This is a genomic window from Micromonospora sp. NPDC048040, assembly GCF_055587185.1.
In genome coordinates this window covers 306659-363453 of record NZ_JBVJGT010000001.1, presented here as the reverse complement: position 1 = coordinate 363453, position 56795 = coordinate 306659, and the positions used below count along the sequence as shown (strand labels likewise).

Sequence of the window (56795 nt, the reverse complement as noted above, 5' to 3'; positions counted from 1 at the left end):
TAGGCCGCGGCGGTGTCGAAGCGGGGGAGGTTGACCGACGCCACCCACAGGGCGCTCACAGCCAGCGCCACGCGCACCACCCGGCCGGGCGCCCGGACAGCCACGGACCAGATGGCGACCAGCTCGGCGAGGCTGAGCACCAACAGGTCGTCGGGAGAGGCGCCCAGCCGGCCGAGGGTCTGCGCGGCCAGGACCACGGCCAGCGCCGGGAGCGGCCGATGCTGCCGCCAGCCCAGCGCCAGGAGGGTGACCACGGCGGCGACCAGACCCGCCGAGGTCGCCGTGACGTCCGGTGCGTCGCCCCGCAGCAGCGGCAGGCCGGGCCAGAGCAGGAGCTGGGCGCCGACCAGCGCCGACGGCAGCAACCAGGTCCGCAGGAGAGTCATGATGAGGCAACCCTACGGAGGCCCGCCGACCGGTCACGTCGCCCGCGGGCACGAGGTGGCCTATACCCCAGGGCGGTGCCGAGTTCGGTCCGCACGTCGACCCGCCGGCCCGTCGGCGGCGGCAGGCTTGCTCCCATGATCAGTAGTACTCCCCCGGGCACCCCGTACCACCGGCTGGCCCGGACCGGCCGGCAGCGATGGTGGCGATCGCTCGTCGGCGTCCTCGCCCTGCTCGGCGGCGCGCTGCTCGTCGGCTGCGCACTCTTCGGCGTCGCCACCGTCGTGGCCGAGATCACCGGTACGCCGACGGACGCCGACGGGCTGCCCGTCTTCGGTCCCGTCGTGGACACCGCCCTGCTGGTGCTGTCGGTGGCGGTGGCCCTGCCGCTGACGATGGCCGTCACCCGCTGGGTGGAACGCCGGCCGGCCGGCAGCCTCTCCTCCGTGCTCGGCCGGGTCCGGTGGCGCTGGCTGGCCACCTGCCTGCTGACGGCCGCCCCGGCGATCACGGTCATGCTGGTCGGCAGCCACCTGCTCCTGCGGGCCACCGGGGACGAGATGGTCCTCCTCGGCCCGCTCGACGCCTGGGTCGGCTGGCCCACCTTCGTCGCCGCCCTGCTGATGGTCGTCGCGCTGGTCCCGTTCCAGGCCGCCGCCGAGGAGTACCTGTTCCGTGGCTGGCTGCTCCAGGCCTTCGGGACGTGGCTGCGCTCGCCCTGGCCGGGGTTGGTGGTGCAGGCGGTGCTCTTCGCCGCGGCGCACGGCTGGGGCACCGTCTGGGGCTTCGCCGACCTGGTCGTGATGGGCCTGCTCTGCGGTTGGCTCACGGTGCGCACCGGCGGCCTGGAGGCGGCCGTCGCGTTGCACGTGGTCAACAACGTGAGCGCGTTCGGGCTGGCCGCGGCGTTCGGCGGGCTGGCCGTGGACGAGACGATGGCCGACGCGCCGTGGCAGCTGGTGCTGGTCGACGTGCTCGTGCTGCTGGCGTACACCTGGCTGGTGGCACGGGCGGCCGACCGGCGCGCGCTGGCGACGGTGGCGCCGATCTCCCGGGTGGTCGAACGCCGGCGCGCGGCGCCAGGCAGGATGACGGCGTGGACGGACACGACATGTTGCTCTCCCCCGCCGGCGTCGAGGCGCTGCGGACCGCGCTGACCGGGGCCGGGTTCACCTCGAACGGCATCGCCACCCGGCTCGGCCCGCAGGCCACCGGCGGGGTGGCCCGCAACGACTTCCGGGCCGCGCTGCGCGCCACCGAGGACCGCGACCCGCTCGGCACGCTGATCCGGGTGTTCGTCTGCGAGCAGACCGAGCCGGAGGCCGCCGTGGCCGCCGCGCTCGCGCCGTTGTCGCTGGACGAGGCGCTCGCCGGGGGCCTGGTCGAGCGGCACGGCGACGGGCTGCGGATGGGCCTGGACCTGGAGCCGTACGGGGACGACTGGTGGGTGCTGGCCGACGTGCCCGCCAGCGCCCGCCCGGGCCGCCCGTTGCACGCCCACCACGTCCTCGGCATCGGCGGGGCGACCCAGACGCTGATCGGCGCGACCGTCCGCCGGCCGGTGGAGACCGCGCTGGACCTGGGCACCGGCTCCGGCGTGCAGGCGCTGCACCTGGCCACCCACGCCCGGCGGGTGACCGCCACCGACGTCTCCGAGCGGGCGCTGCGCTTCGCCGCCACCACCGCCGCGCTCAACGGCCAGGACTGGGAGCTGCTCCGCGGCGACATGGTCGCCCCCGTCGCCGGGCGCCGCTTCGACCTGGTGGTGAGCAACCCGCCGTTCGTGGTCGGGCCGGGCACCACCACGCACGTCTACCGCGACTCCGGCCGGGTCGGCGACGCGATCGGCGCGGAGCTGGCCGCCGCCGCGCCCGGTCTGCTCACCGAGGGCGGCACCATGCAGTACCTGGCCAACTGGGTGCACGTCGCGGGCGAGGACTGGGCCGAGCGGGTGACCGGCTGGTTCGCCGGCACCGGGCTGGACGCCTGGGTCGTCCAGCGCGAGGTGGCGGACCCGATGGCGTACGTCAACCTGTGGCTCACCGACGTCGGCGAGGCCGCCGACCCGCAGCGGATGGCGGACTGGCTGGACTGGTTCGACGCGCACAAGGTGGAGGCGGTCGGCTTCGGCATCGTCTCGCTGCGCCGCTCCGGCCACGACGACCCGGTGATCCGGGTGGAGGACCTGCGGCAGCGGGTGGAGGCGCCGCTGGGCGACCGGATCGGCGCCTGGTTCGACCGCCAGGACTGGCTGCGCGCCCACGACGCCGACGGGCTGCTCGCCGCGCGCTACCGGGCGGCTGACGGCCTCCAGCTCCGGCAGGAGGCCACGATGGGCGACGAGGGCTGGGCGGTGGACCGGCAGGTGCTGGCCATGCCGCACGGGCTGCGCTGGACGGAGGAGATCGACCCCCTGGTGCTCGCCCTGGTGGGCGGGGCCGACGGGCGGCTGCCGCTGCGCGACCAGCTCGCCCTGCTCGCGGCCGCGCACGACGTCGCCCCCGAGGAGCTGGCCGACGCTGCCGGCCCGATCGTGGCGCACCTCGTCGAGCGCGGCTTCATCGAGCCGGTGACCGGCTGATGCGGGCCGTGGTGCAGACCGTCGGCCGGGCGGGCGTGACGGTCGACGGCGAGGTGGTCGGCGCGATCGACGACGGGCTGCTGGTGCTGCTCGGGGTGACCCACACCGACACCGTCGAGACCGCCCGCACGATGGCCCGCAAGGTGCACGAGCTGCGCATCCTCGACGACGAGCGGTCCGCCGCCGACACCGGCGCGCCGATCCTGGTGGTCAGCCAGTTCACGCTCTACGGCGACGCCCGCAAGGGGCGCCGTCCGAGCTGGACGGCGGCGGCCCCGGCCGAGGTGGCGGAGCCGCTGGTGACGGCGGTCGTGGAGGCGCTGCGCGCCCGGGGCGCGAAGGTCGAGACCGGCCGCTTCCGCGCCCACATGCTGGTCGAGAGCGTCAACATCGGTCCACGCACGATCCTCCTCGACCTCTAACCACCACCCTCCCCTCCCCCTCCTCCCCACCCACCCCAACCCCGGATCCCACCCGTTGATCATGAAGTTATTGCCATGACACGCGGCGAAAGACAACAACTTCATGATCAACTCGCCGGTGGGGGCGGGGTGGGGTGGGCGGGTCAGGAGAAGAGGCCGCGGCGCTGGAGAGACTGGCGGATCCAGGCGTCGAGCTGGGCCGTCCAGTCGGTGCGCTCGGCGGTGGCGTGGTCGATGGTGAAGCGGCCGAAGGCGTCCCGCCCCTCGGTGAACAGGCCGCCGCGCTTGTCGAGCTCCAGCACCACCTGGATCTGCTGCGGGTCGGTGACGAAGGTGACCTCGAGCTGGTTGATCGCGCCGGCGTACTGAGGTGCCGGGTAGAACTCGATCTCCTGGTAGAAGGGCAGGCTCTGCCGCACGCCGTAGATGTGGCCGCGCTCCACGTCGGCCCGGGCGAACCGGAAGCCCAGCCGCAGGAACGCCTCCAGGATCCGCTGCTGGGACGGCAGCGGGTGCACCGCCACCGCGTCCAGGTCGCCCTTGTCGACCGCGCGGGCCACCTCCAGCTCCGTACGCAGCCCCATCGTCATCCCGTGCAGGTGCTGCCCGTACAGCTCGGTGAGCGGCGTCTCCCACGGCACGGCGAAGCGGAACGGGATGTCGTGTCGCTGGCCGGGCTCCAGCCGGAACGCGCCGGTCGCCGCCTGCCGGTGGAACTCCTGCGTGGTCTCGTAGTCGTTGTCGCCGCTCTCCACCTCGACCCGGGTGACCAGGCCCAGGGACACGTAGGAGATGTCGACGGGGTGCTCGCCGCCGGCCACGTGGACGACGCCCTCCAACTGGCCGCCGGGGCGGCAGTTCGGGTTCGCCAGGACCGTTTCCACCGACGGGCCACCCACGCCCATCGCCTGCATGAGCCGCTTGAAGACCACGACACCCTCCAAAACCTGTTCCGGTGCGCCGACGTCGCCGGCGGCGCCGGCCCCACTGGCCGACCGCTGGCACGGTAACCGCAGGCGACAAGGAACCCTCGGCGACGACACGCGCACGGTGCGCAGGACCCGGACCGGATTCGTGTCGGGTCCCCGATCGCCTCACTCCCGTTTCACGCCCCGCCCGCCAAGCTGTGTGTCACACCGGCACCACTGAGCCGGAACGAGCGGCACAGACGTGGACACGGGGAGAAGACGAGATGGCCCTGCAGATGATGGAGCACCGGATGCGCCCGGCCGGCACCACCGAGGCCGACCACGCCACCGACACCCTGACCGACCTCGACGCCACGGACGAGCGCGGCGTCTCCACGGATCTGGTCCGGGCATACCTGAACGGGATCGGGCGGACGAAGCTGCTGACCGCCGCGCAGGAGGTCGACCTGGCCAAGCGGATCGAGGCCGGGCTGTTCGCCGAGGAGAAGCTGGCGACCTGCACCCCGGTCTCCGCCGAGCTGCGGGCCGACCTGGAGCTGATCGTCACGCAGGGCCGGGCGGCGAAGGACCACCTGCTGGAGGCGAATCTCCGCCTGGTGGTCAGCATCGCCAAGCGCTACACCGGTCGCGGCATGGCGTTCCTCGACCTCATCCAGGAGGGCAACCTCGGCCTGATCCGCGCGGTCGAGAAGTTCGACTACGCCAAGGGCTACAAGTTCTCCACCTACGCCACCTGGTGGATCCGGCAGGCGATCACCCGCGCGATGGCCGACCAGGCCCGCACCATCCGCATCCCGGTGCACATGGTCGAGCAGGTCAACCGCATGGTCCGGGCCCGCCGCGAGCTGTCCGTCTCGCTGGGCCGCGAGCCCACGGTCGCCGAGGTCGCCCGGGCCATGGACATCCCGGAGTTCCAGGTGATCGAGCTGATCTCGTACGACCGGGAGCCGGTGAGCCTGGACCAGGCGGTCGGCGAGGACGGCGAGAGCGCGCTCGGTGACTTCGTGGCCGCGGTGGACCCGAGCGCCGAGCCGGGCGACGCCGCCGCGCAGGGCGAGCTGCGCAACGAGGTGAGCATCGTGCTGGCCACCCTCTCCCAGCGGGAGCAGGCGGTGATCCGGCTGCGGTTCGGTCTCGACGACGGCCGGCAGCGCACGCTCGACGAGGTCGGCCGGGAGTTCGGCCTGTCCCGGGAGCGGATCCGGCAGATCGAGAAGGTGACCCTGCTGAAGCTGCGCGACCCGGAGCGGGCGCAGCGCCTGGAGGCGTACGCCTGCTGACGTTCCCTGAGCCACGTGCGGCCCCGGCGGTGCGCCGGGGCCGCACGTACGTCCGGGCCGTGGTCCTTGACGCGGCCCGCCGGACGGGCTACCAACGGGGTGTGAACTGGACTTTGGAAGTGGTGGTCGTACCGGTCTCCGACGTGGACCGGGCCAAGGCGTTCTACGCCGACCAGCTCGGCTTCGTCGTGGACCACGACACGGTGGTCAGCGCCGACGCCCGGATCGTGCAGCTCACCCCGCCCGGCTCGGGCTGCTCGATCGTCATCGGCAAGGGGGCGTTGCCGGACATGCCGCCGGGCTCGCTGAAGGGCCTCCAACTGGTCGTGCCGGACCTGCGCCGGGCCCGGGCCGAGCTGGTCGAGCGCGGCGTGGCGGTGAGCGAGATCCAGGTGGTGGGCGAGAACCCACGCCCCGTGCCGGACCCGCTGGACAACGTCGGCTTCGTCTTCTTCACCGACCCGGACGGCAACGCCTGGGCGGTGCAGCAGATCTCCAGCCGAGGCTGACGCCCTACAGCCGGCGGGGGCCGGTGTCGGGGCGGGCGACGGCGGAGCCGATGCGTACGGTGGCGTGCAGCACCGAGATGCCGTCGGGGCGGGCGAGCACCGGGTTGAGGGTGAGCGCGCGCACCCGGGGCTGCTCGTCGGCGAGCCGGCCGACGCGCAGCAGCAGGTCGGCCAGGGCCGCCCGGTCCACCGGCGCCGCGCCCCGGTGCCCGCGCAGCAGCGGCGCCGCCCGTGGCTCGTCGACCAACTCGGCCGCGTCCAGGTCGGTCAGCGGCACCGCGCGCCAGGCCCGGTCGCCGAGCAGCTCGGTGGCGACGCCGCCCAGCCCGAAGCCGACCACCGGGCCGAACGCCGGGTCCTCGACCAGCTCGACCACGCAGGCCACGCCGGGCGGCACCATCGGCTGCACCAGGACCTCCGCGCCGAAGACCGCCGACATCTCCGCGTACGCGCGGTGGACCGTGGCGGCGTCGGGCAGGTCGAGCCGGACCGCGCCGAGGTCGAGCCGGTGCCGCAGGCCCGGGGCGGCGGCCTTGAGGGCCACCGGGAACCCGAGCCGGATCGCCGCGTCGACGGCCTCCCCGGCGGAACGCACCGGCGCCGACTCGACCACGTCGATCCCGTACGCGGCGAGCAGCCCCACCGGGTCGAGGGCCTCGGGTCGCAGGGCCGCGTGCGCCGCCGCCCGGTCGACCCGGGGCAGCTCCGGCAGCAGGCCGGCCGGTCGGCGCAGCCAGTCGGCGTACGTGGCGACCCGGGCGAGGGCGCGGACGGCCTCCTCCACGCTCGGGTACGCGGGCACCCCGGCCGGCGCCCGGCCGACCAGGAACGTCGCCACGGTCGGCTTGCCGGCGGCGAGCGCGGCCGGCAGGGCGGCGGTGAAGTCCGCCTCGGTGTCGGTGAGCTGGCCGGGCAGCGGCGGGGCGAAGACCACCACCAGCGCGTCCACGCCCTCGTCGGCGGCGGTGTCGGCGAGCGCGGCGGCGAACTCGGCCGCGCCGGCCCGGGGCCCGACGTCGCGGGGGTAGCCGCGGGCGACGGTGAGCCCCTGCGCGGCGCAGGCGGTGGCCGCGAGCCCGGTCAGCGCCGAGGAGTTGCCGACCACCCCGACCCGCGGCCCGGCGGGCAGCGGCTGGTTGGCCAGCAGCACCCCGACGTCGAGCAGCTCGGCGACGGTGTCCACCCGGATCACCCCGGAGTGCGCGAACAGTGCGCCGACGGCGACCTCGTCCGGCCCCACGGAGTCGCCCAAGCCTGGTGGACGGGCCGGGGAGGCGAGCGCCACGACCGGCTTGTCCCGGCCGATCCGGCGGGCCAGCCGGGCGAACTTGCGCGGATTGCCGAAGGTCTCCAGGTACAACATGATCACGTCGGTGCCGGGGTCGTCCTGCCAGTACTGGAGCAGGTCGTTGCCGGAGACGTCGGCCCGGTTGCCGGCCGAGACGAAGCTGGACAGGCCCAGCCCGCGCCGGTCCGCCTCGGCCAGCAGCGCCACCCCGAACGCGCCGGACTGGCTGAAGATGCCCACCCGGCCGGGCATCGGCAGCCGCGGGGCGAGGGTGGCGTTGAGGCGTACGGTCGGGTCGGTGTTGGCCACCCCCAGGCAGTTCGGGCCGACGACGCGCATGCCCGCCGCGTGGGCCGCGCGGACCAGCGCGCGCTGCGCGGCCGCGCCGTCCGGGCCGGCCTCGGCGAAGCCCGCGGAGATCACCACCAGGGCGTGCGCGCCCGCGGCGGCGGCGTCGTCGACCGCCTCCCGCGCCGTCTCCGGCGGCACCGCCACCACGGCCAGGTCGACCGGCACGCCCGCGTCGGCCGCCGACGGGTACGCGGGCAGCCCGGCGACCGTCGCCGCGCTCGGGTGCACCGGCACCACCGGGCCGGTGTAGCCGCCGTCCCGCAGGTGCCCGAGCACCGCCGCGCCGACGCCCTGCCCGGTGGCGCTGGCGCCGTAGACGGCGACGCCGCGCGGGGCGAGCAGCCGGGCGATCGAGCGGGCCTCGGTGCGGTGCTCCCGGCCGCGCTGCACCTCCAGCGTGGCGTCGGTGGGCGCGATCGGGAAGGTCAGGTGCACCACGCCGTCGGCGAACTGGCGCTGGAGCTGGTAGCCGAAGTCGGCGAAGACCCGCAGCATCGCGCCGTTGGCCGGGAGCACCTCGGCCACGAAGTTCGCGATGCCGGTCCGGCCGGCCGCGTCGGCCAGGTGCTCCAGCAGCACCGAGCCGATGCCCCGGCCTTGGTAGGCGTCCTCGACCACGAACGCCACCTCGGCCTCGGGCGCGTCGGGGCCGAGCCGCTCGTAGCGGCCGACGGCGACGATCCGGTCGCCGGCCAGCACCACGAACGCCTCCCGGTCGCGGTGGTCGACGTTGACGAAGCGGTGCAGGTCCCGCTCGGGGATGCGCGGGTACGGCGAGAAGTACCGCAGGTAGCGGGTGCGCTCGGAGAAGCGCGAGTGCATCGCCACGATCCCCGGCCCGTCCGACGGGCGGATCGGTCGCAACTGGACGGTGGTGCCGTCGCTGAGCAGCACGTCCACCGGTTGTTCCACCGTGGTCACCTGTGCGGTTCCTTCCGGCCCGGCTCAGTCGCGCGGGTCGTGCGGGTCGAGCCCGAACAGCGGGAAGGCCGTCTTGCGGGCCGCCGCGATCGCCCGGTCCACCGCGTTCGGCTCGCCGGTCGGCTGCCACGGCTCGTACGACGGGTCGACGTCGTCGGTCATCCGCAGCGGGATCTCCCGGCCCGGCCGGCGCGCGGCGGCCAGCTCCCGCCAGGCCGGCGGGGTCAGCGTGGCCGGCGCGATCGGCTCGCCCGTGGCCACGGCGAGCAGGTGCGTCCAGGCCCGTGGCACCACCTCGACCAGCGCGTACCCGCCGCCGCCGGTGGCCACCCAGCGGCCCTCGCACAGCTCGTCGGCGAGCGCCCGCAGGGCCAGGTAGGTGGCGCGCTGACCGTCGACGGAGAGGCGCAGGTCGGCGAGCGGATCGAGCCGGTGCCCGTCGGCCCCGCACTGGGTCACCAGCACCTGCGGCCGGAATGCGCGCAGCACCGACGGCACGACCGCGTGGAAGGCGCGCTGCCAGTCGGCGTCGTCCACACCGGGCGGCAGCGGGACGTTGACGGCGCTGCCCACGGCGCCCGGCCCGCCGGTCTCGTCGGGGAAGCCGGTGCCCGGGAAGAGCGCCAGCGGCGTCTCGTGCAGGCTGACCGTCAGCACCCGCGGATCGTTCCAGAAGATCTGCTGCACCCCGTCGCCGTGGTGCACGTCCACGTCCACGTACGCGACCCGCTCGGCGCCGAGGTCGAGCAGGCGGGCGATGGCCACCGCCGGGTCGTTGTAGACGCAGAAGCCGGCGGCCCGGGCGGGCATCGCGTGGTGCAGCCCGCCCGCCACGTTGACCGCCCGCCGGGCCTCGCCCCGCCAGACCGCCTCGGCCGCGGCCACACTCGCCCCGGCGACCAGCGCGCTCGACTCGTGCATCCCCGCGAAGACCGGGTTGTCCGAGGTGCCCAGCCCGAAGCCGGCGAAGAGCGGGTCGTTCGAGGCGTTCCGCACCGCGTCGAGGTAGCGCGGGTCGTGCACCCGGGTCAGCAGCGCGTCGTCGGCCGGCTCGGGCTTGACCAGCCGCACCCCGGGGCGCTCCAGCACGCCGAGTTCGCGGGCCAGCGCGACGGTCAGCTCCACCCGGACCGGGTCGAGGGGGTGATCCCCCATGTCGTAGGCGAGCAGGGACTCGTCCCACACCACCACCGTGTCCTCGGACATGGCCTCATCGTCGCACGCGCGCCCGCACGCCCGAGCGCAGGCGCTGGGGGCGTGCCCCGGTCTCGGCCTGCTCACGCGCCCTCGTGTCGCCCGGCGCGCGTGCCGCTCAGCCGGCCGGCACCGGCTGGGTGTCGTCGACCGGCCGTCGGCGGGCGTCGCCGGGGCGGGCGTCCCCCTCAGCCCTCCCCGGTGGCGACGGGTCGGGACGGGTCGGCGACCCAGTTGCTCCACGACCCGACGTAGAGCGCCGCGTCGGGCCGACCCGCCAGGTGCAGGGCGAGCACGGCCTGCGCGGCGGTCACCCCCGACCCGCAGTACGCCCCGACGGGGGCGCCCCCGGCCACCCCGGCGGCGGCGAACCGCGCGCGCAGCGCGTCGGCGGCCGGGAACCGGCCCTCGGCGACGTACTCACCGGCGGGCAGGTTCACCGCGCCCGGGACGTGCCCGGCGACCGGGTCGATCGGCTCGGTCTCGCCCCGGTAGCGGGGCGCGGCGCGCACGTCCAGCAGGACGCCCTCGTCGGCGGCGGCCAGCCGGGCGGCCTCCCCCGCGTCGAGCACCGGCAGCGCGCCGGGGCGCACCTCGACGTCGCCCGGCGCCGGGGTCGGCTCCGCCGTGCTGGTGGGCAGTCCGGCGGCCCGCCACGCCGGGAAGCCGCCGTGCAGCAGGCGTACCGGCCGGTGGCCCGCCCAGCGCAGCGTCCACCAGGCGCGGGCGGCGGCCATGCCGTCGCCGCCGTCGTACACCACCACGGGGTGACCGGCGCGGACGCCGGCGGCCCGCAGCGCGGCCTGGAGCGCGGCCGGGTCGGGCAGCGGGTGGCGGCCGGCCGGGCCGGGCGGGCCGCAAAGCGCGGTGTCGAGGTCGACGAAGACCGCGCCGGGCAGGTGACCGGCGGCATAGTCGTCCCGGCCGGGCGGGCCCGTCAGGCGCCAGCGGACGTCGAGCAGGGTGGGCGGGTCGGCGTGGTCGAGCTCGGTCGCGAGCCGGTCGGCCTCGACCAGCAGCTCCTCGGTTCCGGACATGAGGTCAAGTCAACACCATCCGGGCCCGTGCCTCGCGGTTCGTCAAGGGTCGTTCGGCCTGCGTCGAGGTACCATCGTGGGCCGGAGGGCCGCTGACGTGAGGCATGATCTGGTCGGCACGACCGAGCCTGAGTTACCTCCGCGGCAGGGAGGGATGAAGGTGTCCAAAACGGATCTGGTCGACACGACCGAGATGTACCTCAAGACCATCCTCGAACTGGAGGAGGAGGGCGTGCCGCCCCTGCGTGCCCGGATCGCCGAGCGGCTGGGGCAGAGCGGGCCCACCGTCAGTCAGACCGTCGCCCGGATGGAGCGCGACGGCCTGCTCACCGTGGAGGGCGACCGGCACCTGGCGCTCACCACGCACGGCCGCAGCACCGCCGTGTCGGTGATGCGCAAGCACCGGCTCGCCGAACTGCTGCTGGTCAACGTGATCGGGATGCCCTACGAGGAGGCCCACGAGGAGGCCTGCCGATGGGAGCACGTGATGAGCGACGCCGTCGAGAAGCGGGTCTACGACCTGCTCAACCGGCCGACCCGCTCGCCCTACGGCAACCCGATCCCTGGGCTGGAGGCGCTGGGCACCCCGGGGCCGGAGACCACCGACGCCGTCGAGAGTGAGCGCAACCTGGCGTTCCCCGGCCTCTCCGGGCCGGTCGTGGTCCGGCGGATCTGCGAGAGCGTGCAGACCGACGCGGACGTGCTGCGGCAGTTGCACGCGGCCGGCGTCGACCCGGGCGCGACGGTGATGGTGGCGCAGGAGCGCGACGGGGTGTCGATCGACCGCTCGGGCGACCGCGTCCGCCTCCCCCGCGAGGTCGCCTCCCGCGTCTTCGTCGCCGCCCACTGACCCGTCCCACCCCGCCCACCCCCGCGCTCCCTGCCCCGGCTCGGCTCGGCTCGGCTCGGCGATCTTGCGCTTTGTGCCCGGGCATGTCCGACACAAGGGGACAGATCGGGGGCCGAAAGTGCAAGATCGCGGAGTGGGCGGAGTGGCGGCGCGGATCAGATGGCGCGGATGTCCACCTGCTTGGCCAGGGCGATGAGCGCGTCCGCGAGCTTGTCGGCGTCTGCCTTGGCCGTGTCGGCCGGGGTGGTGTAGCGGAGGGTGGCGAGGCGGCCCTCGGTGGCCAGCCAGCCCACCTCCGCGACCGGGCCGAAGGCGCCCTTGGCCGAAAGGGTCCGCCGGTACGCCTTCTGGCCCAGCCCGGTGACCTTGGTCGCCTTCTCCGGCACCACGTCCGCGGTGAAGGTGGCCGCGTCGATCGACGCCTCGGTGACGATCAGCGTCAACTCCGGCAGGGTGGCCTGCTCGGCGCGGACCACGCAGGTGTGGCTGTCGCCGGTCTCGCTGGCGGCGGCGATGTCGAAGCGGACCCCCGCGTGCTGCTCGATCACGCCGAAGTCCAGCAGCCGGCACGCCCCGCCGGACGAGGCGGCCGCCACGTCGACCGCGATCGGCGCGGGAGGCGGCACCGCCACCGGTTCGGCCGCCTCCGCGCCGCAGCCCGTCGCCAGCAGTACGGCCACCCCGGCGCCCACGATCCGCCCGCGCACGATCACTCCTCCACTTGTCCACCCCGACGTGTCCGCCGGACACCGTACGGCCTGCCCCGCCCTCGCGGTAGCCCTCGATCAGCCGTTCGCCGTCAGTCGTCGACGTACGGGCAGTGCCGGCAGCCGCGACCGCAGCAGGTGCCGCGCCGGGCCAGGAACCCCGCGCTCAGCACGAACAGGCCGGTGGCCGGGTCGAGGTAGCCGGCCTCACCGGCGGCCAGGGCGGCGGCGTGCGCGGCCAGGATCCGCTCCCGGTCCGGGTGCTCCGGCGACAGCCGGGAGGGATGCGGCTCGGTCAGCGGCCGGTCCGCCAGCGGTCGTCGCTCTCCGGTCACCGGCGCAGTCTAGAGAGCCCCGCGGTCAGCCGTGCCGGGCCAGGGCGGCGGCGATCTCCTCGCGGTCCGCGCCGGCCGCGAGCAGCAGCCGCAGCAGCACCTTCGCCTTGTACGGGTCGAGCAGCCCACCGTCCAGCAGGCCCCGGCGGCGCAGGTCCGTCTCGGAACCGACCGCCCCGTAGGTGTGCCGCAGCACCGAGCCGGCACCGGTGCGGGAGGTGAGCACCACCGGGATCCGTTCGGCCAGCGCGCCGAGCACCGGGGCCAGGACGGCCGGGACGTGCCCGACACCGAAGGCGGCGACGACGAGCCCGTGGTGGGTGTCGGCGACCCGGTCGAGCAGCCCGCCGTCGTCGTCGAGCGTCACGGTGTGCAGCGCGACCCGGGTGGCGTCGAGCCGCGCCGGGTCGACCGGCGGCAGCGGCTCCCGCCGGGGCGGGCGGGCCAGCACGCGCACGCGCCCCTCGATCACGTGCCCGACCGGGCCCGCGTTCGGCGAGGCGAACGTGCCGGTGCTGGTGCTGTGCGTCTTGCGTACCCAGCGGGCGGCGTGGATCTCGTCGGCGAACGCGACCAGCGCGCCCAGGTCGCGGGCGGCGGGGGCCGCCGCCACACGGGCCGCCGCGAGCAGGTTCGCCGGGCCGTCCGGGCCGGCCAGGGTCGGGTTGCGCATCGCGCCGGTGAAGACCAGTGGCGCGGCGTGCGGCCAGACCAGGTCGGCCAGGAACGCCGACTCCTCCAGCGTGTCCGTGCCCTGGGTGACCACCACGCCGGTCGCCCCGTCGGTCACCGCCCGCGAGGCGGCGTCGACCACGTCGAGCAGTTGGCGGTACGTCAGGTGCGCGCTCGGCACCGCGTGGGTGTCGCGGACCTCCAGCGGCAGGCCCAGCTCGTCGAGGCCCGGCACGGCGGCGGTGAGGTCCGCGCCGGTCAGCCGGGTGACCACCCCGGCCCGGCCGGGGTCCACCCCGCCCATCGCGATCGTGCCGCCGAGGGTGAACAGGGCGATGGACACGCCGGGGCCTCCCGTCCGCCGCCGTGGAAGGCGGCCCGCAAGAACGTACCCTCCGGGTCGGATAACCGGTGGCGCCGGTCTGCGGGCGGCCCGCCGTCGCTGGTGGTTCCGACGGCGACGGGGTCGCCCTACTCCGCCACCAGCGCGTCCACGACCGACGAGCGGCCCGGTCGGGTGAGGCTGGTTTCCGGGCGGACGGAAGCACGTTGGTTTTCCGTTCCGCCCGGCCTATGGTGGCTCCATGTGTTCGTTCGGTCAGCAGAGGAGCACCGCCGTCGTGGTGACGGCGGCGTCCGCTGCTGCCCGTCGGCGTGCCCTGTCGGTGACCGTCGAGACCCGGGTGGTGCGATCCGCGGTCGCGCCGTCGCCTGCCGGCGCGGTGGCCTCCGGACTGCCGAGCCCCGTCCCCGCCGGACGTAGCCCTCCGTGAACCGCTTGCAACTCTGCGAACGGCCACCAGGGCGAAGCTTCCCAAGCTTCGGCCCTTTTCTTTTTTCAGAGGGAGCTACGCCATGACCACGCACACCCAGCCGGACCAGCAGTGGCTCGATGAGCTGCGGGCGACACTGACGACCGACTTCGAGGCGCAGACCGTCCGGCTCACGCAGCTGACGGCCGACACCGGCGACCCGGGCGAGGCGCACACCCAGAGCGCGATGATCGCCGCGACCCGGCAGAGCCTGGACCAGATCACCGGAGCGCTGCGGCGCATCGCCGACGGCCGCTACGGCATCTGCGAGAAGTGCGAGGCGCCGATCCCGCGGGAGCGCCTGGAGGTGCTGCCGCACGCCCGCTTCTGCGTGCCCTGCCAGCAGAAGCAGTACTGACTGAACCGGGTCGAGGGCTGCCTCGTACGGCGGAGGCAGCCCGCGACCCGTACGGGCGCGATCTGGCCGTCGCGCCGCGACCGCGCCCGGTGTCGGACACCGGGTCAGCCCCACCAGGTCATCGCCTGGCCGTGCGTGCGGGTCCAGGCGAGGGGCACTCCGTCGAGCGACAGCACGTTGTGCAGCGCCTCGCCCGGTGGCTCCGGCAGCGCGTCGTGGGGCAGCACGCCCGGTGTCTCGTTCGCGATCCAGTGGCCGGGCAGTCCGCGTACCACCTCCGCGAACGCCGCCCGGCGCGGCGGCGGCACCTGGTAGAGCACGGAGGTGTGGAACACCACCAGCGTCGCGCCGCGCGGCGCCTGCGCGGCGAGTGCGGGCAGGTCGTCCACCAGGTCGCCGCGCGCGAGCAGCGGCGGGTCGGTCGCGGCGACGGCCGCGGCGGCCCGCAGCCGGGCGCGGCGGTGCGAGTGCTCCGGCCAGATGAGAGCGTCGAGCCAGGCGACGTCCGCCGGGTCGGTGACCCGCAGCGGGTTCAGGTCCAGGCCGGCCCGCCACACCACCTCGGGTAGCCGGTCGGGCGGCGCGGTGCCGGTGAGCGCGCAGTCGAGGACCGGCTCGCCCGTGCCGATCAGGTGGTCGCCGTAGCGGTAGGCGTACCGGTCGGGGTAGAGGCAGAGACCGGCGGACGCGCCGACCTCCAGCAGCGCCAGCGGCTGCGGCAGCGCGGCGAGCACCGGCAGCAGTACGGCGCACCGCCCAGGCTCGTTCGTCTGGACGGCCCGGGTGCGCAGTTCCGCCTCGATCGCCGGCCAGTTCGCCAGCGTGAAGTCGTGGAACGCGGCCGGGTCGTCGACGGGCCCGCCGAGCAGCCGTACGACACCGAACAGCAGGTTCGGCTGCCGCTTGGCCGGCGGGAGCGTTCCGACCAGCGCGAGAAGTTCCTCGTCACGGGAGGCCGCGAGGGCGAGGCGCTCGTAGGTCGGCGACACGCCCCGCGCCTCACGGGTGCCGAACTCGACGTAGCTCTCAACGATCGTCATGTCCCGATGATCGCGAACTAGGTCACCGGCTCCCGCTTGACCCACTGATCCAGGGCCCGCGTGAATTCGATCACCGCAGCCTTGGCGGAGGGCGGCATCGACCTCCGGGACGCTTGGCGGTACTTCAGGCACACCGCGAGGTTGTTGACGCGAAAGTAGACACGCACGTCGCGGTCGTGCCAGCCGTGCTCGTCGAGGTCCCCCTTTTCAGAGATGTACGCCTCCTCGCCAATGCCGGGAAGCCGCTCGCCCTCGGTAGGACAGCCACCCAGGTTGGCGGGGAGCAGGGGGGCCTCCACGTCGAGCTGGGTGAGTTCCCCGTCGTCGGGATCTTGGCCGGGCTCCCATTTGCAGCTGTTCGTCGCCTGGTGTGCGGACCAGAGCTTGGCCTTGGGTATCAACGGCGCAATGACCTCGGGATGGTCGGCCAGGTACAGGCACACGCTCGGTGGAGTCGTGAACCGCCTGCCCGACGGCGATGCGGAGGAGGCTGCGGGCGTGGTGGCCGACGGGCTGCCGGACCGTTGGTCCCCGCCCCGGCCGGTCTCCCGATTCGGCGCCCCGTCCGGCGCGAGCGCGTAGCCGGTCGCCAGGGCGCCAGCCGTCAGGGCCATAGCGAAGATGATCGCGGCGACGCGCGTGGGCGCGACACGTCGGGCCCGCGGGCCGCTCCCCTCGGACAGCAGCGGCTCGGTCAGCCTTCTGGTCGCCCCTGCGGCCTGCTCCTTTGCTGGCATGGTGACGCGAACCGTCGGGTGGTCGCCGGCCGTGACGCCGGCGGCGACCTCCCGCAGACGCTCCGCGGCCACATCGGCGGACAGCCGTTCGTCCGGGCGACGCGCCATCAGGCCGAGCAGCGTCGGACTCAGCAGACCAGCACGTTCAGCCGGCCCGGGGTCGCGGCTCAACACGGCAGCGACCAGTTCTGCCGGATCGTCCGAATCGAACGCGGGCCGACCTTCGACGGCGAAGTACAGCGTCGCACCGAGCGACCACAGATCGGATGCCGGATCGGCACCCTGCCCGGTCAGCCGCTCGGGCGCCACGTAGCCCAGCGTGCCCATGACCGAGCCAGTCCCGGTGAGACCCCGGGTGGCGCCGATGACCGCGGCGATCCCGAAGTCCGTGAGTACGGCGCGCCCGTCCCGGCCCAACAGGACGTTCTGCGGCTTGACGTCGCGATGCAGGATGCCGGCAGCGTGAGCGACCCGCAGTGCCGCAAGCAGTCCCTCGCCGATCTCCGCGGTCCGCCGCGGACTCAGCGGCCCGTCCTCGCGCACCACCGAGTAGAGAGACGACCCCTCGACCACGCCCATCACGATCCACGGGTGGCCATCCTCGATCAGAACATCGTGAATGGTCACGATGCCGGGGTGATTCAACCGCCCGGCCGCCCGCGCCTCGGTTATCGCGCGCTCTCGGAGCGCCTCATGTTCGGATTCGCTCAGGCCCTCGGGTAGTCGTAGCTCCTTCACTGCCACGTCGCGGTCCAGCAGGGTGTCCACAGCTCGCCAAACCACCCCCATGCCCCCGCTGCCGATCGGCTTGGCCTGCAAGACATACCGGCCCCCGGCCAGGGTCCGCCGCTCATCCGCCATGGTCGGAAGGATAGCCAGCGCCAGCCGCCGAGAAAGCCATCGAAGGATGTTGCTCCCGCAGCCCCGACGACGGTGTCGGTGGTCGAGGCCAGTTCGTCGAGGAGCCACCACCGGTGTCCGGCGTGGTATGTGCGTTCGAGTGTCTCCATGCGCGTGGTGTCGACGTCGTGCGTGTCGATGCGGTGGTAGAAGAAATCGTCGCGGAAAACGCCACTGGCCCAGCCGAGGTCCGCATAGCCGGCGCAGTAGGCGACCGGTTGACCGAGGTGATGAGGAGCGACCGCCAGGCCGATCTCCTCGTGGAGTTCGCGGGCCGCGGCGTGCGGTAACGGCTCGCCGTCGTTGACTCCGCCACCAGGGGTAGCCCAACCGTGGCCGCGGTCGGGGTCCGTGGAGTCGACCAGGAACCGTAGGAGCAAGATCCGGCTGGCGCTGTCGAGCAGCAGGACCCGCGCGGAGCGGCGCCGGTACGGCAATGGCTCTGACACGTAGCTGAGCGTACGAGATCCACCACGCGAGCCGAGGCAACGAGTGGCCCGGCCGGTGGCGGAAAAGGAATGAGCCCCGGGCGCGGGAACGCCCGGGGCTCATCGCGGTCGTACGTCAGCTGCAGCCGCTGGTGGAGCCGCAGCCCTCGCAGACGTAGCAGCTACCGGCGGGCCGCATCTTCGTACCGCAGGTGAAGCAGAGCGGCGCGTCGGCGGCCTTGCCGATCACGGCCTCCAGCAGCTCCGTGCTGGAACCCACGGACGGCGCCGGCTTGGCGGCGGCGACGTCGGCGACCTCCTGCGCCGGCTGCGCGACCGGCCCGGTCTTGGGCTCGGTCGGCGCTACGACCGGGGCGGAGGCGGCCATCGCGGTGAGGTCCGCACCGTTCGCCTCCGCCTCCGCCTCGGCCGCGAGCTGGGCGGCCCGCTCCTTGGCGGTGAAGATGCCCAGCTCCGCGCGGCGCTCGTACGGCAGGAAGTCCAGCGCCAGGCGACGGAAGATGTAGTCCATCACCGAGGCGGCCATCCGCACGTCCGGGTCGTCGGTCATGCCGGCCGGCTCGAAGCGCATGTTGGTGAACTTGCTGACGTACGTCTCCAGCGGGACGCCGTACTGGAGACCGATGGAGATGGCCACCGAGAAGGCGTCCATCACGCCGGCCAGGGTCGAGCCCTGCTTCGACATCTTGAGGAAGACCTCGCCGAGGCCGTCGTCCGGGTAGGACGACGCGGTGAGGTAGCCCTCGGCGCCGCCGACCGAGAAGGAGATCGTCTCCGACGGGCGCTTCTTCGGCAGCCGCTTGCGCACCGGGCGGTACTCGACGACCTTCTCGACGACCTTCTCCACCTCGGCGGGGGCGGCCTCGGTGGCCTTGTTGGACTTCGCCACCGAGAGCGGCTGGCCGACCTTGCAGTTGTCCCGGTAGATCGCCAGCGCCTTGAGGCCGAGCTTCCAGCCCTCGAAGTAGATCTTCTCGACGTCCTCGACGGTGGCTGCCTCCGGCATGTTGACCGTCTTGGAGATCGCGCCGGAGACGAACGGCTGGATGGCCGCCATCATCCGCACGTGACCCATCGGGGCGATGGAGCGCTCGCCCATCGCGCAGTCGAAGACCGGGTAGTGCTCCGGCTTGAGGCCGGGGGCGTCCACCACGTGGCCGTGGTCGGCGATGTGCTCGACGATCGCCTCGACCTGCTCCTCCGGGTAGCCGAGGCTGCGCAGGGCGCGCGGCACGGTCTGGTTGACGATCTGCATCGAGCCGCCGCCGACCAGCTTCTTGAACTTGACCAGCGCCAGGTCCGGCTCCACGCCGGTCGTGTCGCAGTCCATCATGAAGCCGATGGTGCCGGTCGGCGCGAGGACGCTCGCCTGCGAGTTGCGCCAGCCGTTCTTGTCGCCGATCTTGTTGCCCTGGGTCCACTGCTTCGTGGCCTCCCGCTGGATCGCGGTGGCAACGGTGCCGGCCGGCTTGATCGCGTCGTTGGCGGCGGCGTGCTTGCGCATGACCCGCTTGTGCGGCTCGGCGTTGCGGGCGTAGCCGTCGTACGGGCCGACGACGCCGGCCAGCTCGGCGGAGCGGCGGTAGGCCGTGCCGGTCATCAGCGAGGTGATCGCCGCGGCGACCGAGCGGCCCTGCTCCGAGTCGTACGGCAGGCCCGACGCCATCAGCAGTGCGCCGAGGTTGGCGTAGCCGATGCCGAGCTGCCGGTAGGCGCGGGACGTCTCGCCGATCTTCTCGGTCGGGAAGTCGGCGAAGCAGATCGAGATGTCCATCGCGGTGATGACGAACTCGACCGACTTGACGAACTTCTCCACCTCGAAGCCACCGTCGGCGCGGAGGAACTTCATCAGGTTCAGCGAGGCCAGGTTGCACGAGGAGTTGTCCAGGTGCAGGTACTCCGAGCACGGGTTCGACGCGGTGATCCGCCCGGTCTCCGGGCAGGTGTGCCAGTCGTTGATCGTGTCGTCGTACTGGAGGCCGGGGTCGGCGCACTCCCAGGCGGCCTGGGAGATGGAGCGGAATAGGTTCTTGGCGTCGATGGTCTCGATCACCGCGCCGTCGAGCCGGCCGCGCAGGTCGAAGCCGCCGCCGTTCTCGACGGCGGTCATGAACTCGTCGGAGACGCGGACGGAGTTGTTGGCGTTCTGGTACTGCACGCTGACGATGTCGGCGCCGCCCAGGTCCATGTCGAACCCGGCGTCGCGCAGCGCGCGGATCTTGTCCTCCTCGCGCGCCTTGGTGACCACGAACTCCTGGATGTCCGGGTGGTCCACGTCGAGGATGACCATCTTCGCCGCGCGCCGCGTGGCGCCGCCGGACTTGATGGTGCCGGCGGAGGCGTCCGCGCCGCGCATGAAGCTCACCGGGCCGGAGGCGTTGCCGCCGGAGGAGAGCAGCTCGCGGGAGGAGCGGATCCGGGACAGGTTGACGCCGGAGCCGGAGCCGCCCTTGAAGATCAGCCCCTCCTCCTTGTACCAGTCGAGGATGGAGTCCATCGAGTCGTCGACCGCCAGGATGAAGCAGGCGCTGACCTGCTGCGGCGAGGGCGTGCCGACGTTGAACCAGACCGGCGAGTTGAAGCTGAACACCTGGTGCAGCAGCATCCAGGTCAGCTCGTGGGCGAAGACCTCGGCGTCGGCCGGGCTGGCGAAGTAGCCGTACTCCTCACCGGCGGTGCGGTAGGTGGTGACCACCCGGTCGATCAGCTGCTTGAGCGACCACTCCCGCTCCGGGGTGCCCACCGCGCCCCGGAAGTACTTGGTGGTCACGATGTTCGCCGCGTTGACGCTCCACGACTCCGGGAACTCGACCCCGCGCTGCTCGAAGTTGACCGAGCCGTCGCGCCAGTTCGTCATCACGACGTCGCGGCGCTCCCAGGCGACCTCGTCGTAGGGGTGCACCCCCTCGGTCGTCCAGACCCGCTCGACCTTGAGCCCCGCGCCGGCCTTGCTCCGTGCCCTGCTCGTCGTCACACCATCCCCCGACATCTCATCCGCCCCCTCGTCCGCGCGGCCACCTCGCCCCGCGATCCGACTGTCATCAACTGCGAAAAACTTCAACTGGTACGGCCGACGGCCTCGGCCGCGTCGGCCCCGGCGCCCTCCCGGGCGCGTGCGGCGGCCCGCAGCGTCTCGATCTCCCGCTCGAAGTCGGCGAGCGAGTCGAACGACCGGTAGACGCTGGCGAACCGCATGTAGGCGACCTCGTCCAGGTCCCGCAGCGGGCCCAGGATGGCCAGCCCCACCTCGTGGCTGGGGATCTCGGCGGCCCCCTTGGCCCGGACGGTCTCCTCGACCTTCTGCGCGAGCAGCGCGATCGAGTCGTCGTCCACCGGCCGGCCCTGGCACGCCTTGCGCACCCCGCCGATGATCTTCGTACGGCTGAACGGCTCGGTGACCCCGCTGCGCTTGACGACCGCGAGGACCGCCTCCTCCACCGTGGTGAACCGCTTCCCGCACTCCGGGCAGGACCGCCGCCGGCGGATCAACTGGCCGTCGTCGGCCTCCCGCGAGTCGACCACCCGGGAGTCCGCGTGCCGGCAGTACGGACACCGCATCGGCCCGACCTCCTTCATCGACTGCGGGCACGCCGACCGCTCTCCGGGCACGCGTCAGCGCGGCGGAGCCATCTGTCGATGGTCTTCGCCGTGTCGACGGTACGGGAGTGCGGTCGGTAGTCGAACCCAACCTGTAGGCGACTTACGCCCGTGTGACTACTACATCTAGGGGTCGACCGTATGCCGCCGACGATCCCCGGTCAAGTTGAGCGGCGTGTCCGGCGCGTCACCGCCATCCGGAGTCGACCCGGCCGGCGCCGCCCCACCGCAGAACCAACCGTCCGGCACCTCCCGGGGTTATTCGTCCGGTCGCGGCGAAACCGCCGCCGATCGGGCAGGAGTCGAACACCCGTTCGACCCGACGTACCATTTACCAGAACGTGAGTACGAGCAGGGCCGCTTTTCGCCCCGACACGCCGAGGTGATGTCGTACAGACGTTTGAAAATGACCGATCTCACCTATACGGTCATGAACAACCGGGCGCGGATCTTCCGCCACCGGTCACCACGCACCGCCGCACGCACCACGAGCCGCCAAGGCACCCAGCGCCGACCAGGGAGGACGGACGTGACCGAGGACCGGGCCAGCCGGCCGAAGAGCCCGCAGCAGATCACCGAGGCGGGCCCGCCGGCCACCCGACGCCGGGGCGCCGCGCGCAGCCGGGCCGGGCAGCCCGCCGTGCGCCCGGTCACCCCGGTGGTGAGCGCCTTCCCCGACCCGGCGACGGTGGATCTCACCGCCCGGCAGCGGCGGATCCTGGAGTTCATCCGCACCTGGGTGGACCGGCACGGCTATCCGCCGAGCGTGCGCGAGATCGGCGAGGCGGTCGGCCTGGTGTCGCCGTCCAGCGTCGCCTACCAGCTCAAGGAGCTGGAGAAGAAGGGCTTCCTGCGCCGCGACCCCAACCGGCCGCGTGCCGTGGACGTCCGGGCCCCCAACGACGTCGACGACGAGCTGACCCGCTCGCAGCGCCCCGCCCCGGCGTACGTGCCGATGCTGGGCCGGATCGCGGCCGGCGGCCCGATCCTGGCCGAGCAGGCCGTGGAGGACATCTTCCCCCTTCCCCGCGAGCTGGTGGGTGAGGGCGAGGTCTTCATGCTCCAGGTCAAGGGCGACTCGATGCTCGACGCGGCGATCTGCGACGGCGACTGGGTCGTGGTCCGGCAGCAGCCGACCGCCGAGTCCGGCGACATCGTCGCCGCGATGCTCGACGGCGAGGCGACGGTCAAGACCTACCGCCGCCGTGACGGGCACGTCTGGCTGATGCCGCAGAACCCGGCCTTCGACCCGATCCCCGGCGACGACGCGACCATCATGGGCCGGGTCGTCGCGGTGCTGCGCCGCATCTGACCCCGTGGCGCCTCCGGAGCGGTCGCCGACGGCGGCCCCTGGAGGCCCGGGGACGTCAGTAGCGGTCGCCCCGGTAGCCTCGGCCGCCACCCGGCGCGTGGCCGTTGGGGCCGCCGCGGCCGTCGTCGTAGCCCTGGTCGCGCCGGCGGGCCGGCCGCTGACCGCGAGGATCCTGCTCGCCGCCGCGACGGGGCGGCTCCGCCCGGCCCCCGCCGCCGTAGACGCCGGGGCCCGGTTGGCCCCCGCCGCCGTAGACGCCACCACCGGGACGGCCGCCGCCACCCTGCCGGCCACCGCCGCCACCGCCTGCGGGACCACCGGCGCCCGGCGGCCGGCCGCCATCGTAGGCGCCACCACCGCCACCGGCCGGGCGACCGCCACCACCGCCGGCCGGGCGACCGCCACCGTAGACCGGGCCGCCGGCCTGGCGGCCACCGCCGTAGACCCCGCCGCCGGCCGGCGCGGCCCCGCCGCGACCACCGCCGGCCGGGACCGCCCCGCCCCGCCCGCCACCGGGCGCACCGCCGTAGACGCCACCGGAGGGCGCGCCCCCGTAGACGCCGCCCCGCGCCCGGTCTCCCGGCGGCAGGAAGTCGTCGTCCGCCGGGCCCCGCGGGTCGTCGGCGAGGTCGTCGCGGGCCGGCTCGTCGGCGTCCCGATGCGGGGCGGCCGGCCTGCGCCGGGCCCGCAGGATGCCGAAGACGCCGGCGGCCACCATCAGCGCGCCGATCACGCCGACCGCGGCGATGATGTACGTGATGTCGCTCAGGCTCAGGCCGTCGAGCCACGACTGCCCGGCCGCCTTCTTCGGCCCGTCGCCCTCGCCGGCGATCGGCTTCGCGCCCTCGGCGGACGGGGTGTAGCTGAGGATCTCCACCGGCTCGGCCTCGTCGAGCTGGCCGCCGTCGGAGACGGTGAGGAAGGTCTTGCCGTCCGGGGTGTAGGCGATCGCCTCGCCGAACGGATCGGCCAGCGCCGTCACCCGGGGTTTGGTGGAGGTCAGGGCCGCCACGATGTCGCCGCCGGTCACGTCGTACTCGAAGGCGTCGGCGTAGGTGCGCACCACCACCCGGGACCCGTCGGGGGAACGGGCGGCTCCGGTGATCGCCACGCGGCCCGGAGCGCCGAGCCGGTTGTCCGTGTCCGTCCTCGGCAGGGCGATCTCGCCGACCTTCTTCATCGGCACCGCCTCGGTGTCCCCGCTCTTCATCTTCGCGGCGGGGGTGAAGATCTGCGCCTTGCCCGACATCACCTTGGTGATGATCAGCGGGTTGCCGTCGTCGCCGATGAGCAACGCCTCGGCGTCGTGCGGCTTGCCCTCCGGGTAGGAGAGCCGGTGCAGCACCGGCCGCTTGGACCCGCTGACCGGCATGCTCCACAGCGCCACCCGCTCGCGGCGCTCGCGGCTGGTGACGTTGTCACCGGTGTCGGCGATCCACAGCGTCTGGCCGTTCGGCGAGAGCGCCAGGTCCTCCGTGTCGAACGGCCCCTGCCCCGAATAGCGGACCGGCTCCTTCGAGATCTCGCACTTGGCGTCGAGGAAGAAGACCCGCTTGCGGCTCTCCACCTCGGTGCCGTCGTTGATCACGATGTAGCCGCTCTTGGTGGCCACCAGACCGGACAGCTCACGCAGCCGCTCGTCGGTCACCGTGCACCGCTTCTTGCCGGCGGCGGCCGTGAGCGGGGACGAGGCCGAGGCGGGCGCCGCCAGGGCGACCCCCGCACACGCCACGGTCGCCCCCAGCAAGCCGAGGGCGACCGTGACCGAAGAAACAGTGCGGCGCATTGAATCAGTGTCGCATGCCGCAGGTTTCCGCCGGGTGACGCCGGAACGCCGTTACCGTGCGGACGCGACCGCCTGGCTCTCCGCCGCCGCCCGGAACGGGGCCAGCTCGGCGGCGAGCGCGTCGCCCACCCGGACGTGCACCAGCGTCCCCTCGGGCAGGTGGGAGGTGCTCAGCACCTCACCCTGCCGGTGCACCCGCGCCACCAGGTCGCCCCGGTCGTACGGGAGCACCGCGCGGACCTCCACCGCCGGGCGGGGCAGCCGCTCCTCGACAGCCTCGCGCAGCCCGTCGAGCCCGCGCCCGGTGTGCGCGGAGACGAAGACCGCCTCCGGCCAGAGCCGCTTGAGCCGCAGCAGCGTCTCCTCGTCGGCCGCGTCGGTCTTGTTGACCACCAGCAGCTCGGGCAGCCGGTCGGCGCCCACCTCGGCGAGCACCTCACGGACCGCGCGGACCTGCTCCTCCGGATCCGGGTGGGTGCCGTCGACGACGTGCACCACCAGGTCGGCCTCGGCCACCTCCTCCAGCGTCGAGCGGAACGCCTCGACGATCTGGTGCGGCAGGTGCCGGACGAAGCCGACGGTGTCGGAGAGGGTGTAGAGCCGCCCGTCGGAGGTGGTGGCCTTGCGGGTGGTCGGGTCGAGGGTGGCGAAGAGCGCGTTCTCGACCAGCACACCCGCGCCGGTCAACCGGTTGAGCAGGCTGGACTTGCCGGCGTTGGTGTAGCCGGCGATGGCGACGGCGGGGACGGCGTTGCGGGACCGCCGGGCGCGCTTGGTCTGGCGTACCGTCCGCATGCCCTTGATCTCCCGGCGCAGCCGGGCGATGCGGTGGCGGATCCGACGCCGGTCGGTCTCCAGCTTGGTCTCACCGGGACCACGCAGGCCCACGCCGCCGCCGGCGCCCCCGCCGCGACCGCTACCACCGGTCTGCCGGGAGAGCGTCTCACCCCAACCGCGCAGGCGGGGCAGCAGGTATTCGAGCTGGGCCAGCTCGACCTGCGCCTTGCCCTCCTTGCTCTTGGCGTGCTGGGCGAAGATGTCGAGGATCAGCGCGGTGCGGTCCACCACCTTGACCTTGATGCGCTGCTCCAGGTTGCGGAGCTGGGACGGCGACAGCTCGCCGTCGCAGATCACCGTGTCGGCGCCGCTGGAGAGCACGACCGAGCCGAGGTCGTCGACCTTTCCCCGGCCGATGTAGGTGGCCGGGTCGGGGCGGTTGCGCCGCTGGATCAGCCCTTCGAGCACCTGCGAGCCGGCGGTCTCCGCCAGCGCGGCCAGCTCGGTGAGGCTGTTCTCGGCGTCGCTCTGGGTGCCCTCGGTCCAGACGCCCACCAGGACCACGCGCTCCAGGCGCAGCTGGCGGTATTCGACCTCGGTGATGTCGGCGAGCTCGGTGGAGAGGCCAGGGACCCGCCGCAGCGCCTGCCGCTCGGACAGCTCGAACTCGCCGGTGGTGGCGTCGAGCTCGTCGTCGGTGTAGGGGAGGTAGGTCTCCTGGTTGGTCAAGCCGGTCTCCTGTCCGTTCTGTCACGTACCGAGCAATCCTGACATGTGTCAACGCCGGACGCACCCGCTATATGCCCGCGTGAAATGCCACAAAAGCGGGGGCGGCCGGTGGGCCGGCCCGGGTGGGCGAGTAGAAATGCGGTGCGAGCCGCTCAGCGTCGACGGAGGGATCCTGTGTCAATCACCCGACTTCCGAGTGCCGGATTCTCGATCACCATCCGGATCGCCGTGCCTGCGGACGCGTCCTCCATCGGCCGGCTGACCACCTCCGTCGGCGAGGCCGGCGCGATCGTCACCGCGCTCGACGTGGTCGACTCCGACCCGACCCACGTGATCGTCGACCTGACCTGCGACACCGCCGACGCCGCCCACGCCGACCAGGTGGTCGACGCGCTGACCGCGCTCGACGGCGTGGACGTGCGCAAGGTCTCCGACCGGACGTTCCTGCTGCACCTCGGCGGCAAGATCGAGGTCAGCTCGAAGGTGGCGCTGCGCACCCGCGACGAGCTGTCCCGCGCGTACACCCCGGGGGTGGCGCGGGTCTGCCAGGCGATCGCGGAGAACCCGGCCGACGCCCGGCGGCTCACCATCAAGCGCAACACCGTGGCCGTGGTCAGCGACGGCTCGGCCGTGCTGGGCCTGGGCAACCTCGGGCCGGCGGCGTCCCTGCCGGTGATGGAGGGCAAGGCGGCGCTGTTCAAGCGCTTCGGCGGGGTGGACGCCTGGCCGGTGGTCCTGGACACCCAGGACACCGACGAGATCGTGCAGATCGTCAAGGCCATCGCGCCCGCGTACGGCGGGATCAACCTGGAGGACATCGCCGCGCCGCGCTGCTTCGAGATCGAGGCCCGGCTGCGCGAGGCGCTGGACATCCCGGTCTTCCACGACGACCAGCACGGCACCGCGATCTGCGTGCTGGCCGCGCTGACCAACGCGCTGCGCGTCGTGGGCAAGCAGCTCGCGGACGTCCGGGTCGTGGTCTCCGGCGCCGGCGCGGCCGGCACCGCGATCATGAAGCTGCTGCTGCGCCAGGGCGTGGGCGACATCATCGCGTACGACCGGCAGGGCGCCCTGCACCGCGGCCTGACCGGGCTCAACCCGGCCTGGCAGTGGCTGGCCGACCACACCAACAAGGACAACTACGCCGGTGACCTGCCCGGGGCGGTACGCGACGCGGACGTCTTCATCGGCGTCAGCGCGCCGAACCTGCTCACCGGCGACGACATCGCCATGATGGCCAAGGACGCCATCGTCTTCGCGCTGGCGAACCCCGACCCGGAGGTCGACCCGCGTGAGGCGCGCAAGCACGCCGCCGTGGTCGCCACCGGTCGTTCCGACCAGCCGAACCAGATCAACAACGTGCTCGCCTTCCCGGGTGTCTTCCGCGGCATGCTGGACGCGCACGCCGAGGAGTTCACCGAGGAGATGGCGATCGCCGCCGCCCGGGCCATCGCGGACGTGGTCGGCGAGGACAAGATCAACCCGACGGTGATCGTACCCAGCGTCTTCGACTCGCGGGTGGCCCCGGCGGTCGCCGCGGCGGTGCGCGCCGCCGCCCAGAACCCGCCCCCGGCCCCGGCCGCGGACCCCGGCCCGGCCGACCTCCCCGAGATCGCCGCCGAAGCCAGCGCCACCCCCTGACGCCCCGCCCCGCCCCGCCCCGGCGATCTTGCACCGGCGTGGGGCGGGAGGGCAGGGGGAGGCCGGGGTCAGGCGGGCGTGGTCAGGGCGGCGGGGTCGACCTCGCCGCCCGCGACCAGGACGGCGGGGCCGGCCAGCCAGCAGGAGTCCTCGGTGACCGTGACCGTGAGGCGGCCGCCGGGGACGTCCACGGCGATCACCCCGGTGTCCCGGCCGGCGTCGCGCAGGGCCACGGCGGCCACCGCGCACGCGCCCGTGCCGCAGGAGAGCGTCTCGGCGGAGCCGCGCTCGTACACCCGCATCAGCACGTGCCCGTCGGCGCCGTCGACCGCCTCGCCGGGCGCGGTGAACTCGACGTTCACTCCGGCCGGGAAGGCAGCCGGGTCGAACTCCGGCGCGCGGGTGAGGTCGAGGCCGGTCAGGTCCAGCCCGGTCGGGAGCGCGCAGACCAGATGCGGGTTGCCGACGTCCACCGCCGCACCCGGCAGGGTCAAGCCGCCCACGGTGGCGGTCGAGGCGTCGTACACCCGGGGGCGGCGCATCTCGACGGCGACGGCGTCCCCCTCGACGCGCGCGCGCACGAGGCCGGCCCGGGTGGCCACCGGCAGCGCCGCGCCGACCGGCGTGGCCAGCCCGGACGCCAGCAGGTAGCGGACGAAGACGCGAGCGCCGTTGCCGCACATCTCGGCGAACGAGCCGTCGGAGTTCCAGTAGTCCATGAACCACTCGGCCTCGCCGGCCAGGGCGGCGCCCTCGGGGTGTTTCGCCGCCCGCACCACCCGCAGCACGCCGTCGCCGCCGAGGCCGCGCCGCCGGTCGCAGATCGCGGCGACCAGCCCGGGCGTCAGGTCGAGCGCCCCGTCCGGGTCGGGCAGGATGACGAAGTCGTTGCCGGTGCCGTGGCCCTTGGTGAACTCCACGCCCCCATCATCGCGCAGCGGCCGGCAGCAGGCGCAGGGCGGCCGGGATCAGGTCCGGCGCGGCCGAGTCCAGCCAGTGGATCCGCTGGTCACGGCGGAACCAGGAGCGCTGCCGGCGGACGAACCGCCGGGTGGCCCGGACCGTCTCGTCGTGCGCCTCGCCCTCGGTGATCTCCCCGGCCAGGAAGCGCAGCACCTGCTGGTACCCGAGCGCCCGGCTGGCCGTCCGCCCTTGCGGCAGGCCGTGGCCGACCAGCTCGCGGGTCTCGGCGACCAGGCCGTCGGCCCACATCCGGTCCACCCGCAGCGCGATCCGCTCGTCCAGCAGCGCCGTGTCCAGGTCCACCCCGAGCTGCACGGACGGGTAGTAGGGCGTCGGGCCGGGCAGCGACGCGGTGAACGGCGCCCCGGTCAGCTCGATGACCTCCAGCGCCCGGACGATCCGCCGGCCGTTGGTGGGCAGGATCCCCGCCGCGGCGGCCGGGTCGGCCTCCCGCAGCCGGGCGTACAGCGGGGCCGGGCCGGTCTCGGCCAGCTCCCGTTCGAGCCGCTCGCGGGCCGCCGGGTCGGTGCCGGGGAACTCGAACCGCTCCAGCACCGCCCGCACGTAGAGGCCGGAGCCGCCGACCAGCAGCGGCACCCGGCCACGGGCCAGGATGTCGTCGACCGCCGCGCGGGCCAGCCGCTGGTATTCCGCCACGCTCGCCGGCTCGGTGACGTCCCAGATGTCCAGCAGGTGGTGCGGCACCCCGTCGCGCTCGGCCGGGGTGAGCTTCGCGGTGCCGATGTCCATGCCCCGGTAGAGCTGCATCGAGTCGGCGTTGACCACCTCGCCGTCGAGGGCGTGCGCGAGCGCGATGCTCAGTGCGGACTTCCCGGCCGCCGTCGGCCCGACCACCGCGACCACCGTCCCGACCGGCGGGTGGCCGCCGCCGGCGTCGGCCGGCCCGGTCACGCCGCCTCCCAGGTGGCCACGAAGTAGGCCACGCCGTAGGGCGCGGCGTCGTAGGTCAGGTCACCGTGCCAGCGTCCGCCCGCCGCGCCCGCCGCGCCGGCGAGCACCTGCCAGGCCGCCCGACCGGCGACCTTCAGCTCGGCCGACAGCACCGGGTCCAGGCCGTGCAGGGCGGCGGCGTCCGCGTCGGCCAGGGCCCGGGCGACCCCCTCGTCGTACGCCTGCGCGCGCGGGTCGTCGTAGCCGGGCGCCTTCTCGCCCCGGCAGGCGGACCCGTCCCCCGTCACCAGCAGCGCGACCCGGCCCTCGGCGCGGCGTACCAGCTCCGCCCCGAGCGCGGCGCACTCGCCCGGGGCGGCGTCGGCGGCGACCGACGTGGCGAACCGGGGCAGGTCCGTCCCCGCCCTGCCGAGCAGCCACGCGCCGACGGTCAGGCTCAGCGGCAGCCGCTCCCCGCCCCCGCAGTTGGTCTTCCACAGCCGGACGTGGCGGTCGACACCGTAGGCGCGCAGGGAGCCGTAGTCGGCGGCCCGGAAGCGGACGGTCTCCGGCCCGGCGCCGACCAGCACGATCTGGTCGGGCGAGGCGGCGAGCAGCCGGCCGACGGCCGCGTCGCAGGCCGTGCGGAGTTCGTCCAGCTCAGCGGCGGCGGCACCGGCCACCTCGGGCACGAGCAGGGGCGGATGCGGGCAGACGGCGGCGGCGACCAGGGGCACCCGTTCACCGTAGCGGGACCCCCCGGTGCGTCCCCGCGCCGATCCGGTCATTCGGGGGCTAGGACACCGTATGGTCACGGTCGGCGATAGGCGCTCGACGCGGACGGGGTCGGACCTGTGACAATGCCGGGAGTAACTTTGCTGCGCCGTGGCGGCGATCGTGGGACCGGTCCCCGACGCCGGGAGAACGAGGATGGGCACATGAGCGACTGGACGGCCTTCGGACGGGTGGACGCGGACGGCACCGTGTACGTCAAGACCGCCGACGGCGAGCGGGTGGTCGGATCCTGGCAGGCGGGAGCGCCCGAGGAGGGGCTTGCCCACTTCGCCCGCCGCTTCGACGACCTGGTGACCGAGGTCAACCTGACGGAGGCGCGGCTCAACTCGGGTGCGGCGGACGCCGGCCACTCGCTGACGACGATCCGCCGGATCCGCGCCTCGCTCGCCGAGGCGCACGTCGTCGGCGACATCGACGCGTTGGCCGCACGGCTGGACCGACTCGCCGCCGTCGCCGAGGAGAAGGCCGGCGAGGCCAAGGCCGCCCGGGACGCCGCCCGGGGCGAGGCACTCGCCCGCAAGCAGGCGCTGGTGGAGGAGGCGGAGAAGCTGGCCGCCGAGTCGACCGGCTGGAAGACCGCCGGCGACCGGCTCAAGGAGATCCTCGAGGAGTGGAAGACCATCCGCGGGGTCGACAAGAAGACCGACGGTGAGCTGTGGAAGCGGTTCGCCGCGGCCCGGGACGGCTTCACCCGCCGCCGGGGCGCCCACTTCGCCTCACTGGACTCGCAGCGCAAGCAGGCGCAGTCGGTCAAGGAGGAGCTGGTCGCCGAGGCCGAGAAGCTGAAGGACTCCACGGACTGGGCGGCGACCGCCAACCAGCTCAAGGACCTGATGAACCAGTGGAAGGCCGCCCCGCGCGCCTCCAAGGAGGCGGAGCAGAAGCTCTGGGAGAGGTTCCGGGCCGCGCAGGACGAGTTCTTCACCCGGCGCAGCGAGGTCTTCTCGGCCCGCGACAACGAGCAGCGGGCCAACCTGGAGCGCAAGCAGGCGCTGCTCGCCGAGGCCGAGGCGCTGGACGTCGACGGCGACCCGAAGGGCGCGCAGGCCAAGCTGCGGGAGATCCAGGCGCAGTGGCACGAGGCCGGCCGGGTGCCCCGCGAGGCGGCGGCCGGGCTGGAGCGCCGGCTGCGGACGGTCGACGACAAGGTCCGCGAGGTGATGGACTCCGCGTGGCGACGCACCACCAAGGAGGACAACCCGCTGCTGGCCCAGATGCGGACGCAGGTCGCCGAGGCCGAGGAGCGGCTGGCCCGGGCCCAGGCGGCCGGCGACGCCCGGCGGATCAAGGAGGCCGAGCAGGCGCTCGCCTCGAAGCGGCAGTTCCTCCAGCTCGCCGAGCAGGCCGGCTGAGCTGAGCCACGCGAAAGCCCCCGGTCCGCGCGGACCGGGGGCTTTCGCGTGTCCGGGCCGCCGCCGGCGACGGTGGGATCGGCCGGCCCGTCGTGGGGGTCAGTGGGCGGCGCAGCCCGTCGTCGGCGCGGGCGCCGCGGCCGGCGCGCCGATCGTGGGCAGCCCGAGCAGCACCCCGGGCGTACGCGGGGAGCGCCCCGCCTCGGCCGCGTCGCCGGCCCGGGTGCGCCGGTGCGACAGGGGCTCACCGTCGGCGTTGAGGTGGTGCGGGGCCGCGTACGTGACGGTGGTGTGCACGATGTCGCCGGGGCGGATCTGCCCGGCGAGGGAACCCGCGTCGAAGTGGACGAGGCGGCCGTCACGGGCGCGGCCGGACATCCGGCCGGTGCGCTCGTCCTTGCGCCCCTCGCCGACGGCGACCAGCACCTCGACGGTCTCCCCCACGAGCCGCTTGTTCTCCGCCCACGTGATCTCCTCCACGCAGGCGATCAGCCGCTCGTAGCGCTCCTGGACGACCTGCTTGGGGAGCTGACCCTCCATGGTGGCGGCGGGGGTGCCGGGGCGCTTCGAGTACTGGAAGGTGAAGGCGGAGGAGAACCGGGCCTCGCGGACCACGTCGAGGGTGCGCTCGAAGTCGGCGTCGGTCTCGCCGGGGAATCCGACGATGATGTCCGTGGTGATCGCCGCGTCCGGCATCGCCGCCCGGACCTTCTCGATGATGCCGAGGTAGCGGTCGGCCCGGTACGAGCGGCGCATGGCGCGCAGCACGTCGTCCGAGCCGGACTGCAGCGGCATGTGCAGCGAGTGGCAGACGTTCGGCGTCTCGGCCATCGCGGCGATCACGTCGTCGGTGAAGTCCTTCGGGTGCGGGCTGGTGAACCGGACCCGCTCCAGGCCGTCGACGTCGCCGCAGGCGCGCAACAGCTTGCCGAAGGCGAGCCGGTCGCCGAACTCCACGCCGTAGGAGTTGACGTTCTGCCCGAGCAGGGTCACCTCCAGCACGCCCTCGTCGACCAGGGCGCGCACCTCGGAGAGGATGTCGCCGGGGCGGCGGTCCTTCTCCTTGCCGCGCAGGGAGGGCACGATGCAGAACGTGCAGGTGTTGTTGCAGCCGACGGAGATCGACACCCAGCCGGCGTACGTGGACTCGCGCCGGGTGGGCAGCGTCGAGGGGAAGACGTCGAGGGACTCGAGGATCTCCACCTCGGCGGCGGCGTTGTGCCGGGCCCGCTCCAGCAGCACCGGCAGCGACCCGATGTTGTGCGTGCCGAAGACCACGTCCACCCAGGGCGCCTTGCGGACGATCTCGCCGCGGTCCTTCTGGGCGAGGCAGCCGCCGACGGCGATCTGCATCCCCGGGTGCCTGTCCTTGACGGGGCGCAGGTGACCGAGGTTGCCGTAGAGCCGGTTGTCGGCGTTCTCCCGGACCGCGCAGGTGTTGAACACCACCACGTCCGGGTTGTCGTCGGCCTCGGCGGCGCGCACGTAGCCCGCCTGCTCCAGCAGCCCGGAGATGCGCTCGGAGTCGTGCACGTTCATCTGGCAGCCGTACGTGCGCACCTGGTAGGTGCGCGGGCTGCTCGCCGCTGCGGTAGTCATGACCCGGACAGCGTATCCGGGCGAGAATCCCGAACCGAACGAGGAGGAGCCGTGTGCCGGAGCATCAAGACCCTTCGTGAGCCGTACGTCGCCGAGGTGAGCCCGGCCGACGTCGAGGCCGCCGCCCTGCAGTACGTCCGGAAGATCTCGGGCTTCCGCAGGCCCGCCGCGCACAACGCCGCGGCCTTCGACGCGGCGGTCGCCGCGGTCGCCGCGGCCACCGCGACCCTGCTGGGCGAGTTGGAGGTACGCGGCGGCCGCTCCGCCCGCCCGGCGAGCTGACCTCGCCGCCCGCCGGGCCGACGCGGGGAGGCCCCGCGTGCTGGCACGGCGGGCCTCAGGCGGCGGCGAGCGCGGGCAGCACCGAGTCGGGGGCCCAGCGTGAGCGGTGGCACTGCGACCAGCCGCGGCAGCGGGGATCGGCCTCGGTGCAGAGCCGCTGGTTGCCGAGCACCTCGCCGTCGTCGGTCTCGCGGACGTCGAAGTGCACCGGCCGGATCGTGCCGTCGGGGGCCACGAGCAGGTGCCGGCCGGCGTCGAGGGTGTCGTCGCGCAGCAGGCAGTTGCGGTCCAGCAGCCGCGCCAGCGCGGCGATGCTGGCGTGCTCGGGGAGCCCGTCGGGCACGCCGTAGCAGTCAACGATGGTGGCGAACTCCCCCGGCGCCTGCCAGACGTCGCAGATCACCGCGTGCGCCGGCAGCCGGGCCGGGTCGGCCGCCGCCAGGGGCATCACCACCCGGCCGAGTGCCTCGGCCAGTGCCGGGTAGACCTCCACCGGCCGCACCTGGTCGATTCTCCAGTTCCACAGCTCGGTCATGCCGCCTCCTCGCTGTGCTCGTCCCACCGGCCTCCGGATCGGGCCTTACTGACGATGGTGGGGGGCATATGACCTCAGCCGGGGGCAAGTTACCGGTCTGTGACCATTCCGGGCAAAATTTCCTTGGGCGCCGTTGCTCCGAGTGGCGGAAAGGTGACAGTTTATCGGGTACGGTGCCCCGCCCGGAACTTCCCCGCTCCGTAGCGCGCCCGTTTCGACCGGGTCGGTCAGCGCACGACGACCCGGTGCTCGCCGGGGGGCAGCAGCTCGCCGACCACGGTGGCACCCGGCAGTTCGCCGGCGACCAGCAGGCCGCCCGACGTCTGCGCGTCGGCCAGCAGCAGCCGTTCGTCCTCGCCGATCCCGCCGAAGTCCGTCCACCCGGCGACCCACTCCAGGTTGCGGCGGCTGCCGCCGCTGACGTACCCGTCGCGCACCGCCTCCCGGGCGCCGGCCAGGTAGGGCACCCGGGCCGCGTCGATCGCCACCGTCAGCCGGCTCGCCCGGGCCAGCTTGGACGCGTGCCCGAGCAGACCGAAGCCGGTCACGTCGGTGCCGCAGCGCACACCGGCCGCCACCGCGGCCCGCGCGGCGTCCCGGTTGAGGGTGGTCATGGCGGCGACCGCCTCGGGGAAGCTCTCGCCGGTGGCCTTGTGCCTGGTGTTGAGCACCCCGACGCCCAGCGGCTTGGTCAGCGACAGCGGCAGCCCCGCCCGGCCCGCGTCCAGGGTGATCAGCTCCTCGGGCCGGACCACCCCGGTGACGGCCAGCCCGTACTTGGGGCCCTCGTCGTCGACGCTGTGCCCGCCGGCGAGGTGGCATCCCGCGTCCCGGGCCACGTCCTGCCCGCCGCGCAGCACCTCCCGGGCCAGCTCCAGCGGCAGCACGTCGCGCGGCCAGCAGAGCAGGTTGAGCGCGACGAGCGGGGTGCCACCCATCGCGTACACGTCGGAGAGCGCGTTGGTCGCGGCGATCCGCCCCCAGTCGTACGCGTCGTCGACGACGGGGGTGAAGAAGTCGGCGGTGGTGACCAGGCCGGTCCGTTCGTCGAGCCGGACCACCGCGGCGTCGTCGCCGTGGTCGAGGCCGACGAGCAGGTCCGCGGCGCCGGTGGCCGGGCCGAGGCCGGCGACCATCGCCTCCAGCTCGCCCGGCGGGATCTTGCAGGCGCAACCGCCGCCGCGGGCGTACTCGGTCAGCCGCACCCGTTCCGTCATCCCCACATGATCTTCCACACGTCCCGACGCCACCACCGGGAGGACCGGTTTCGGAGTCAAAATCCGACTCCCGGGCCCGAGCGGAAATGGTGTTACCGCTCCGTGACCAACTGACTTGCGTTCCGCCACATCCCCCCGCCTACAGTTGCCCAACCGGGGGTCAACGGACCCCGCGTGCGCGACGACAGGGACGGTGGACGACGTGGCGACGGGCGAACCGCTCATCGTGCTGGAATCGGTCAACAAGTGGTTCGGGCCGCTGCACGTGCTGGACGACGTCTCGCTGTCGGTCGGGCGCGGCGAGGTGGTCGTGGTCATCGGGCCGTCCGGCTCCGGCAAGTCGACGCTCTGCCGCACCATCAACCGACTCGAGCCGATCACCTCCGGCACGATCACCTTCGACGGGCAGCCCCTGCCGGCCGAGGGCAAGGCGCTGGCGAAGCTGCGCAGCGAGGTCGGCATGGTGTTCCAGTCGTTCAACCTCTTCGCGCACAAGACGATCCTCGAGAACGTCACCCTCGGGCCGGTCAAGGTCCGCAAGGAGAAGCCGGCGGCGGCGCGCGAGCGCGGCCTGGCCCTGCTGGACCGGGTCGGCATCGCCAACCAGGCCGACAAGTTCCCCGCCCAACTCTCCGGCGGCCAGCAGCAGCGCGCCGCGATCGCGCGGGCGCTGGCCATGCAGCCCAAGGCGATGCTCTTCGACGAGCCGACCAGCGCGCTCGACCCGGAGATGGTCGGCGAGGTGCTGGACGTGATGACGTCGCTGGCCCGCGAGGGCATGACGATGGTCGTGGTCACCCACGAGATGGGCTTCGCCCGGCACGCGGCGAACCGCGTCATCTTCATGGCCGACGGGCAGTTGGTCGAGGACGCCCCGCCCGCCGAGTTCTTCGCCAACCCGCGCAGCGAGCGGGCCAAGGACTTCCTCTCCAAGATCCTCACGCACTAGGCGTCCGTACCTGGAGCGCGCCGTCCCCCGGCGGTTCCGTCGAAGAAGGAGATGAGTATGCGTATCACGCGCGTAGCGGCGCTCGCCGCGGCCGCCACCCTGGCGCTCGGCATGACCGCCTGCGGTGGCGACGACGCCGAGGAGGGCACCGGCGCCGGCAGCAAGTCCTTCGCCGCCGGCAGCACGATGGAGCGCCTGAACAAGGCCCAGTCCATCAAGATCGGCACGAAGTTCGACCAGCCCGGCTTCGGCCAGAAGGGCCTGTCGGGCAAGCCGGAGGGCTTCGACGTCGAGGTCGCGAAGATCATCGTCAAGGAGCTCGGCATCCCCGAGGACAAGATCGAGTGGGTCGAGGCCCCCTCGAAGGTCCGCGAGGACGTCATCGTGAACGGCACGGTCGACCTGGTCGCCGCGACCTACACGATCAACGACAAGCGCAAGGAGCGCATCGCGTTCGCCGGGCCGTACTACGAGGCCGGCCAGAACATCATGGTGAAGAAGGACGACGCCACGATCACCGGGCCGGACTCCTTCAAGGACGGCGCCAAGAAGGTCTGCTCGGTCACCGGCTCCACCCCGGCCGAGGAGATCAAGAAGCACGTCAAGGACGTCGCCACCCAGCTGGTGCTCTTCGACACCTACGACAAGTGCCGCGACGCCCTCAAGGGCGGCCAGGTCGACGCCGTCACCACGGACAACGTGATCCTGCTCGGCTACATCGCCAAGGACGAGGCGTCCTTCAAGCTGGCCGGCGACAACTTCACCAAGGAGCCGTACGGCATCGGGGTGAAGAAGGAGGACACCGACTTCCGCAACTTCATCAACGACACGCTGGAGAAGGCGTTCGCCGACGGCAGCTGGCAGAAGGCCTGGGACGGCACCGCCGGCAAGTTCGGCGCCCAGCTGGGCTCCGCCCCGACCGTCAACCGCTACTGATCTAATTCCTTCGATCTGGAGGGTGGGGAGGAAGACCGACCCGTGAGTGTGCTCATCGACAAGTTCGACGTCTTCGCGGGTGGTTTCTGGCTCACCCTCCAGATCTGCGTACTCGCCGCGATCGGTGCCCTGATCCTGGGCGCCATCGTGGCGGTACTGCGGATCTCCCCGGTGCCGCCGCTGCGGGCGGTCGGCACCGCGTACGTCAACATCTTCCGGAACATGCCGCTGACCGTGGTGATGTTCTTCGCCGCGTTCGGCCTGCCGGCGCTCGGCTCCAACGCGGACTTCCTGCGCATCCCCGGCCTGGACGCGGTGTTCAGCCGGCTCGACACGGATCTGCCGTACTTCCGCTTCGCGCTGATCGCGCTGGTGCTCTACACCGCCGCGTTCGTCTGCGAGGCGCTGCGGTCCGGCGTGAACGCCGTCCCCGCCGGCCAGGCGGAGGCCGCCCGGTCGCTCGGCCTCACCTTCGGCCAGAACCTGCGGTACGTGGTCCTGCCGCAGTCCTGGAAGGCCTCGGTGGTGCCCCTCGGTTCGGTGATCATCGCGATGATCAAGAACTCGGCCCTGATCGGCTTCTTCGGCGTGGTCGGCGACCTCTCGCAGACCGCCGACCAGCTCACCTCGGCCGAGGGCTACGCCTTCGTCCCCGTCGCCATCGGCATCTCGATCGGATACCTGATCATGACCGTCCCCCTCGGCGCGCTCCTCGACCGGATCGAGAAGCGGCAGGCGGTGGCCCGATGAGCCAGCAGACCGTCCTCTACGACGTCCCCGGCCCCCGGCAGCGCCGGATCACCCTCGTCAGCAGCCTGGTGGCGACGGTGCTGCTGCTCGCGGGCGCGTACTTCCTGATCTACAAGCCGCTGGACGCCAAGGGCCAGTTCTCGATGGAGCTCTGGGGGCCGCTGCTCGACCCCTCCAACGAGAACTTCCCGCAGGTGTGGGAGCGGATCGGCCTCGGCCTCAAGAACACGCTGACCGCCGCCGCCCTGGCGATCGTCGCCTCGCTGGTGGTCGGCACCCTGCTCGCGGTGCTGCGGATCCAGCTCAAGAGCCTGACCCGCCGCCGGTTCACCGGCTTCGCCGCGCCGCTGGCCTACCTGCTGCGCGGGCTGAGCGTGCTGCTGTCGGCGGTCACCCGGGTCTGCGTCGAGGTGTTCCGGGGCATGCCCGTGGTCATCACGATCTTCTTCGTGGCTCGCGGCTTCCCCGAGTTCGGCGTCACGTTCGAGACGCTGTGGTACCTGGTCATCGGCCTGACCATCTACAACTCGGTGGTCATCGCCGAGATCCTCCGCTCCGGCATGGAGGGCCTGCCCGGCGGGCAGGCCGAGGCGGCGGCCGCGATCGGCCTCTCCCCGATGCAGACCACCCGGATGATCCTGCTGCCGCAGGCCTTCCGGATCATGCTGCCGGCGCTGATCAGCCAGCTCGTCGTGGTGCTCAAGGACACCTCGCTGGGCTTCATCATCAGCTACGAGGAGACCCTGAACATCGGCAAGCAGCTCATCGGCGTGCTGGACAACCCGATCCAGGTCTACGTCGTGATCGCGGTGATGTTCATCCTGGTGAACTACTCGCTGTCGAAGCTGGCCCAGTACGTCCAGCACCGGCTCTCCCGGGGCCGCAAGACCGCCGGCACCCCGGCCCAGAACCCGCCCCCGGCGGCGCTCACCGCGCAGGCGGAGAGCCAGGGCGTCTGACCCCTGACGCGACGAAGGGCCGGCCCGATGATCGGGCCGGCCCTTCGTGTTGCGCCGTCAGCGGGCGGTCTCGGTGACGGCGCCCGCCGCGACGTCAGCGCGCGATCTCGGTGACCCGGGACTCGCGGACCACGGTCACCCGGATCTGACCCGGGTACGTCAGCTCCTCCTCGATCTGCTTCGCCACGTCCCGGGCCAGCACGGCGGCGCCGATGTCGTCCACGTCGTCCGGCTTGACCATCACCCGGATCTCCCGGCCGGCCTGCATGGCGAAGACCTTCTCCACGCCGAGCTTGCCGGCCGCGATCTCCTCGATCCGCTCCAGCCGCTTGACGTACGCCTCCAGGCTCTCCCGCCGTGCCCCGGGCCGCCCGCCGGAGCAGGCGTCGGACGCCTGGGTGAGGACGGCCTCGATGGTCTGCGGCGGCACCTCGTTGTGGTGCGCCTCGATGGCGTGGACGACGTCCTCGCTCTCGCCGTACTTGCGGGCGAGGTCCGCGCCGATGATGGCGTGACTGCCCTCCACCTCGTGGGTGAGCGCCTTGCCGATGTCGTGCAGGAACGCCGAGCGCTTGATGGTCGGCACGTCGAGCCGCAGCTCGGCCGCCATGATGCCGGCGATGTGCGCGGTCTCCACCAGGTGCTTGAGCACGTTCTGCCCGTACGACGTCCGGTAGCGCAGCCGGCCGAGCAGGGTGACCAGCTCCGGGTGGATCTCGGTGATGCCGACCTCGACCAGGGCGTCCTCGGCGGCCCGCTGACACAGCTCCTCCACCTCGTGCCGGGCCAGGTCGTAGACCTCCTCGATCCGGTGCGGATGGATCCGCCCGTCCAGGACCAGCTTCTCCAGGGTGAGCCGGCCGACCTCCCGGCGCACCGGGTCGAAGCAGGAGAGCAGCACCGCCTCGGGGGTGTCGTCGATGATCAGGTTGACGCCGGTGACCGACTCGAAGGCGCGGATGTTGCGGCCCTCCCGGCCGATGATCCGTCCCTTCATCTCGTCGCCGGGCAGGTGCAGGACGCTGACCACGCTCTCCGCGGTCTGCTCACTGGCGACCCGCTGGATCGCGTCGACGACGATGTGCCGGGCACGCTGCTCGGCGGTGTTGCGCGCGTCGGATTCGATGTCCCGGACCAGCAGCGCGGCCTCCCGCTTGGCCTGGCCCTCGATCGCCTCGATCAGCTCCGCCCGGGCCGTGTCGGCGGTGAGCCCGGCGACCCGCTCCAGCTCCCGGCGCCGCTGCTCCTCCGCCTCGGCCAGTTCCGCCTCCCGCTGGTCGAGCGCGGCGCCGCGGGCGGCCAGGGCCGCGCTGGCGGCCGTGAGCTGGCGCTCCCGCTCGGCGAGCCGCTCCACCTCCTCGGTGTGCAGCCGCTCGCGCTCGTCCATCCGGGCCGCCCGCCGCTCCACCTCGGCGGCCTGTTCCCGGGTGGTGGCGGCGAGCACCGCGACCTCGCGTTCCCCGCTGCGCCGGGCTGTGGTCCGTAGCTGCTCCGCGTCCGCCTCGGCCTGCTTGTGGGCCCGCTCCAGGATGGTGTCGGCCTCCGCCCGGGCGTCGTCGAGCACCCGGCGCGCCTCGGCGCGGGCCGCCTTCGCCTCGGCCTTCGCGGCAGCCGCCTCTGCCCGGGCCGCCGCGGCGGCGGACTTCGCCACGTCGATCGTGCTGTTGGCCTCGTCGGCGGCGCTGCGCAGCGCGGCCAGGGACTGTTCCTGCCGGTCCTTCTCGGCGATGAAGGCGGGATCCTCGGGCGCCGGCGCCGCGCCGAGCCGGCGCAGCGTCCGTACGCCCAGCAGCACCGCCCCGAGCACGACCACGGTCAGGACCAGCACCACCGCGAGGATCACGACGTCGAAGCCGCTCATGCCGGCGCCCCGCTCCGCATGGCCGTCACGTGGTCGGCCACACCCTGGTCGGCCCGCGATCGGTGCGGGCCCGGCCCGACGTTCGGCCCGCTCATGTCGGCACCCCGGTGGACCTGCGCCGCCTCGCCATGGCCGCCTCCCCTGAACGTCGGGACCGCAGCGACGGTGCCGGTGGGCACGCACCCTGCGGCTGTGGACGCCCGACCGGAGCGACTGGCCGTGGGTAGGTTCCGTCGGCGGTGCCCACGCGGGGCATCGCCGGCGGCCGGGTGCAGTTGTCGCGCCAGCCCCGGACCGGCCTGTCCGAAGCTGCCGCCAGTGGCCGACGAGTCGGCCAAAGTGATGCTGTTCCGTTACGCGATCTATGTTGTGCGCTTAGCCTGCGCTGGTCGGGCAATGTGAGCCTGTATGGCGAGGCTAGGTCTCCCGGGGCCGTCTGGTCAAGAACTCATGATCAAACCCCCCGAACGGAGCGAAGTTGTCGCGTTACGCAACGCCCACGCCAGCCCGGACACCGGAGGACAAACGAGGCGAGTTGGCGGGAGGTGCGCCCGCCGGCCCGCCCAGCCGTACGGCCCGCCACGCAGCCGCCTAACCTATCCGGGTGCTGCTCCCCCTGCCGCCCGGCGAGTTCCGGGCCTACCTCTTCGACTGCGACGGCACCATCGCCGACTCGATGCCGCTGCACCACCTCGCCTGGGTCGAGGCGCTCAAGGAGTGGGGCTGCACCTTCTCGGAGGACCTCTTCTACGCCTGGGGCGGGCGCCCGGTAGCCGACATCATCGTCGAACTCAACGAGCGCCACGGCCTGGCCATGCCGGTCGAGGCGGTCGCCGCCCGTCAGGAGACGCTGTATCAGGAATCCCTGCCGAGGCTCACCGCCGTGCCCGGCGTCCTGCGGCACATCGAGGACGCCCACGGGCGGGTTCCCTTCGCCGTGGTCTCCGGCAGCACCCGGGAGTCGGTCACGGCCTCCCTGGACGCCCTTGGCCTCACCGGGAAGTTCGACGCGCTGGTTTGCGCGGGCGACTACGCCAGGGCCAAGCCCGACCCGGAGGGGTTCCTGCTCGCCGCCCGGCTCCTCGGCGTCCCACCGGAGTCCTGCCTGGTCTTCGAGGACACCGACCTAGGCGTCGCGGCGGCCACGGCTGCGGGCATGGCCGCCGTGCGCGTCCCGTCGCCCAGGCAGCGGTAGCGCCACCCCGCGACCGGCCTCCGGCCGCGTCGGTCTGGCCCCGGCATGTGGCTCGCCGTCGGCTGCGCTCAGTCGACTAACCGGCTGTCGCGGTCGAGCTCGCCCTCGGCGTCGGCGAGCGCGTCGGCGTCGATCTGCTCGGCGAACTCGGCCGCCTCGGCGCTCTGCGCGGCGAGCGCGTCCTTCACCGCCCGGATCGCCACGCCGGGCGGGTAGCCCTTGCGGGCCAGCATCGCCACCAGCCGCCGGAAGACCGCATCCGGCTCGCCGCGGGCGGACCGCAGCTTCCGCTCCACCAGGGCGCGGGCGGTCTCGGCCTCGGTCTCCTCGTCCAGCTCGCCGAGGGCCTCGCTGGCGACCTCGCCGTCGACACCGCGCTGACGCAGCTCGTTGGCGAGCGCCCGGCGGGCCAGACCCCGGCCGGCGTGCCGGCTGGACACCCAGGCCCGCGCGAAGGCGGCGTCGTCGATGATGCCGACCTCGTCGTAGCGGTCGAGCACCGCCGCGGAGACCTCCTCGGAGATCCCCCGCTTCGCCAGTGCCCCGGCCAGCTCGGCCCGGGTACGCGGCCGGACGGCGAGCTGGCGCAGGCAGATGTCCCGCGCCACCTCCGACTCGTCGCGCGGCGCGGCGGGGGGCACCTCGGGGTCGATCTCCTCGGCACGGGGGCCACGGCGACCCCGCCGGGGTCGGGGCGTCGTCGTGCCGTCGCCCGCGCGGGGCGGACTGGCATCCCAGCCCCGCCCCGTGCGGGCGCGTCGTCCTGCCACGGGTCAGCGACCGGTCAGAAGTCGACCGGCGGCAGCTCCGGGCCACCGGCGGCGTCGCCCGCGCCGACCCCGACGCCGAGCTTCTCCAGGATCTTCTTCTCGATCTCGGCGGCCACGTCCGGGTTCTCCCGGAGGAACTCGCGGGCCTTCTCCTTGCCCTGGCCCAGCTGGTCGCCGTCGTAGGTGTACCAGGCGCCGGACTTGCGGATGATCGCCTGCTCGACGCCGACGTCGATCAGCGAGCCCTCGCGGGAGATGCCCTTGCCGTACATGATGTCGAACTCGGCCTGCTTGAACGGCGCGGCGACCTTGTTCTTCACGACCTTGACCCGGGTGCGGTTACCGACCACGTCGGTGCCGTCCTTGAGGCTCTCGATGCGGCGCACGTCGAGCCGGACCGAGGCGTAGAACTTCAGCGCCCGGCCGCCCGTGGTGGTCTCGGGGCTGCCGAACATCACGCCGATCTTCTCGCGGAGCTGGTTGATGAAGATCGCGGTGGTGCCGGTGTTGTTGAGCACACCGGTGATCTTCCGCAGCGCCTGGCTCATCAGCCGGGCCTGCAGACCCACGTGGCTGTCGCCCATCTCGCCCTCGATCTCGGCGCGCGGCACCAGCGCGGCCACCGAGTCGATCACGATGATGTCGAGCGCGCCGGAGCGGACCAGCATGTCCGCGATCTCCAGCGCCTGCTCACCGGTGTCGGGCTGGGAGACCAGCAGGGCGTCGGTGTCGACGCCGAGGGCCTTCGCGTATTCCGGGTCGAGCGCGTGCTCGGCGTCGACGAAGGCGGCGATGCCGCCGGCCCGCTGGGCGTTGGCCACGGCGTGCAGCGCGACGGTGGTCTTACCGCTGGACTCCGGACCGTAGATCTCGACGACCCGGCCGCGGGGCAGGCCGCCCACGCCGAGCGCCACGTCGAGGGCGATCGACCCGGTGGGGATGACCGCGGTCTGGATGACCGGCCGCTCCCCGAGCCGCATCACCGAGCCCTTGCCGAACTGCTTGTCGATCTGAGCGAGAGCAAGGTCGAGTGCCTTCTCCCGGTCAGGCCCTGCTGCCATCGTTGCCACCCCTGCCTTCGCCGGCGTCTTTCCTGAGCTTCGCGTCACGCGGACACGCTAGGCGCTGGGTCCGACAGAAAACCAGCCGACGGGCCGTGAGCTGTGGACGAGCACCCCGCTGTGGACAATAGCCGAACAGGTGTACGAGTCGGCAAGCGACACGCGGAGGCGACGAAATGGCTGCTCAGCGTAGTCGCGCGGGCACCCGGTCGGGATAGGCGGCGCAGACCGCCCGCCACACGACGTGCGCCTGCTCACCCGATGCCAGCGCCTGCTCGACGGTCCGGCCACCGAGCTGGGAGAGCACCTGGTCGCGGGCGATGCTGGCCGCGTAGGCGGGGCCGAACGCCTCCTCCAACCGCGACCAGAAGTCGGTCAGCCGCACGTGATCAATCCTCCTCGTCCGGTGCGCCCGCCGGCACCGGACGCAACGCTAGCGCCACCAGGGGCACCGCCGCGACCGCCGCGAGCAGGGCGAGCACCGGATAACCCGCCACCTCCATGACAAACCCGCTGACCGCCCCGGCGGCGGCGCCGGCCAGTCCCATGGTCAGGTCGGAGAGCCCCTGGACGCTCGGCCGGATCCCCACCGGCACCGACTCCGACAGCAGGGTGGAACCGGCCACCATGGTCCCCGACCAGCCCAGGCCGAGCAGGAACAGCCCGATCGAGAGCCGGGCCGTGTGGTGCCCGGCGGTGCCGGCGACCGCGCACGCCACGAGCAGCAGCCCGACGCCGCCGAGGATCACCGCCCGGCGGCCGAGCCGGTCCGTGAGCCAGCCGGCCACCGGGGCGAGGGCGTACATGCCGGCGATGTGCAGACTCAGCACGAGACCGACCACCCGCAGCACGTCGGCGTCGGCGTGCCACTCGTGCAGGCGCACCGGGGTCATCACCATCACCGCGACCATGACCAGGTGCCCGACCGCCACCGCGGCGATGCCGAGCCGGGCGGCCGGGCGCGCGCGTACGACCGACCAGGCGGCCCGCATGCCCACGCCGCGCCGGCCGGTCGGTGCCGGCGCGACGACGGCGTCCGGCGACGGGGTGACGGCGGGAACGGCGTCCGGCGACGGGGCGGCCGGGACGACGGCGTCCGACCCCGGGGTGACCGGCGGGACGGCGACCGCCGCCAGCCGGCGCGCGGTCAGCAGCGGGTCGGGCCGCAGCAGCGCCAGGATCACGCCGGCGGCCAGCGCCAGCGCGACGGCGCTGAACGCGAACGGACCGGCCAGCTTCGGCAGCCCCCAGCCGCTGGTGGTGCGGTCCGCGAACGCGGCGAAGTTCGGCGCGGCGACCGCGCCGATGGTGGTGGCCCAGACGATCAGGGCGAGCTGGCGGCCCCGCCGCGCTGGCTCGGCCAGGTCGACCGCGGCGTAGCGGGCCTGGAGGTTGGCCGCGCTGCCGCCGCCGAAGAGGAGCATGCCGAGGAAGAGCAGCGGGACCCAGCGGGTGACGGCGGCGAACACCACCAGGGCGCCGCCGGCCGCGCCGGCGAGATAGGCCACGACCAGGCCGGGCCGCCGGCCGTGGCCGTTCATGATCCGGGTGACCGGCACCGCGAGCAGGGCCCCGCCCACCACGGCGGCGCTGCTCACCAGCCCGGCCACGGCGGTGCCGGCGATGTCCGCGGCGAGCAGCGCCCCGACGGCGACGCCGACCGTCACCCCGATCCCGCCGACGATCTGGGTGACGAAGAGCAGCCGCAGGGTACGCCGCTGGATCGGCGTGACGTCGGGCGCGGCGAGTGGCGCGGCGAGGTCGGTGGCCATCGGCGGCTCCTTCGACGGTAAGGGGCGGGGTGCCCGTCTCATCCTTGCGCAGCCGGCGCGCCGCCCCGCAACCGGTCGCCGTCCCGGCTGCGCCCCTCCCCCGGTTGCGCTACAGGCCCAGGCCGCGGCCGATGATCTCCTTCATGATCTCGGTGGTGCCGCCGTAGATCGTCTGCACCCGCCCGTCCAGCCAGGCCTTCGCCACCGGGTACTCCAGCATGTAGCCGTAGCCGCCGTGCAGTTGCACGCAGCGGTCGGCGACCCTGTTCTGCAACTCGGTGGTCCACCACTTCGCCTTGGCCGCGTCGGTGACCGAGAGCCGGCCGGCGTTGTACTCCGCGACGCAGTGGTTGACGAAGGTGCGCGCGATGGTGACCTCGGTGTCCAGCTCGGCCAGGAGGAAGCGGTTGTGCTGGAACGCGCCGATCGGCCGGCCGAACGCCTGCCGGGAGCGGGCGTAGTCGAGGGTGACGGCGAGCAGCCGCTCGGCGGCGGCCACCGCGGCGACCGCGATGCTGAGCCGCTCCCGGGGCAGGTTGGCCATCAGGTGGTAGAAGCCGTGGTTCTCGGTGCCGATCAGGTTCTCCGCCGGCACCCGGCAGTCCTCGAAGAACAGCTCGGCGGTGTCGTTGGCCTTCAGCCCGACCTTGGCCAGCCGTCGGCCCCGGGAGAAGCCGGGGGTGCCGTCCTCCACGGCGACCAGGCTCACCCCGTGCGCGCCCTGGTCCGGCGCGGTGCGGACGACCACGACCACCAGGTCGGCCATCTCGCCGTTGGTGATGAAGGTCTTCTGACCGTTGAGCACCCAGCTGTCGCCGTCGCGGACGGCGCTCGTGCGGATTCCGGCGAGGTCGGAGCCGGTGCCGGGCTCGCTCATCGCGATCGCCGTGACGAGGTCGCCGGAGCAGAACCCGGGCAGCCAGCGCTTGCGCTGGTCCTCCGTGGTCAGCTCGGTCAGGTACGGCGCCACCACGTCGTTGTGCAGCCCGAAGCCGAGGCCGGTGCAGCCGGCGGCGACGATCTCCTCGGCCAGCACCGCGTTGAACCGGAAGTCCCGCTGCCCGCCCCCGCCGTACTCCGGGTCGACGTCCGTGCCCAGCAGGCCGGCCGCCCCGGCCCGGCGCCACACCTCGCGGTCGACGATCCCGGCGGCCTCCCAACGCTCGTGGTGGGGCACGGCCTCCCGGTCCAGGAACTCGCGGCACAGCTCGCGGAAGTCCTCGTGGTCGCGCTCGTAGAGATGCTGCTCCATGGCCGCCAGTGTGGCACCGCGCACCCGCCCTGCCCAGGGGCCGACGGGTGGCTCGGTGCCGGCTCAGCCGGCGAGGGCGCGGGCGGCCACGGCGAGGTCGGCGACCAGCCCCTCGTACGCCACGTCCTGGTCGTCGGCGCGGAGCACGGCGGACGGGTGGATGGTGGCCAGCAGCCGGGCCGGCGGGGCGTCGGCGACGGTGCCCTTCGCGTCCACCGGCACCCGCTGGAAGTCCTCCGGGTGCTGGGCCGACGCCGGCCAGGGCATCAGCTCGCCGCGCTGTCGGGTGACCCGGAACGTGGGGCCGAGCAGCGCCTTGGCCGCGGTCGCGCCGAGCACCACCACGATCTCCGGGCGCAACTGGGCGAACTCGGCCACCAGCCAGGGCCGGCAGGCGGTGACGTGCACCCGGTCCGGGGTCTGGTGGATGCGCCGTTTGCCGCGCAGCTCGAACCTGAAGTGCTTCACGGCGTTCGTGAGGTAGATGTGCCCGGGGTCGAGCCCGGCGTCGTCGACCGCCTTGCGGAGCAGCCGACCGGCGGGGCCGACGAACGGCAGCCCCTTCTGGTCCTCCATGTCACCGGGCTGCTCGCCGACGAAGACCACCCGCGCGCCGGCGTCGCCGCGACCGAACACGGTCTGCGACGCGTCCCGGTACAGCTCGCAGCCCCGACAGCCGGCGGCGGCGGCGCGCAGGTCGTCGAGGGTGTCGGCCTGCGGCGGGATGAACTTCTGCGCGCCCGGTGCGGTCTCGGTCTGCTCGGCCATGTCGACTGTTATATACCCGTTCGGGCCGCGATGCCGGTCCGCCCTGCCTCCGCACGACGTCCCACCGGCGGCCGGGCCGTCAGTATCCGCCGCCGCCGTCGCCGCCGGACGCCAGCGCGATCACCACGATCACGAGCACGATCACCGCCACCACGACGGCGATCCAGACGCCCCTCCTCGATCCCGACGAAGCCATGGTCGTCCACCTCCGGCACCGCGCTTACCCACCCGGCGTCCGGTCACGCCCGCGCCCGGCACATTGGCACGTCGCCGGCCCGGGTGCGCGGGGTCATGCGGTGAAACCGGGTGACGCGGCAGGCCGGACGGCGCGGGCGGCGGCGTCGGCGAGCGGTGCCACCTCGCCGTCGTCCAGCGAGCTGACCGTGATCCGCAGCCCCGGCGGGCCGGCGATCCGGTAGAGCGCGCCGGGCGCGACCGCCCAACCGGCGTCGCGCAGTGCGGTCAGCGCGCTGGTCTCGTCCGCCACCGGCAGCCACACGTTGATGCCGCTGCGCCCGTGGGCGGCGAGGCCGTGGCCGGTGAGCGCGTCGACCAGCGCCCCGCGCCGCCGCTCGTAGCTGGCGGCGGCCCGGTCCACCAGCCCGGCCACCGCCGGGTCGCGCCACAGCGACAGGACCAGCCGTTGCAGCACGGTGGAGACCCAGCCGGCGCCGACCCGGGCCCGGCCGGCCACCCGGGCCACCGTGGTCTCGTCCCCCACCAGCACGGCCAGCCGCAGGTCGGGACCGAACGGCTTGCTCACCGAGCGGACGAAGGCCCACGTCGGGGTCGCCCCGGCGAGCGGGTGCAGCGGTACGCGGGCCAGCTCGGCGGCGTGGTCGTCCTCGATCAGCAGCAGGTCGGACCGGCCGGCGAGCAGCGTACGCAGCTCCTCGGCCCGCCCGGCGGAGACCGCCGCGCCGGTGGGGTTCTGCGCCCGGCTGGTCACGATCAGCGCCCGGGCCCCGGCGGCGAGCGCGGCCCGGACGCCCTCGACGAGCGGACCGTCGTCGTCGACCGGCACCCCGATCGGCCGCAGCCCGAGCGCGGCGACCAGGTCGAGCAGGTTGGCCCAGCCCGGGTCCTCGACGGCGACCGCGTCGCCGGGGCGCAGGTGCGCGCCGAGCAGCCGCTCGATGCCGTCCAGCGCGCCGCCGGTGAGGGTCAGCTCCGCCGCCGGCACGCCGTCGGCGGCCAGCCGCTCCCGGGCCGCCTCGGCCAGTTCGGGCAGCACCCCGGCGGCCGAGTAACCGACGGGCGGCCCGGCGTCGGCCGCGAGCCCGGCCAGGTGCGCCCCCAGCGGCGGCAGCAGCCGCGGGTCGGGCTCGCCCAGGGAGAGGTCGCGCAGGCCGGGGGCGGGTGGCGGGCGCAGCGCGGAGCGGCGGGCCGCCACCGGAGGGCGGGGCCGGACCCGGGTGCCGTGCCGGCCGGCGGTGACCACCAGGCCCCGCTGGCGCAGCTCCTGATAGGCCCGGGCCACAGTGGCCGGGCTGACCGTGAGCTGGGCGGCAAGCGCGCGCACCGCCGGCAGGGCGGCGCCGGGGGCGAGGGCGGCGGAACGGATGCCCGACTCGATGCTGGCCGAAATCTCGACGGCCGTCGCGCCGATGACCTGATAGCGTTCTGACACAAATCAGAGATTGTACTAGAACAAAGGCGGGAGCATGTACGCACGCACCGACCGGACCACCGCCAGCCGCTCCCGGGACCGGATGAGCTACGACGCCGCCGCCGCGCACGCCGTCCTCGACGAGGCGTACCACTGCGCGCTCGGGTTCACCGTCGACGGTGAGCCCCGGGTGCTGCCCACCCTGCACGTCCGCATCGACGACACCCTCTACCTGCACGGCTCCACCGGCAGCCGGCCGCTGCTCGCCGCCCGGGCCGACGGGCTGCCGGTCTGCGTCACGGTGACCCTGCTCGACGGCCTGGTCTACGGGCGCTCCCAGTTCCACCACAGCGCCAACTACCGGTCGGTCGTCGCGCACGGCACCGCCCACCTGGTCACCGACGAGCGGGAGAAGGCGCGGGTGCTCACCGCGCTGGTGGAGAAGGTCGGCACCGGGCGCAGCGCCGACAGCCGACCGCCGTCGCGCCGGGAGCTGGCCGAGACGGCCGTGCTGGCCCTGCCGCTGCGGGAGGTCTCCGTCCGCGCCCGCACCGGCGGGGTACGCGACGACGAGGCCGACCTCGCCCTGCCGCACTGGGCCGGGGTGGTGCCGCTGCGGCTCACCGCCGGGCTGCCCGAGCCGGACGCCGGGGTGACCGCGCCGGTGCCGGCGTACCTGCGGCCGGCCTCCACGCCGTGGCGGGAACCGGCAGTGCTGCGCGGGGAACACGTGGTGCTGGAGCCCCTCGACCTCGCGCACGCCGACGAGCTGCACGCGGCGACCGCCGATCCGGAGGTCTGGCAGCACCTGGGCAGCCCGCTGCCGGCCGACCCCGCCGGCACCGCCGAGGTGGTCGCCGCCGCGCTGGCCGCCCACCGCCGGGGCGAGCGGGTGCCGTGGGTGCAGCGCTGCGCCGTCACCGGCGCGGTGGTCGGCACCACCTCCTACTACGAGGTGGACCCGGAACGCCGGTCGGTGGCGATCGGCTACACCTTCCTGGGCCGGCCGTGGTGGCGTACGGGGATCAACACCGAGGCGAAGCTGCTGCTGCTCACCCGTGCCTTCGAGGAGCTGGGCGCGGTGCGGGTGATCTGGCACACCGACATCCGCAACGAGCGCTCCCAGCGGGCGATCGAGCGCCTCGGCGCGTCCCGCGAGGGGGTGCTGCGGATGCACAAGCTCCGCCCGGACGGCTCGTGGCGGGACACCGTGCAGTATTCGATGACCGTCGACGAGTGGCCAAACGCACAGGTCGCGCTGCGGGAAAGGCTTCGCCGGACGGCACCCGTGGCCTGATGATGTCGGGCGTGCTGGGCATCACCGACATCTGGACGTACGTGCTGGGCACCGTGGCGATCGTTCTGCTGCCCGGGCCCAACTCCCTCTTCGTGCTCTCCACCGCCGCGCAGCGCGGTGTGGCCGCCGGCTACCGGGCCGCCGGCGGGGTCTTCGTCGGCGACGGGGTGCTGATGTTCCTCTCCGCCGCCGGGGTGGCCTCGCTGCTCAAGGCGTACCCGCCGCTCTTCCTGGTGATCAAGTACGCCGGCGCCGCGTACCTCGGCTACGTGGGGTTGACGATGCTGCGCGGCGCGTGGCGGCGCTGGCGCGACCGCAACGACCCGGCCACGCCGCGGCTGATCGACGCCGCGGAGCCGGTGGCGATGCGCAGCCCGTTCCGCAAGGCGCTCGTGGTCAGCCTGCTCAACCCGAAGGCGATCCTGTTCTTCGTCTCGTTCTTCATCCAGTTCGTCGACCCGGGCTACGCGTGGCCGGCGCTGTCGTTCCTCCTGCTCGGGCTGATCGCCCAGGTCACCAGCGCGCTCTACCTGACCGCGCTGATCTTCGCCGGGACGTTCCTGGCGGCCCAGTTCCGCCAGCGCCGCCGCCTCGCCGCCGGCGCCACCACCGGCGTCGCCGCCCTCTTCCTCGGCTTCAGCCTGAAACTCGCCACCGCCACCGTCTGACCTTCCCCCTACCCCTCCCGGCCCTCCCCGCGATCTTGCACGTTCGGCCCCCGCCATGGGCGGTAGGTCCGACGTGCCGGGGCACATAGCGCAAGATCGGCGGGAACGAGGGCGGGGTGGGGGCGGGTGGTCAGGTGCCGTCGCCGCCGACGCCGGCTCCGCCGGCCGTGCCGCCCAGGCCGAAGCCGGGGCGGGTGGGCTCGTCCGGCGGGCGGCTGACGTGCGCCGACTCCGCGATGGTCGCGGACCAGTCGGCGTGCGCGGCGGCCGCGGCGTGCCGGTTGATCGCCGCGCGCAGCCAGCCGTCCACCGTCGCCACCCAGTCCCGCCGGTCGGCGCCGACGTGCCAGATCCGGAAGCGACTGATGCTCTGGTGGGTGATCCCGGCCAGGGCCAGCCGCCGGTCCAGCCAGAAGATGACCTCCAGGCCGGCCGGGTTGGCGATGAAGATCAGCTCCAGCTCGGTGATCGGCCCGGCGTAGAGCGGCGCCACCCAGAATCCCAGCCGCTGGTGCAGCGGCAGGGTCTGTTCCACCCCCGGCAGCCGGGCGTCGACCAGGCCGGCCTGGCGCATGCTGAAGCCCAGCGTGTCGAGGGCGGCCAGGATGTGCGCCTGGGTGGGCAGCGGGTGCACGAAAACCGGCACCATCGCGCCCTGGTCGAGCTGCGGCTCGACCGCCACCTCGGTGCGCAGCCCCATCCGCAGGCTGAGCAGGGGCACCCCGCCGAAGATGGTCACCGGGGTCTCCCAGGGCAGCGGGAACTCGAACGGGATCGTGCGGCCCCGCCCGGCCCGCAGCACGAAGCCGTCGGCGGCGGTCGCCTGGTGGAACTGCACCAGGCGGCGGGGCGCCTCCGGGTCGTCCGGCTCCGCCGTGGTGACCAGGCCGAGCCGGACGTGCAGCACCGGCACGTCGGTCGAGCCGGCGATGACCGTGACCCGCCCGGGCAGCCGCAGCCCGGGGCGGGTGCTCGGATTGGCCAGGGCGGTGCGGACGGAGAGCCCGGTCCACCCGGACTCCGGCGACACCCCGGTCAACCGCACCCGCACTCCCCCGTCCGCATCCCGCGCCCGGCGGACCCGCCGGGACCGGCCTCGCCGCGATCGGGCGCGCGGTCGCCCCACGCATCCCGTGCGCCACCCGGTATCGGTCGGTTGCCACCCGGCACCGGCCCGTGCACCACCCAATTGCCGGCCGGTGCGCCAGCCGGTATCGGTCGGTGTGCCACCCGGCGCCGGCCCCGCGCCAACCCGGCCCGGTTCCTCCAGCCTCGCGGACCTGGCGGGCGTCCGTGCGGTCTTCGCCGAAGACCGCACGATCCCGACGGCCGGACCACGCCGGGCCGCCCCCGCGCCTCACCCGGGGGCGGCCCGCGGGTCTCACCTCATCCGTCGGCCGCGCGGCACCGGGTCGGTCTCGTCGTCGAACTCGCCGATGACCTCCTCCAGAAGGTCCTCCAGCGCGACGAACCCGATCGGCCGGGTCGGGCCGCCGCCGTTGCGCACGAGCGCGAGCTGGGACTGCCGGGCCCGCATCGCCGCCACCGCGTCGGTCACCGTAGCCGCGGCGGGCAGGGTGAACGCGCTGGTCATCAGGTCGCCGGCGGTGGCCCTGCGGCCCGTGGTGGTGGCCCGCACCGCCTCCCGGACGTGGACGAGGCCGCAGACGTCGCCGTTCGCGTCCAGCACGGCCAGCCGCGACCGGCCGCTGTCGCGGCTGACCTGCTCGATCCGGGCGGCGTCCTCGTCCCGGCGGACCGTCACCATCTGGTGGAACGGCTCCATCACCTGGGCCACCGTGGTGCCCTGCAATTCCAGCATGCTGGTCAGCAACTGGTGCTGCTCGACGCCGAGCAGCCCGTGCTCGCGGGACTGCTCCAGCAGGATGCGCAGCTCGTCGGGGCCGTGCACCTGGGCGAGCTGGTCCTGCGGGTTGACCTTGGCGAGCCGCAGCATCGCGTTGGCCAGGGCGTTCATCACCGACAGCACCGGCCGGGCGACCCGCGCGAAGGCGCGGAACGGCAACGCCAGCAGCATCGCCGAGCGCTCGGCGTCGGTGATGGCCCAGGATTTCGGCGCCATCTCGCCGACCACCAGATGCAGGAAGGTGACCAGGCTGAGGGCGAAGACCAGCGCGACCGCGTGGCTCGCGGCGTCCGGCAGCCCGACCGCGTGCAGCAGCGGGCTGAGCAGGTGCTCGATCGCCGGCTCGGCGAGCGCACCGAGCCCCAGGGTGCACAGCGTGATGCCGAGCTGCGCGCCGGCGAGCATCAGCGACAGCTCGCGTACGCCGTCCAGGGCGGCCCGGGCGGCCCGGCCGCCACCGGCCGCCGCCTGCTCCAGGCGGTAGCGCTTGCTGGCCACCAGGGCGAACTCGGCGGCCACGAAGAAGCCGTTCAGCGCCAGCAGGATCACCGACGTGAACAGCGCGATGCCCGGACTCACTCGGACACCTCCCCGGACTCGGCGAGCCGCAGCCGGACCGAGTCGGCCACGTGCCGGTCGACGGCCAGCACCTCGACCAGGGCGCGCGGCTCGACCGCGCCGTCCTCGCCGTCGGCGGGCAGGCTGATCTCCAGCCGGTCACCGACCTCGGGCACCCGGCCCAGCTCCCGCATGACCAGGCCGGAGAGGGTGTCGTACTCCGGGGCCTCGGGCAGCTCGATGCCGGTGCTGTCGGCGACCTCGTCGATGCGCCAGCGCGCGGGCACCACCCAGGAGCCGTCCTCCTGCCGGGCCGGGGCCCGCTCGGGCGGGTCGTCCTCGTCCCGGATCGGGCCGACCAGTTCCTCGGCGATGTCCTCCAGCGTGATCACGCCGGCGAAGCCGCCGTACTCGTCGACCACGCAGGCGAGCTGCCGGTGGCCGGAGCGGAGCCGGTCCAGCACGGTCGGCAGCGGCAGCGTCTCCGGCACCAGCAGCGGCGGGCCGGCGACCGCGCTGACCGGGGTGGTCGCGCGCCGCTCGGGGGGCACCCCGAGCACGTCGGCGATGCCGATGACGCCGATCAGGTCGTCGACGCCCTCCGCGCCGCGCACGGGGAAGCGGGACTTGCCGGTGTCCAGCAGCTCCACCACCCGGCTGACCGGCTCGTGCGCGCGTACGGTGTGCACGTCGACGCGGGGCACCATGGCCTCGCCCGCGGTCAGCTCGCGGAAGTCGAGCCCCCGGTCGAGCAGCGTGGACATCTCGGCGGTCAGGTGCCCCTCCTGGCGGGACTCGGCGATGATCTGCTCCAGGTCCTCCGGGGTGGCGCCGCTGGGCAGCTCCTCGATCGGCTCGATGCCGACGCGGCGGAGCAGCCGCACCGCGGCGCGGTCGAAGAGCTTGATCAGCGGACCGGCCACCTTGAGGTACACCAGGGTGGAGCGGCTCAGGGCCTTGGCCAGGGGTTCGGCCCGGGCGATGGCGAGGTTCTTCGGGGCCAGCTCGCCCAGGACCATCTGCACCACGGTCGCGATGACCAGGGCCAGGGCGACCGAGAGCGGCAGGCTGACCGCCGTGGAGACGCCGGCCACGCCGAGGAGTTCGGCCAGCCCGGCGCCGAGGAACGGCTCGGCGACGTAACCGACCAGCAGGGCGGTGACGGTGATGCCGAGCTGCGCGCCGGAGAGCATGAACGACAGCCGTCCGGTCACCTCCAGGGCCCGGGCAGCGGCCTTGTCGCCGTCGTCGGCGAGCTGCTTGAGCCTGCCCCGGTCGACGGCGACGTAACCGAACTCCTGGGCCACGAAGTAACCGGTGGCGGCGGTGAGCACGATGATGAAGAGGAGACCAACGACGATCAACACGGGTCGCTCAGGGCTCCCGGGGACGTCGGGGTCGGGATACGCCGGGCAGGACCCGGCTGGCTACTGCTGCCCTCCTGGGCAGAGGAGTCGATCATGCGGCCATTTTATCCGCGCCGGCTGTACGCCCGCTGAAGGTGCGTCGAAGGCCCCCTGTCGTCCGGTTACCGGCGTGGACAGGGGGCCGTCACCCGGCGTGGGCAGGGGCCGCCACCTGGCGTGGTCAGGGGGCCGTGGCGGCTCAGCTCTGGGTGATCCGCACGTCGTCCACGGCCGCCTCGACGAGGCTGGCGCCGCTCGCGTCGGCCGCGTCTACGACGATCCGTACGGTCTGTCCCCGCAGGGCCGAGATGTCGACGCCGGCGCTCTGCCAGGCCGCCGCCCGGTCGGTCGCGGCCCCGGTCGCGTTCAGCGCCGTGACGGTGCCGCTGCCCACCACCCGTACGCGCAGGTAGTCGGCGCTGCTGGCGTTGTTCAGGTGGGCCAGGTACCAGGAGAACGAGAGGTTCAGCGTGCCGGTCGACGGCAGCGTGATCGCCGGCGACTGGATGGTGCTCACCCCGCCGTCGAGGTCGTACGCCCCGGCGCTGCTGCCGGCGAGCGGCCCGGTGACCAGGTCGTAGCTGCCGCTGACGGTCGTGCCGAGCTGAGTGGCCACGCCGGAGCTGGTGGCCGCGGGGTCGCCGCGCTCCCACCGGCCGAGGGTGGCGGTGTCGGTGCCGGCCGGGTTCGCGGTCCATCCGGTCGCGGTCTCGAAGGTGTCGCTCCAGACCGTGCTGCCCGGCGGAGCCCCGGCCCCGGCCAGCGCCCACACCGTGTACGCGATCGCGTCGGCGTTGCGGTCCAGCGCGGTGTCGTTGATGTTGGCGGTGGTGTCGCAGGAGCGGTGGTAGCACGGGTCGAACGCCTGGCCGGCCGTGCCGCCCCAGAGCGAGGCGTGGGTGCTGGACTTGATCCCTTCCGCCCCGGTGAAGGTGCCGCCGGCCGGGATGCCGACGCTGATGAACGGCCCGTAGTCGCTGCGGCCGTCGAAGTCGGTGCCCCGGGTGGGCACACCGATCGAGGTGAAGTACGCCTGGATGGTCTGCTCGATCTGCGCCGAGCCGGCCGGGCCCGGCCCGGAGCCCACCCCGTCGGAGTTGTCGCCGTCGTAGACGAAGTAGCCGGCGTTGGGCGAGCCGACCATGTCGAAGTTGAGGTACTGCTTGATCCTGGTGCGCTCGGTCGACGGCAGGTTGTTCACGTAGTACTGCGAGCCGCGCAGCCCCAGTTCCTCGGCGCCCCACCAACCGAAGCGCAGGTGCTTCGTGGGGGTGAAGCCGCTGCGGGCCACCGCGAGGGCGGTCTCCAGGATCGCCGCCGAGCCGGAGCCGTTGTCGTTGATGCCCGGGCCCGCGGTGACGCCGTCCAGGTGCGCCCCGGTCATCACCACCTGGTTCGGGTCGCCGCCGGGCCAGTCGGCGATCAGGTTGTAGCCGGTGGCGCCGTTGTAGGTGAACGACTGCACCACGGTGCTGAACCCGGCCGCGTCGAGCTGGCCCTTGACGTAGTTGACGGAGGCGAGGTAGCCGGGGCGGCCGTGCGCCCGGTTGCCGCCGTTGGCGGTGGCGATGGACTGGAACTGGGACAGGTGTGCCTTCACGTTGGCCAACGGGACGTCGGGCGCGGCCAGCGCCGCCGGCCCGCCGGCGGGGGCGGCCAGTGCGGCCGGAGCGGCGGGGGCGGCCGGAGCGGCGGGGGCGGCGGCACCGGTGGGCGCGGCGGTCGCCGAGGAGGCGGTCACGACCGCCGCCGCCACGGCCACCGCGGCCAGCCAGGCGGAGCGGGAGGTACGAGGTCTCATGGGTCCTCCGGAGGGGGGCGGGGTCCGGCTCCCGCCGGGTGGGCGGTCACCGGGGACGGCCATTGATCGATAGCCATCACTGCG

At 73.6% G+C, this 56795-nt stretch carries 51 protein-coding genes (1 of these 51 cut by a window edge); 18 read left to right on the top strand and 33 right to left on the bottom strand.

What is annotated here, in order from left to right; all coding sequences use genetic code 11:
• Positions 1 to 386, bottom strand: the 5' portion of a protein-coding gene (locus ACZ6O2_RS01625) for a sensor histidine kinase (RefSeq protein ID WP_466021640.1). Its footprint begins 1990 nt before the window's first position; only the first 386 of its 2376 coding nucleotides appear in the window; it begins with the start codon at positions 384 to 386; the stop codon falls past the left edge of the window.
• Between the two features lie 135 nt (positions 387 to 521).
• Here ACZ6O2_RS01625 and ACZ6O2_RS01620 point away from each other — a divergent pair, with 135 nt between their 5' ends.
• From ACZ6O2_RS01620 to dtd, 3 genes are read left to right on the top strand one after another with little or no spacing between them, the layout of a single operon-like run.
• Positions 522 to 1541, top strand: coding sequence for a lysostaphin resistance A-like protein (locus tag ACZ6O2_RS01620; protein ID WP_466021639.1), 1020 nt, complete (start codon positions 522 to 524; stop codon positions 1539 to 1541).
• Positions 1481 to 2965, top strand: a complete 1485-nt coding sequence (locus ACZ6O2_RS01615; protein ID WP_466021638.1) for a DUF7782 domain-containing protein — start codon at positions 1481 to 1483, stop codon at positions 2963 to 2965. Before ACZ6O2_RS01620 ends, ACZ6O2_RS01615 begins: the two co-directional genes overlap by 61 nt.
• Positions 2965 to 3387 (top strand): D-aminoacyl-tRNA deacylase, encoded by a 423-nt coding sequence (dtd, locus tag ACZ6O2_RS01610; RefSeq protein ID WP_466021637.1) that lies wholly within the window; start codon positions 2965 to 2967, stop codon positions 3385 to 3387. Before ACZ6O2_RS01615 ends, dtd begins: the two co-directional genes overlap by 1 nt.
• 143 nt (positions 3388 to 3530) lie before the next feature.
• Here the strand turns inward: dtd and ACZ6O2_RS01605 are convergent, their stop codons facing one another.
• A complete protein-coding gene (locus ACZ6O2_RS01605; RefSeq protein WP_393265387.1) occupies positions 3531 to 4319 on the bottom strand; it encodes a sporulation protein in 789 nt (262 codons plus the stop codon).
• A gap of 260 nt (positions 4320 to 4579) precedes the next feature.
• Here ACZ6O2_RS01605 and sigB point away from each other — a divergent pair, with 260 nt between their 5' ends.
• Together sigB and ACZ6O2_RS01595 are read left to right on the top strand one after the other, a co-directional pair.
• Entirely contained in the window at positions 4580 to 5596 is a 1017-nt protein-coding gene (sigB, locus tag ACZ6O2_RS01600) for an RNA polymerase sigma factor SigB (protein ID WP_466021636.1), read from the top strand.
• Between the two features lie 101 nt (positions 5597 to 5697).
• Positions 5698 to 6105 carry a VOC family protein gene (locus tag ACZ6O2_RS01595; RefSeq protein ID WP_350710959.1) on the top strand — a complete coding sequence of 136 codons (408 nt, stop codon included), beginning with the start codon at positions 5698 to 5700 and terminating at the stop codon, positions 6103 to 6105.
• A gap of 4 nt (positions 6106 to 6109) precedes the next feature.
• Here the strand turns inward: ACZ6O2_RS01595 and ACZ6O2_RS01590 are convergent, their stop codons facing one another.
• The 3 genes from ACZ6O2_RS01590 to ACZ6O2_RS01580 all read right to left on the bottom strand — a co-directional run bounded on the left by ACZ6O2_RS01590 (position 6110) and on the right by ACZ6O2_RS01580 (position 10896).
• Positions 6110 to 8665, bottom strand: a complete 2556-nt coding sequence (locus ACZ6O2_RS01590) for a bifunctional acetate--CoA ligase family protein/GNAT family N-acetyltransferase (RefSeq protein ID WP_466021635.1) — start codon at positions 8663 to 8665, stop codon at positions 6110 to 6112.
• Positions 8666 to 8689: 24 nt separating this feature from the next.
• A complete protein-coding gene (locus ACZ6O2_RS01585) occupies positions 8690 to 9871 on the bottom strand; it encodes an acetoin utilization protein AcuC (protein ID WP_350710956.1) in 1182 nt (393 codons plus the stop codon).
• 176 nt (positions 9872 to 10047) lie between these two features.
• Complete coding sequence (locus ACZ6O2_RS01580; protein ID WP_363704933.1) at positions 10048 to 10896, bottom strand: sulfurtransferase; 849 nt, start codon at positions 10894 to 10896, stop codon at positions 10048 to 10050.
• Positions 10897 to 11056: 160 nt separating this feature from the next.
• Here ACZ6O2_RS01580 and ACZ6O2_RS01575 point away from each other — a divergent pair, with 160 nt between their 5' ends.
• Positions 11057 to 11746, top strand: a complete 690-nt coding sequence (locus ACZ6O2_RS01575) for a metal-dependent transcriptional regulator (RefSeq protein WP_466021634.1) — start codon at positions 11057 to 11059, stop codon at positions 11744 to 11746.
• Between the two features lie 155 nt (positions 11747 to 11901).
• Here the strand turns inward: ACZ6O2_RS01575 and ACZ6O2_RS01570 are convergent, their stop codons facing one another.
• The 3 genes from ACZ6O2_RS01570 to ACZ6O2_RS01560 all read right to left on the bottom strand — a co-directional run bounded on the left by ACZ6O2_RS01570 (position 11902) and on the right by ACZ6O2_RS01560 (position 13803).
• Positions 11902 to 12453, bottom strand: a complete 552-nt coding sequence (locus ACZ6O2_RS01570) for a hypothetical protein (RefSeq protein WP_466021633.1) — start codon at positions 12451 to 12453, stop codon at positions 11902 to 11904.
• Between the two features lie 92 nt (positions 12454 to 12545).
• A complete protein-coding gene (locus ACZ6O2_RS01565) occupies positions 12546 to 12788 on the bottom strand; it encodes a DUF5522 domain-containing protein (RefSeq protein ID WP_393295712.1) in 243 nt (80 codons plus the stop codon).
• 25 nt (positions 12789 to 12813) lie between these two features.
• A complete protein-coding gene (locus tag ACZ6O2_RS01560; RefSeq protein ID WP_466021632.1) occupies positions 12814 to 13803 on the bottom strand; it encodes an asparaginase in 990 nt (329 codons plus the stop codon).
• A 512-nt stretch (positions 13804 to 14315) separates the two neighbouring features.
• Between ACZ6O2_RS01560 and ACZ6O2_RS01555 the strand changes: the two genes are divergently transcribed.
• Positions 14316 to 14630 (top strand): TraR/DksA family transcriptional regulator, encoded by a 315-nt coding sequence (locus ACZ6O2_RS01555; protein ID WP_350710945.1) that lies wholly within the window; start codon positions 14316 to 14318, stop codon positions 14628 to 14630.
• Positions 14631 to 14734: 104 nt separating this feature from the next.
• On the opposite strand, the gene ACZ6O2_RS01550 is transcribed toward ACZ6O2_RS01555, so the two are convergent.
• The 5 genes from ACZ6O2_RS01550 to nrdR all read right to left on the bottom strand — a co-directional run bounded on the left by ACZ6O2_RS01550 (position 14735) and on the right by nrdR (position 21314).
• Positions 14735 to 15670, bottom strand: coding sequence for a DUF2332 domain-containing protein (locus ACZ6O2_RS01550; RefSeq protein ID WP_350710944.1), 936 nt, complete (start codon positions 15668 to 15670; stop codon positions 14735 to 14737).
• 17 nt (positions 15671 to 15687) lie between these two features.
• A complete protein-coding gene (locus ACZ6O2_RS01545) occupies positions 15688 to 17175 on the bottom strand; it encodes a serine/threonine-protein kinase (protein ID WP_466021631.1) in 1488 nt (495 codons plus the stop codon).
• Entirely contained in the window at positions 17142 to 17756 is a 615-nt protein-coding gene (locus tag ACZ6O2_RS01540) for an NUDIX hydrolase (protein ID WP_466021630.1), read from the bottom strand. The genes ACZ6O2_RS01545 and ACZ6O2_RS01540 overlap by 34 nt, the downstream gene beginning before the upstream one ends.
• Positions 17757 to 17871: 115 nt before the next feature.
• Positions 17872 to 20745 (bottom strand): vitamin B12-dependent ribonucleotide reductase, encoded by a 2874-nt coding sequence (locus tag ACZ6O2_RS01535; RefSeq protein WP_350710929.1) that lies wholly within the window; start codon positions 20743 to 20745, stop codon positions 17872 to 17874.
• A gap of 68 nt (positions 20746 to 20813) precedes the next feature.
• Positions 20814 to 21314 carry a transcriptional regulator NrdR gene (gene nrdR, locus ACZ6O2_RS01530; RefSeq protein WP_466021629.1) on the bottom strand — a complete coding sequence of 167 codons (501 nt, stop codon included), beginning with the start codon at positions 21312 to 21314 and terminating at the stop codon, positions 20814 to 20816.
• A gap of 568 nt (positions 21315 to 21882) precedes the next feature.
• On the opposite strand from nrdR, the gene lexA reads away from it, so the two are divergent.
• Entirely contained in the window at positions 21883 to 22665 is a 783-nt protein-coding gene (gene lexA, locus ACZ6O2_RS01525) for a transcriptional repressor LexA (protein ID WP_350710927.1), read from the top strand.
• A 55-nt stretch (positions 22666 to 22720) separates the two neighbouring features.
• On the opposite strand, the gene ACZ6O2_RS01520 is transcribed toward lexA, so the two are convergent.
• Positions 22721 to 24451: a hypothetical protein gene (locus tag ACZ6O2_RS01520; protein ID WP_466021628.1), complete on the bottom strand. Its 1731-nt coding sequence runs from the start codon at positions 24449 to 24451 to the stop codon at positions 22721 to 22723.
• Between the two features lie 51 nt (positions 24452 to 24502).
• Positions 24503 to 25957 carry a GTPase HflX gene (gene hflX, locus ACZ6O2_RS01515; RefSeq protein ID WP_350710923.1) on the bottom strand — a complete coding sequence of 485 codons (1455 nt, stop codon included), beginning with the start codon at positions 25955 to 25957 and terminating at the stop codon, positions 24503 to 24505.
• 174 nt (positions 25958 to 26131) lie between these two features.
• On the opposite strand from hflX, the gene ACZ6O2_RS01510 reads away from it, so the two are divergent.
• The gene (locus ACZ6O2_RS01510; protein WP_466021627.1) at positions 26132 to 27598 is read left to right on the top strand and encodes an NAD-dependent malic enzyme; all 1467 of its coding nucleotides are present in this window, start codon (positions 26132 to 26134) and stop codon (positions 27596 to 27598) included.
• Positions 27599 to 27666: 68 nt separating this feature from the next.
• Here ACZ6O2_RS01510 and dapF read toward each other — a convergent pair whose 3' ends face one another.
• The 3 genes from dapF to ACZ6O2_RS01495 are packed head-to-tail and all read right to left on the bottom strand — an operon-like array spanning position 27667 to position 30240.
• Positions 27667 to 28518, bottom strand: a complete 852-nt coding sequence (gene dapF / locus ACZ6O2_RS01505; protein WP_466021626.1) for a diaminopimelate epimerase — start codon at positions 28516 to 28518, stop codon at positions 27667 to 27669.
• 7 nt (positions 28519 to 28525) lie between these two features.
• Positions 28526 to 29485 carry a tRNA (adenosine(37)-N6)-dimethylallyltransferase MiaA gene (miaA, locus tag ACZ6O2_RS01500; protein ID WP_466021711.1) on the bottom strand — a complete coding sequence of 320 codons (960 nt, stop codon included), beginning with the start codon at positions 29483 to 29485 and terminating at the stop codon, positions 28526 to 28528.
• Complete coding sequence (locus ACZ6O2_RS01495) at positions 29470 to 30240, bottom strand: class III extradiol dioxygenase subunit B-like domain-containing protein (protein WP_466021625.1); 771 nt, start codon at positions 30238 to 30240, stop codon at positions 29470 to 29472. The genes miaA and ACZ6O2_RS01495 overlap by 16 nt, the downstream gene beginning before the upstream one ends.
• A 150-nt stretch (positions 30241 to 30390) precedes the next feature.
• On the opposite strand from ACZ6O2_RS01495, the gene ACZ6O2_RS01490 reads away from it, so the two are divergent.
• Positions 30391 to 31599: a DUF349 domain-containing protein gene (locus ACZ6O2_RS01490; RefSeq protein ID WP_350710914.1), complete on the top strand. Its 1209-nt coding sequence runs from the start codon at positions 30391 to 30393 to the stop codon at positions 31597 to 31599.
• 99 nt (positions 31600 to 31698) lie between these two features.
• Here ACZ6O2_RS01490 and miaB read toward each other — a convergent pair whose 3' ends face one another.
• On the bottom strand, positions 31699 to 33198 hold the full coding sequence (miaB, locus tag ACZ6O2_RS01485) for a tRNA (N6-isopentenyl adenosine(37)-C2)-methylthiotransferase MiaB (protein WP_350705111.1): 1500 nt from the start codon (positions 33196 to 33198) through the stop codon (positions 31699 to 31701).
• A gap of 51 nt (positions 33199 to 33249) precedes the next feature.
• Between miaB and ACZ6O2_RS01480 the strand changes: the two genes are divergently transcribed.
• Positions 33250 to 33480, top strand: a complete 231-nt coding sequence (locus ACZ6O2_RS01480; RefSeq protein WP_350705110.1) for a DUF2277 family protein — start codon at positions 33250 to 33252, stop codon at positions 33478 to 33480.
• A gap of 55 nt (positions 33481 to 33535) precedes the next feature.
• Here the strand turns inward: ACZ6O2_RS01480 and ACZ6O2_RS01475 are convergent, their stop codons facing one another.
• Together ACZ6O2_RS01475 and selD are read right to left on the bottom strand one after the other, a co-directional pair.
• A complete protein-coding gene (locus tag ACZ6O2_RS01475; RefSeq protein WP_350705108.1) occupies positions 33536 to 34015 on the bottom strand; it encodes a hypothetical protein in 480 nt (159 codons plus the stop codon).
• A gap of 227 nt (positions 34016 to 34242) precedes the next feature.
• Positions 34243 to 35238 (bottom strand): selenide, water dikinase SelD, encoded by a 996-nt coding sequence (gene selD / locus ACZ6O2_RS01470; RefSeq protein ID WP_466021624.1) that lies wholly within the window; start codon positions 35236 to 35238, stop codon positions 34243 to 34245.
• A gap of 187 nt (positions 35239 to 35425) precedes the next feature.
• Here selD and ACZ6O2_RS01465 point away from each other — a divergent pair, with 187 nt between their 5' ends.
• Genes ACZ6O2_RS01465 through ACZ6O2_RS01450 form a run of 4 tightly spaced genes read left to right on the top strand, consistent with a single transcriptional unit; the run spans position 35426 to position 38826 of the window.
• On the top strand, positions 35426 to 36181 hold the full coding sequence (locus ACZ6O2_RS01465; protein WP_350705104.1) for an amino acid ABC transporter ATP-binding protein: 756 nt from the start codon (positions 35426 to 35428) through the stop codon (positions 36179 to 36181).
• A gap of 57 nt (positions 36182 to 36238) precedes the next feature.
• Positions 36239 to 37117 (top strand): glutamate ABC transporter substrate-binding protein, encoded by an 879-nt coding sequence (locus ACZ6O2_RS01460; protein ID WP_466021623.1) that lies wholly within the window; start codon positions 36239 to 36241, stop codon positions 37115 to 37117.
• A gap of 42 nt (positions 37118 to 37159) precedes the next feature.
• Positions 37160 to 37867 carry an amino acid ABC transporter permease gene (locus ACZ6O2_RS01455; protein ID WP_350682830.1) on the top strand — a complete coding sequence of 236 codons (708 nt, stop codon included), beginning with the start codon at positions 37160 to 37162 and terminating at the stop codon, positions 37865 to 37867.
• A complete protein-coding gene (locus tag ACZ6O2_RS01450; RefSeq protein WP_466021622.1) occupies positions 37864 to 38826 on the top strand; it encodes an amino acid ABC transporter permease in 963 nt (320 codons plus the stop codon). The genes ACZ6O2_RS01455 and ACZ6O2_RS01450 overlap by 4 nt, the downstream gene beginning before the upstream one ends.
• Positions 38827 to 38920: 94 nt before the next feature.
• Here ACZ6O2_RS01450 and rny read toward each other — a convergent pair whose 3' ends face one another.
• Positions 38921 to 40687, bottom strand: a complete 1767-nt coding sequence (gene rny, locus ACZ6O2_RS01445) for a ribonuclease Y (protein ID WP_350705098.1) — start codon at positions 40685 to 40687, stop codon at positions 38921 to 38923.
• A 604-nt stretch (positions 40688 to 41291) separates the two neighbouring features.
• Between rny and ACZ6O2_RS01440 the strand changes: the two genes are divergently transcribed.
• Positions 41292 to 41882, top strand: a complete 591-nt coding sequence (locus ACZ6O2_RS01440) for an HAD family hydrolase (RefSeq protein WP_350705097.1) — start codon at positions 41292 to 41294, stop codon at positions 41880 to 41882.
• Between the two features lie 68 nt (positions 41883 to 41950).
• On the opposite strand, the gene ACZ6O2_RS01435 is transcribed toward ACZ6O2_RS01440, so the two are convergent.
• From ACZ6O2_RS01435 to ACZ6O2_RS01405, 7 genes are all read right to left on the bottom strand, one after another.
• The gene (locus tag ACZ6O2_RS01435; protein ID WP_466021621.1) at positions 41951 to 42652 is read right to left on the bottom strand and encodes a regulatory protein RecX; all 702 of its coding nucleotides are present in this window, start codon (positions 42650 to 42652) and stop codon (positions 41951 to 41953) included.
• A gap of 14 nt (positions 42653 to 42666) precedes the next feature.
• Complete coding sequence (recA, locus tag ACZ6O2_RS01430) at positions 42667 to 43713, bottom strand: recombinase RecA (protein WP_088995380.1); 1047 nt, start codon at positions 43711 to 43713, stop codon at positions 42667 to 42669.
• 184 nt (positions 43714 to 43897) lie between these two features.
• Complete coding sequence (locus tag ACZ6O2_RS01425; RefSeq protein WP_350705093.1) at positions 43898 to 44098, bottom strand: DUF3046 domain-containing protein; 201 nt, start codon at positions 44096 to 44098, stop codon at positions 43898 to 43900.
• Positions 44099 to 44102: 4 nt separating this feature from the next.
• Entirely contained in the window at positions 44103 to 45485 is a 1383-nt protein-coding gene (locus tag ACZ6O2_RS01420; RefSeq protein ID WP_466021620.1) for an MFS transporter, read from the bottom strand.
• Positions 45486 to 45594: 109 nt separating this feature from the next.
• Positions 45595 to 46737, bottom strand: a complete 1143-nt coding sequence (locus ACZ6O2_RS01415) for an acyl-CoA dehydrogenase family protein (RefSeq protein ID WP_466021619.1) — start codon at positions 46735 to 46737, stop codon at positions 45595 to 45597.
• A gap of 63 nt (positions 46738 to 46800) precedes the next feature.
• On the bottom strand, positions 46801 to 47505 hold the full coding sequence (locus ACZ6O2_RS01410) for a UdgX family uracil-DNA binding protein (RefSeq protein ID WP_466021618.1): 705 nt from the start codon (positions 47503 to 47505) through the stop codon (positions 46801 to 46803).
• Positions 47506 to 47794: 289 nt separating this feature from the next.
• Complete coding sequence (locus tag ACZ6O2_RS01405; RefSeq protein WP_466021617.1) at positions 47795 to 49135, bottom strand: aminotransferase class I/II-fold pyridoxal phosphate-dependent enzyme; 1341 nt, start codon at positions 49133 to 49135, stop codon at positions 47795 to 47797.
• A gap of 34 nt (positions 49136 to 49169) precedes the next feature.
• Between ACZ6O2_RS01405 and ACZ6O2_RS01400 the strand changes: the two genes are divergently transcribed.
• Both ACZ6O2_RS01400 and leuE read left to right on the top strand, forming a co-directional pair.
• On the top strand, positions 49170 to 50411 hold the full coding sequence (locus tag ACZ6O2_RS01400; RefSeq protein WP_466021616.1) for a bifunctional pyridoxamine 5'-phosphate oxidase family protein/GNAT family N-acetyltransferase: 1242 nt from the start codon (positions 49170 to 49172) through the stop codon (positions 50409 to 50411).
• A complete protein-coding gene (gene leuE / locus ACZ6O2_RS01395) occupies positions 50411 to 51079 on the top strand; it encodes a leucine efflux protein LeuE (RefSeq protein WP_350705081.1) in 669 nt (222 codons plus the stop codon). Before ACZ6O2_RS01400 ends, leuE begins: the two co-directional genes overlap by 1 nt.
• A 130-nt stretch (positions 51080 to 51209) precedes the next feature.
• Here the strand turns inward: leuE and ACZ6O2_RS01390 are convergent, their stop codons facing one another.
• The 4 genes from ACZ6O2_RS01390 to ACZ6O2_RS01375 all read right to left on the bottom strand — a co-directional run bounded on the left by ACZ6O2_RS01390 (position 51210) and on the right by ACZ6O2_RS01375 (position 56711).
• The gene (locus tag ACZ6O2_RS01390; RefSeq protein ID WP_350705079.1) at positions 51210 to 52124 is read right to left on the bottom strand and encodes a sporulation protein; all 915 of its coding nucleotides are present in this window, start codon (positions 52122 to 52124) and stop codon (positions 51210 to 51212) included.
• Between the two features lie 336 nt (positions 52125 to 52460).
• Positions 52461 to 53525 carry a hemolysin family protein gene (locus tag ACZ6O2_RS01385; protein ID WP_466021615.1) on the bottom strand — a complete coding sequence of 355 codons (1065 nt, stop codon included), beginning with the start codon at positions 53523 to 53525 and terminating at the stop codon, positions 52461 to 52463.
• Positions 53522 to 54871 carry a hemolysin family protein gene (locus tag ACZ6O2_RS01380; protein ID WP_350705075.1) on the bottom strand — a complete coding sequence of 450 codons (1350 nt, stop codon included), beginning with the start codon at positions 54869 to 54871 and terminating at the stop codon, positions 53522 to 53524. Before ACZ6O2_RS01380 ends, ACZ6O2_RS01385 begins: the two co-directional genes overlap by 4 nt.
• A gap of 238 nt (positions 54872 to 55109) precedes the next feature.
• Complete coding sequence (locus ACZ6O2_RS01375) at positions 55110 to 56711, bottom strand: M28 family metallopeptidase (protein ID WP_466021614.1); 1602 nt, start codon at positions 56709 to 56711, stop codon at positions 55110 to 55112.
• Positions 56712 to 56795: the final 84 nt, after the last annotated feature.

Excerpts from the sequence above, each read along its gene's own strand:
- ACZ6O2_RS01620 (WP_466021639.1), top strand. The coding sequence starts at position 522 with ATGATCAGTAGTACTCCCCCGGGCACCCCGTACCACCGGCTGGCCCGG.
- dtd (WP_466021637.1), top strand. The coding sequence starts at position 2,965 with ATGCGGGCCGTGGTGCAGACCGTCGGCCGGGCGGGCGTGACGGTCGAC.
- sigB (WP_466021636.1), top strand. The coding sequence starts at position 4,580 with ATGGCCCTGCAGATGATGGAGCACCGGATGCGCCCGGCCGGCACCACC.
- ACZ6O2_RS01585 (WP_350710956.1), bottom strand. The coding sequence starts at position 9,871 with ATGTCCGAGGACACGGTGGTGGTGTGGGACGAGTCCCTGCTCGCCTAC.
- ACZ6O2_RS01580 (WP_363704933.1), bottom strand. The coding sequence starts at position 10,896 with ATGTCCGGAACCGAGGAGCTGCTGGTCGAGGCCGACCGGCTCGCGACC.
- ACZ6O2_RS01555 (WP_350710945.1), top strand. The coding sequence starts at position 14,316 with ATGACCACGCACACCCAGCCGGACCAGCAGTGGCTCGATGAGCTGCGG.
- ACZ6O2_RS01550 (WP_350710944.1), bottom strand. The coding sequence starts at position 15,670 with ATGACGATCGTTGAGAGCTACGTCGAGTTCGGCACCCGTGAGGCGCGG.
- ACZ6O2_RS01535 (WP_350710929.1), bottom strand. The coding sequence starts at position 20,745 with ATGTCGGGGGATGGTGTGACGACGAGCAGGGCACGGAGCAAGGCCGGC.
- nrdR (WP_466021629.1), bottom strand. The coding sequence starts at position 21,314 with ATGCGGTGTCCGTACTGCCGGCACGCGGACTCCCGGGTGGTCGACTCG.
- ACZ6O2_RS01520 (WP_466021628.1), bottom strand. The coding sequence starts at position 24,451 with ATGCGCCGCACTGTTTCTTCGGTCACGGTCGCCCTCGGCTTGCTGGGG.
- ACZ6O2_RS01495 (WP_466021625.1), bottom strand. The coding sequence starts at position 30,240 with ATGACCGGATCGGCGCGGGGACGCACCGGGGGGTCCCGCTACGGTGAA.
- ACZ6O2_RS01490 (WP_350710914.1), top strand. The coding sequence starts at position 30,391 with ATGAGCGACTGGACGGCCTTCGGACGGGTGGACGCGGACGGCACCGTG.
- miaB (WP_350705111.1), bottom strand. The coding sequence starts at position 33,198 with ATGACTACCGCAGCGGCGAGCAGCCCGCGCACCTACCAGGTGCGCACG.
- ACZ6O2_RS01475 (WP_350705108.1), bottom strand. The coding sequence starts at position 34,015 with ATGACCGAGCTGTGGAACTGGAGAATCGACCAGGTGCGGCCGGTGGAG.
- ACZ6O2_RS01460 (WP_466021623.1), top strand. The coding sequence starts at position 36,239 with ATGCGTATCACGCGCGTAGCGGCGCTCGCCGCGGCCGCCACCCTGGCG.
- ACZ6O2_RS01450 (WP_466021622.1), top strand. The coding sequence starts at position 37,864 with ATGAGCCAGCAGACCGTCCTCTACGACGTCCCCGGCCCCCGGCAGCGC.
- rny (WP_350705098.1), bottom strand. The coding sequence starts at position 40,687 with ATGAGCGGCTTCGACGTCGTGATCCTCGCGGTGGTGCTGGTCCTGACC.
- recA (WP_088995380.1), bottom strand. The coding sequence starts at position 43,713 with ATGGCAGCAGGGCCTGACCGGGAGAAGGCACTCGACCTTGCTCTCGCT.
- ACZ6O2_RS01420 (WP_466021620.1), bottom strand. The coding sequence starts at position 45,485 with ATGGCCACCGACCTCGCCGCGCCACTCGCCGCGCCCGACGTCACGCCG.
- ACZ6O2_RS01415 (WP_466021619.1), bottom strand. The coding sequence starts at position 46,737 with ATGGAGCAGCATCTCTACGAGCGCGACCACGAGGACTTCCGCGAGCTG.
- ACZ6O2_RS01410 (WP_466021618.1), bottom strand. The coding sequence starts at position 47,505 with ATGGCCGAGCAGACCGAGACCGCACCGGGCGCGCAGAAGTTCATCCCG.
- ACZ6O2_RS01400 (WP_466021616.1), top strand. The coding sequence starts at position 49,170 with ATGTACGCACGCACCGACCGGACCACCGCCAGCCGCTCCCGGGACCGG.
- leuE (WP_350705081.1), top strand. The coding sequence starts at position 50,411 with ATGATGTCGGGCGTGCTGGGCATCACCGACATCTGGACGTACGTGCTG.
- ACZ6O2_RS01375 (WP_466021614.1), bottom strand. The coding sequence starts at position 56,711 with ATGAGACCTCGTACCTCCCGCTCCGCCTGGCTGGCCGCGGTGGCCGTG.